The following is a 55,889-nucleotide window of genomic DNA, read 5'->3' as shown; positions in this document are numbered from 1 at the left end:
GGCCACGAGCCGATGAATTCCGCGCTTTTGGCCGTTCTGGCCTTTATCCACCGGCAGGCGTGCAGCCTTGCCCAGCACAAAGTCGTCCCCGTTTCCGTTACCCTTTCCCTCCCCGATAGCGGCGATACCGCGCGGCTCGACGACTACTTCGGCGTGCCCGTCAACCTCGGCTGCGAGCGCGATTCCATCTCGTTTGCCTACGAAGACACCATCGAACCCTACGCCGGCGCCAATCCCAAACTCACCGACATCAACGCCACCCTCGTCGGCGATTATCTCAACCGCCTCCGCCAAATGGACATCACCGCCCGCGTCGGCACCTTAATCCGCGAAACGCTGGAAGACGGCGAACCGCGCCTGCCCGACATCGCCGCCAAACTCCACCTCACCCCGCGCACCCTGCAACGCCGTCTCAGCAGCGAAGGCAGCTCGTTCAACAGCCTCTTGGACAACCTGCGCTACGACATGGCGCACGATTTGCTGATGCACAGCAACCTCAGCATTACCGAAATCGGCTTCAGGCTGGGTTTTTCCGATTTGAGCAACTTCATCCGCGCCTGCCACCGCTGGTTCGGCTGCACGCCGCAGCAGCATCGGGAAAACAGCCTGATGATACGGGTGTGAGGTTTTCAGACGGCATTGAAACGGTTGATGCCGTCTGAAACGCCTGAACCGCAATCACGCGTAGGGTGGGTGTCAACCCACCGCTTGCCTGCAAGGCAAGAAAACTGTTTGAAAAATTTCAGATGTTTGGATTTTGACCTGCGGTCAAACGGTGGGTGTGAAAACTGGTGAGGCCGTCTGAAAAGTTTGTGAACCTCAAACAGCCCTCTCCCTAACCCTCCCGCGGGAGAGGGAACAGGTTGGGTGCTTCAAATGTTTCAGACGGCCTCCGATCCCGTTTAAGGCCGTCTGAAAAGCCCGAATCTTCGCAAGCGCGCTCCTTCTCCCGAGGGAGAGGGCACAACGGACAGGCCGTCTGAAAAGTTTGGCAAACCCACCCCGCGGCGCCGTTCCCAAGAAATTTTCAGACGGCCTCAAGCGGTTTGATGCCGTCTGAAACCCGGTCGTCTCAAAACAGGTTCTTGTCGCCAAGCGATAGCTTCGAAATCCGCTACCGTCCATATAGTAATGATGGGTCTGCCGACATTTCATCACGCGGCAGTTTTTGGGCGGAAAACGCGTCTGCCGCGTTGGAAATGCTCGCGAGGTGTCCAACCTTGCTGCGCTTTCCGCTTTGCATCCGCATTTTTCCGCTCCAAACCCTGCTTCGCAGATGAATTGTCAACAGACCCGGGGGAACCGCTCTTACAGACCTGACCCGTGTTCCGCAAAGGAGTCCCGCCATGCCTGTCTATATCGACAAACTGAAGACCGAAAAACCCGATAATCCGCGTCTGAGCAACGACGATTTGCTGCCTGCGCAGCAGACTTGGAACTGGTACAACATCTTCGCGTTTTGGATGTCGGACGTTTACAGCATCGGCGGCTACATCTTCGCCGGCACGCTGTTTGCGCTGGGGCTGACCCCGTGGCAGATTCTGATTGTCCTCATCGGCGGCATTTCCATCGTGATGGTCATGGCCAATCTCTTGGCCAAACCCTCGCAGGCCGCTGGTGTGCCCTATCCCGTGATTGCGCGGATGTCGTTCGGCGTGCACGGCGCCAATATTCCCGCACTGTTCCGCGGCATCATCGCGATTGTCTGGTACGGCATCCAAACCTATCTGGCGTCGATAACCTTGTCCATTGTTTTACTGAGATTTTTTCCCACGCTGCAAGACTGGGTTGCGCCCGAGTTTCTCGGTCTTTCCCATCTGGGCTGGTTCTGCTTCATGATGATGTGGACGATGCAGACCATCCTGTTCCTTATGCGCATGGAGGCGATACGGATTTTCCTCGACTACTCGGGCCCTGCCGTCTGCATCGTCATGTTTTTACTGATGGCCTGGGTCGTTTACCACGCCGGCTGGGAAAACATCAGCTTCAGCCTCTCTTCCAAACAGCTTGGTTTCGGCGAAACCGTCGTCGCCATGCTCGTCGGTATGTCGTTGATTGTGAACTACTTCGCCGGTCCGACGCTTAATTTCGGCGACTTCTCGCGCTACTGCCGCAGCATGAAAGACGCCCGCCGCGGCAATTTCTGGGGGCTGCCCGTCAACTTCACTTTTTTCGCCCTGACCGCCATCATCACCATCACCGGTACGCCCGCCGTGTTCAACCAAATGATTATCGACCCCTTGGGCATCGTCGCCAAAATCGACAACGTCGGCATTGTCATTCTGCTGTCGTTCACGCTCGTGATTGCAACCGTCGGCACCAACATCGTCGCCAACTTCGTCTCCGCCGCCAACGACATTTCCAACCTCCACCCCGGCAGCATCAGCTGGCGCACAGGAGGCCTGATTGCCGCCTTTCTCTCCGTCGTCATCATGCCTTGGCGGCTCTACAACTCGCCCGAAGTCATCCACCACACCGTCGATCTGCTCGCCGGCACCCTCGGCCCGATGTACGGCATCATTCTGGTGGACTACTACATCCTGCGCAAACGCATCATCCATGTGGACGACCTCTTCGACAACTCGCCCGGCAGCACCTATTTCTACCAAAACGGCTACAACCACGCCGCCGTCAAATCGCTCGTCCCCGCCTCGCTGCTCGCCGTCGGCATTGTTCTGACCGCCGATTTCTACCCGCCGCTGGCCCCGATTGCGCAGTTTTCCCTGTTTATCAGCATGATAACCGCCGGAATTCTGTATCGGATTCTCAGCCGGAACGAGCGGGTGTGAAGGCCGTCTGAAAAGCCCGAATCTTCGCAAACGCACTCCTTCTCCCGCGGGAGGGTCGGGGAGGGCAAAACGGACAGGCCGCCTGAAAGTTTGTGAAAACCAACCGTAGGGTGGGTGTCAACCCACACCGCCTGCCTGAAAGGCAGGAAAGCCGTTGATGCAATTTCAGTCGTTTGGATTTTGACCTGCGGTCAAACGGTGGGTTTACACCCACCCTACGGCGGATGCAAAAACCGGTTAGGCCGTCTGAAAAGCCCGAATCTTCGCAAACGCGCTCCCTCTCCCGTGGGAGAGGGTTGGGGAGAGGGCAAAACGGACAGGCCGTCTGAAAAGTTTGAAAAATCTGCCGTAGGATGGGTGTCAGTCCACCACCTGCCCGAAAGGCAGGAAAGCCGTCTGAAAAATTTCAAACATGCGGATTTTGACCTACGGTCAAACAGTGGGTGTTAACCGACCGCCTGCCTAAAAACCAAAGGCCGTCTGAAAATCCTGCCCATGCAGTTTTTCAGACGGCCTCATGCCGCTCTAATCCGAATGTTCCAAATCTTACCTTTTCTCCGCTTTCGTCCGCTCCGCCTTCGCTTCCTGTTCGGCCTTGTAACGGCGCAGGTAAACCAGCGCGGCGGCTTTTTCCTCATCGCTGCCGTATTTCATGTCGCGCTGGGCGCGGCGCAGCTCGGCGCGCTGTTTGGCTTCCGCAATCTGCCTGGTTTTGAAATCCTCGCGGTTGGCAACGTCGGCCAGCGCGGCCTGTTGCGACTGCGCTTTGGCCATCGCTTTGGCGATTAAATCGGCTGGGTTGAACGCGGGTTTCGCCGCAGTTTCGGGCGCGCGCTGTATTTTGGCTTTGACCGCCGCTTCGCGTTCGGCCAAAAGTGCGCGGCGTTCGTCGGCTTCGCGCCGTTTGCGCGTTTCGCGGCGTTCAAACCGCGCCCGCGCGTGTTCGGCGGCGGCAAAACGCGGTTCCGCGCTTTCGCCCAAACTGCGCGCCTGCGGCAGAAAATCGGCTTCGACCGGCTGCATATGGATGCAGTCCACCGGACAGGGCGCGACGCAGAGGCCGCAGCCAGTACATTCTTCGGCGATGACCGTGTGCATCAGCTTGCGCGCGCCCATAATCGCGTCAACGGGGCAGGCGCGGATGCAGGCGGTGCAGCCGATGCAGACGGCCTCGTCTATCCACGCCAACGCTTTGGTTTGAATTTTCGCGGGCGCAACAGGGCTTTTGCCGAGCAGTTCCGCAATATCCGCCATCACCGCCCCGCCGCCGGGCGCGCACAAATTCACCGCCGCTTCGCCTTTGGCAAGCGCTTCGGCGTAGGGCAGGCAGCCGGAAAAGCCGCATTCGCGGCATTGGGTTTGCGGCAGCAGACGGTTGATGGTGTGGATGTTCATGGCAAAACAGCGGCTCAAAATCGAAAGCGGGTATTTTAACAGATTGACTGCATTACATTTTGTTTCTTTTCAGACGGCCTTGTCGATTTGTGCAACAATCCCCGACCCGCTTTTTTACCCTGCCGCCGTTATAATCCCCCTTTCCAAACCTGTTCGGAACCCCGTTATGCCGTCTGAAAAAACCTGCCCCTGCGGTTCGGGCAAAACCTATGCCGAATGCTGCCGTCCGCTGCATTCGGGCGAAACCGCCGCCTCGACCGCCGAAGCGCTGATGCGCTCGCGTTACAGCGCGTTTGTCTTGCAACAGGTTGATTATATTGTCGAAACCACCGTTCCCGCGCAGCAGCCGCTGCTGGACAAAGCCGCCATCGCCGCGTGGAGCAAGGAAACGGAATGGCTGGGGCTGGAGGTGTCGGATTTCAACCCAAACCTCGGCAAACAGCACGCGTTGGTGGAGTTTACCGCGCATTTCCGCGAAAAAGGCGAAACTTTGGAACACTTTGAAATCTCGGTTTTCGTCAATATCGACGGGCGCTGGTATTTCCTCGACCCGACCGTTGAACTGCCGACCATGAAACAGCCCTGCGTGTGCGGTTCGGGCAAAAAATTCAAAGCCTGCTGCGGGCGGTTTCTTTAGGCCGTCTGAAACTTTTTTAGTGAAATAAATTAAATAATTCAAATATATAGAATGTTTTTTAGTCTGGTTTGCGCAGTTCTCACACTTTAAGCCGGGCTGAAGCCCGGCCTATGTCGTTGCGCCCTGCCTCCCACCCCACCCTAATCCTCTCCTGCGGGGCGGGGGAGGGTTGGGGTGGGGGGAAGTTCGGATTCATTGCTCGGCAAACAATAACCGTAGGGGTATCCCTACCCACCGTATGCCTGAAAGGCAAAAAACTGTTTACGGGAATTCCCGGCGTTTAGATTTTGACCTATGGTCAATGATGGGCCGGCCAATCCGCCCTACGGCTGCCGTTTCTGCATCAAGGCCGTCTGAAAAATGTTCGCACACTTTTCAGACGGCCTTTGCTATAGTGAAATAAAATAAGAAAGACACAAGGCGGTAAGGCGCGGACAGTACGGGACAGATGAACTTGGCGCTTCAGCGCCTTAGTGAATCGTCCTCTTTGAGCCCGGCCGCAGTCAACGAAGTAGATTTTTTATTTTAATTCACTATAAATTCTGTCAATTCCATTCCAAAACTGAGCCACAGTTGTGGTCTAAAATTGAGCCACCCTATGAGCGGTGTTTCATCCGGTAAGAATCATTGCCCGTCTCAAAAATATCGCAGCAATAAGTCAGGCGGTCCAGTAAAGCACCCGTCATCTTTTCATCCATAAACAGCTTCACCCATTCGCTAAAAGCCAAATTGGTCGTCATGACAATACTCGTCCTTTCATGCAGTTGACTCATCAGATGAAACAGCAGCGCACCGCCTTTCTGACTAAACGGCAGATACCCCAACTCATCAAGAATCAACAAATCGTACCGACATTGCTGTTCGGTCAGTTTCAGACGGCCTTCGTCTTTGTCTGCTTCCAATTTGTTGACCAAGTCCAGTACATTCCAAAAACGTACCCTAAATCCTTGTGTCGCAGCTTCGATACCCAGTGCTGTGGCAATGTGTGTTTTACCCGTACCCGGTCCGCCTACCAACACCACATTACGCTTTTGTCTGATATAGCCCCCGCCCAACAGCAGTTCCAAGGCCGGACGGTGTATCAAACTCTGCTCAAAATCAAAGTCGGCCAAACTGCGGTGTTGCGGAAACCTTGCCTGGCTAATCCGGTTTTGGGTGCTTCTTGCTGTTTTGGCTATATGTTCGGCAGTCAACAACCGCTCCAGAATATCCAGCGTACCCCGTTTGCGACGGATGCCGTCCACTACGATTTCATCCCATTGCTCCGCCATCGCACCGAGTTTCAATTCTTTCAGCAATCCAACCAAACGTTCATGCTGCATGATGTTTCTCCTTCACCGTATCCGTTTGTTTGCCCGACAAACTCAGTAAGCGGTCATAACGGCTGCAATCAACTGACGGCGGGACGGTAAGTGGGATGTCCCTGATATGGAAACGGGGTGAAGGCGGTTCTTTCAGACGGTTGATGATGTTCAATACCGCCTCCGGTGTCGGCATACCTTCGTCCAATGCCAATTCCGCCGCCGTCAATGCCAAGTCAGCATCGTATTCGGCCATCAGGTTCAGCAGTTTGACCATCACCCTGTCTCCTTTGGGCTGTTTAAGCAAACAGGCTTTCAGTCGCTCTATGACGGGCGGCAGCACCCAGCCGATAAAAGCCCTGCCGTCTCTTAACGCGCCGGGTTTCTTTTGCAGATAGGGCAAAAAATGCCAAGGGTTATAGCTGATGCCGTCCTTCACAAAGCTGCGCGGATGTTCGGCAATGCAGTCGGTATCGCTACAAAAGCGGACGGTCTGTGCGCCGATATAAGCCCTAACCGTATTGCCCGCCCATTCGACCGGTACGCTGTAACGGTGACGTTCGACGGTAACCAAAGACTGGTTGCTGACTTTGAGTATCTCCAAACGTTCTGCCGGATAGGGACGGAAAGCGGCCAACGAATGCTTCTCCCTTTCCCATATGTCGGTAACCGGCTGCCTGTATTCGGGATGTTTGTGCTGCTGCATCAGCCGTAGGCATTGCTGCTGCAGGTAGTCGTTGAGAGAGGTGAAGGAATCAAAAGCCAAAGTCGGTTTGAACAATCTTTCACGTAGGTAGCGTATCTGCCTTTCGACCTGCCCTTTCTCCCAGCCGGAAGCCGGGGTACAGGCAACCGGTTCAATGAGAAAATGGGTCATCATCTGTAAAAACTGCGCGTTAAATTCCCTCTCCTTACCTTTGCCGATGCGGGTAACGGCGGTCTTCATATTGTCGTAGATACCGCGGGTAGGTACGCCGCCGAAGAAAGCGAATGCGCGGTTGTGCGCATCCATCAACATATCGGCTTTCTGATTGGGATAAGCACAAATGAAAAAAGCCCTGCTGTGGCATAAGCGGAAATGGGCGATATTCACCTTGACGGTCTGTCCGGCCAAACAAACGGTTTCGATACTCCAGTCAAACTGATAAGCATCACCCGGAGCAAAAGCCTGAGCCATAAAGACCGGAACTGGTTTGGGTTGGTGCTGTTGACGGAATTTGCGGATAAATGCGGCAACGGCGCTGTACTGTCCGGTATAACCGGCATCTTTGATGCGTTCGAAATGCCGGCGTGCGGAAAGGTGTTGCTGTTTGGGCAGTTTGGCTTCTTGGAGCAATTGTTGGGCTAATGCGTCAAGAAAAGGACCGAGCTTGGGGTAATGGGTTTGTTCTCTGCGGTAGACGGGGGGTTCTACGGTGGCGTGCTGCAGATATTTAGCGACTGTATTGCGGGAGAGTTTGAGTTGTTTGGCGATTTCACGTTGTGAGAGTTTCTGCCGGTGAAAAAGCCGGTGCACTTTTGCGATGGTTTCCATACATAACATCCAGGTTGGGCTCCGCTGTGTGATAAAGCGGAGCAGTTTATAACAAACGGAGAGTGGCTCACTTTTGGAGCACAACTCCCCATTTCCCTGGCTCAGTTTTGCACGATATTTAACAATAAATTCCAAACAAAAAAAACCATTCATACCAAGGGAGAAGTATGAATGGCCAATACATTGCGGGAAAACGTCTTACTTGCTGCACCGCCCAAAAGGGATAAAAGAGCGGTGTGTCTCAGCGGTTTTTATTCTACCTGTATCAGTATTAAATGCTGTTAAGAAGTGAGACGATTTAAGTAAATTGCGCGGATAGGCGGTTTTTTAATCGGATAAGCTGCACGTCATTGGTTTTCGCGTATCCATTTTTCCCAACGGCGGAATAATTCGGGTTCGAGCGCGGCAACGACGGAGCGTTTGAAAACGTGTTCGCCGCTCCAAAATTCATCGCCTTCGAGCGTGGACAGGCAGCCGCCGGCTTCTTCGAAAATCAGGGCGCCGGCGGCGTAGTCCCAGAGTTTTTGTCCGCCGTGGACATATACGTCGTAACGCCCGCAGGCAAGGTAGCACCAGTCGAGCGTGCTGCAACCCATGCTGCGGATGGAGCCGAAGGGGGCGAGGGTGTTCATGCGGCTGGAGAGTTTGCCCGAACGCAGGTATTTGATTTCGACGCCGGCGATGGCTTCGCTGAGTTTTTTCGACACCAGCCGCAGCGGCAGGCGCGTGCCGTTGAGGTGGGCGCCTTGTCCGCGCTGTGCGGTAAAACATTCGCCGCTGACGGGATTATAGATGACGCCGGCTTGGGCGCGGCCGTTTTGGATGTAGGCAACGGAGACGGCGAAATGCGGCAGGCCGTTGACGAAATTGTTGGTGCCGTCGATGGGGTCGACAATCCAGAGGCCGTCTGAATGGTGCTGCTGCCACAGCCCGGCCTGCGCCTGAGGGCTCATTTCTTCGCCGAGTACGGGGCGCCCGGCGATCAGCGGCAGGGCGGCGGCAAAGGCGGTCTGTGCGGCCAAATCGGCTTCGCTGAGCATGCTGCCGTCTTCTTTTCGGTAGGAAGGCGTGTTGAGAAAACGCGGCATGATTTCGGTTTGCGCGATGTGGCGGACGACGTTTTGGAGTTGGTGCAGCACTTTTTATCCTTGCTATTTCGGTGTGGAAACGCCAATATGGAGGCCGTTTATTATACCCGAAGCCTTTTGCGATGCCCCGTTTTTACCTCTCCCAACCCCTGAATGCGGGCGGCCTGATTGCGCTGCCCGAAAATGTTGTCCGCCATCTGAACGTCTTGCGCCTGCGCGCGGGCGAAGAAATCGTTTTGTTCAACGGCAACGGCAAGGCTTATCCCGCCCGTTTGCAGATATTGGAAAAACGCCGCGCCGAGGCGGAAATTCTGCGCGAAGAGGCGGCAGACAGCGAATCGCCGTTAAACATCACGCTGATACAGGCCGTTTCCAGCGGCGAGCGCATGGATTTTACCTTGCAGAAAAGCGTCGAATTGGGCGTGAACGAAATCCGGCCCGTCATCAGCGAGCGTTGCGTGGTGCGGCTTTCGGGCGAACGCGCCGACAAACGGGTCGAACGCTGGCAGGAAATCGTCATCGCCGCCTGCGGGCAGAGCGGGCGCAACGTCGTGCCTAAAGTTTTGCCGCTGGTTTCTTTTCAGACGGCCTTAACACAGATGCCGTCTGAAAAAACCAAGCTCTTGATGAGCCTCAACCGCGCGCAGAAACTCAACCGAATCACCCCGTCTTCAGACGGCCTGATTTTCATGGTCGGCCCCGAGGGCGGCTGGACGGCGGCGGAAGAGCAGCAGGCGTTTGACGCGGGCTTTCAGGCCGTAACGCTGGGCAAACGAGTGCTGCGAACTGAAACTGCATCATTGGCTGCAATTGTTGCGATGCAGACCTTATGGGGAGATTTCGTATGAACGCCGATACCGTTTGCGCCCAAATCCTGCAAGACGCGCTGCTGCGCTACATCCCCGCCGTGCGCACGCTGGGGATACGGGTTTTGACCGCCGACCCCCGCAGCGTCAGCCTGCTGCTGCCGCTGGCGGAAAATGCCAACCACCACACCCTGTTCGGCGGCAGCTCAGCGCTGGCCGCCACCCTCTGCGGCTGGGCAATGACGCACCTGCTCTGCCCCGATGCAGACGGCAATATCGTGATTCAAAACAGCAAAATCCGCTACCTGCGCCCCGCCTTTTCAGACGGCACCGTCAGCGCGCGTATTACAGACGAAGCCGCGGTTGCTCAGTTTCACGAAGATTTTGTGACGAAGGGTAAGGCGAAGATTGATATTGCCGTAGAAATCCGCAGCGGCGGGGAATTGGCAACGGCGTTTGAAGGGCGGTATGTGGCGTTGAAGCGGTGAACGGGTGGGAAATGAAGAGGCCGTCTGAAAAATTTTCAGACGGCATTTTTTCGTACCAAACCTTATTGCTTATAAAACAGCAATGGCAGAGTTGTTGTCGGGTTGTACGGCAGTTGCGTTGTCGACCGCGTAGCTGAAGCTGTCAACCGCAGGGTTGGTGTTTGCCAAACCGCTGAAGCTGTTGTTGGCGGCCATTTTCTCCAGTAGTGCGTCGACGGTGAACGTGCCTTCGTCCAGACGGAATTCGCTGATGGATATGTTGGCGCTGTTGCTACCGGCATATTGGTTGTCGATGGTAATCGCGTCGCCGGTATTGCCGATAGTAATTGTCCAGTCAGTCGCGCCTTGGCCGTCGGTGCTGGCTTCGAGATGTAAATCTTCGATTTTGATGCCTTGTCCGAATTGGATGGCATTGTTGCCGTCGTTATCCGAAACGGTGTCTTGGCCTTCGCCGATACTGAATACATAAGTATCGTTGCCGGCTTCGCCATGCAGTAAATCATTGCTCAATCCGCCGAACAGAACGTCGTCTCCCGCACCGCCGGTCAAAGTATCCGTGCCGGATTCGCCGAGCAGGGTGTCGCCGCCGTCGCCGCCCGTCAGAGAGTCGTTGCCCGCGCCGCCGTTCAGATGATCGTTGCCGGATTCGCCGAACAGGGTGTCGTCGCCGGCATCGCCGTTTACGGTGTCGTTTCCGTTGCCGCCGTTCATGGTATCGTTTCCGTTGCCGCCGTCTAAGCGGTTGTTGCCGTCGTTGCCGGTAATGATATTATCAGCATCGTTGCCCGTGCCGTTCATGGTATCGTTCAGATTTGTTACATAGAGCATGTCCCAAATATCGATATGCGGAACGGTAACTTTCAGCATTTTGACACCGTTTTCCTCAACAAACGTGGTTTGGAGGGCAGTCATGGAAATATCGCCTTTGTCCGGTGATGCGACGTAGACAACGGCTTTTTCAGCCTGTTCTTTGGTAATCTGACCGTCAAGCGGGATGGACACGTTCAGGTTGTCCAGTTGGAGCGTATTGTTGTCTCCGTCTTTCGGCGGTTGCTTTGGTCCAAGTGTAAACTTTTCCGGCTTCGCCGCCGGTGGAAGTCAGGTCAACTCCATCTGAGGCTTGGATGGTGGCATGGTTATCCAACTGGGTCAGGCCTTTGCCACGCAGCAGCTCTTCATAGGCAGTAATGAACTGCTGATAGTTGAACTCGGATTTTGCCAATGCCGGTGTGGTTTTCATATTTTGGTTCGGATAATATTCCGATTGGATAATTCCGAATCTATTGGCATTCTGGCTGGAGTTCAAAGCTGCGGTCGTCATGTGGTAACCGCCGCTGGCGGCTACAATGGCATCGACCAAAAGTTCGCTGTCGGGATTCAGACTTTCCGCACCGGTCGCATCCATGCCTTTTTCAGTGTAAACGGAAAGAATCGGGGAGACATTGTTCAGACTGTACAAACGGTCAACCAGTTCTTTCAAATCGGAATATTGGTCGTCGCCTGCGATAGGCCAGATTTCCGAATAAGGAACGCTTATGCCCGTTTGGGAAAGTGCCTCGGCATTTCCTGTGTTGATGTCGTTAATCATGTAGGAATATCCGAGCTCTTTCAGGGCTTCTGCGGCAGCCTTGGACAGATCGTCGTATCCGTCGGACATATTGAATTCTGTTTTGGTACTGTCTTCGTTGATTTTGTAGACAACATTGTTGCCCATCGTATCGGCCTGCCAGCCATCGAAATTTCCTTCCTTAATGGCTTTGATCATTGTATCGATGATGTATTTCTGCCATTCGGGATTGGCGGGATCGACAAACCGTTGGACGGATGTTTGAGCCAAGTTGCCGGTTTTACCGAAATCCGAGTGGTCTTTGGCATTGTAGATAGCCGCGCCGTTGACGACGGATTCAGGCACGGATGTTTCTGTTTGGCCGTTTTCTACAGAGACTGCGTTTATCATGTTGTAGAGCATGGCCTTGCCGCCGTTTTCATGGATGTAGTTGACAAGCGATTTGACTAAACCTGTGTCGATTTTCGGCTTGTTTTCAGACCATGACACCCATTCCTGATTGTAGCTTTCCGTGTTGGCAGGGAAAGGATTGCCGGTTGTGTCGTACACATCGTAAAAGAAATAATTGTTGATGTGCATTTGTGTCAGTTGCTCGAGACCGTCTTGATAACCTTCCAGTTGGTCGTTAGTCATGGAAGCATTATGGTCGGAAGAGCCGCCGACCACGCCGTAGCGGGGATATAGCGTCCAGTCGTCTTCTACGGACAGGCCGAGTGTTTGGGTTTTCGTTGCGCCCGCACTGTCTGCGGTTGATACGGTAACGGTATATCCGGAATTCGGAGAAAAAATATCGGACGGCAGTTCGGCTTTTGCGTTTGCAGGGTCGGCGGAATAAATTTCCTTACCGAGATGGGAAACCGTTACCATTGGTAATGGTCTCGGCAGGAGAAGATGCGGTTAACGTAACCTTTTCGCCACTGGTATAGGTTGCTTTATCGAAAGCGGCAATCGTGTTGGCACTCAGATGAGCGGAAGCAGTTTCAGATGCAGCCGGTGTTGCGGCCACTGCTTCATTGGCGGATAACGCAGCAAGAGTTGTTGCAGTTGTTTCGGTTGACATAGATTCACTCCCAGATTTATTGTTGAAATTTAATTTCATGACTATTAAATAAGTTTATTCTGTCATGAATGGTTTAGAATAAAGAAGCTGGAAATGGTTCGGGAGAAATATTGGGTGCAGAAGGGCTTTTTGTGTCTAAACCATCGTCTTAAAAGGAATAATATCGGTTTGAGAAAAACGATAAAAAAAATCTTGCAAAAATGAACGGTTTTAACAGCCGATTAACGGAGTGGGATTTCGGTCGGAACGACGGCGAATTAGCTGCATGGCAGCGGTCGGATTTTTGAACCTGGTATTCTATTATCCTAATAGTGAAATAAAATGAGAAAAGATACGAAGCGAGTACGGAATCGGTTCCATATTGTTTGTACTGAAAGCGGCTTACAGCCTACGGTTTCGTTTTTTAGGAATTTATAACTATACTTATTGGGCAATTTCACTACAGCTAGTACTTGGAAATGCATACCACCCCGCCGTTTCTGTGCAGATTGAAGCCTGGTTTTATAAGAAACCGAACGAAACCTTGCGTGGACAAAATAAAGATGCCGTCTGAAAATTTTCAGACGGCATCTTTATGTGACCGGTTTACTCCCCCAACAGCGAAATATCCGCCACCGCATTCATCTGCTGCGCCAGTTGGTTGAGCAGATTCAAGCGGTTTTGTTTCACGGCAGGATCGTCAGCCATGACCATGACGCTATCGAAGAAGGCATCGACTTGCGGTTTGATGGCGGCCAGTTCGGTGAGGGCCGTCTGAAAATCGCGGTTGGCAACGGCAGCTTGGATTTTCGGCTGCAAGGCAAGAGCGGCGGCGTAGAGGGCTTTTTCTTCGTCTTGTACGAGCAGGGTTTCGTTGACGGCGCCAAGTTCGGCGTCTGCTTTTTTCAGCAGGTTCTGCACGCGTTTGTTGGCGGCAGCGAGCGCGGCGGCTTCGGGCAGTTGTTTGAAGGTTTCGACGGCTTGCAGCTTGGCGGTCAGGTCGTCCAAACGGTCGGGGCGTTGGGCGAGTACGGCGGCGACGGTGTCCTGGGCGTAGTCGTTTTGCAGCAGTACCGCCAAACGCGCCTGCATGAAGTCGGCAACTTCGGCGACGGTGTTTTCGGAAAGTTTGCCGGCGGGGAAGGTTTGGAACGCGGTTTGCAAGACGTCGGAAATGCCGAGGCCGCTGTTCATCAGCATGCGCAGGATGCCGAGCGCGGAGCGGCGCAGGGCGTAGGGGTCTTTGTCGCCGGTGGGAATCAGGCCGATGCCCCAGATGCCGACGAGGGTTTCGAGCTTGTCGGCCAGCGCGGCGGCGGTGGCGGTTTGGCCTTCGGGCAGCGCGTCGCCGGCGAAACGGGGGCGGTAGTGCTGCTCGATGGCGTTGGCGATTTCTTCGCTTTCGCCGTCGAGGCGGGCGTAGTATTTGCCCATGGTGCCTTGCAGTTCGGGGAATTCGCCGACCATTTCGGTAACGAGGTCGGCTTTGGATAGGCGGGTGACGCGTTCGGCGGTGGCGGCGTCGGCGCCCAGCGCTTTGGCGATGTAGCCGCTGATGCTCATCAGGCGGTCGATGCGCTCGGCCTGGCTGCCGAGTTTGTTGTGGTACACGACTTGGGCGAGCTTGGGCAGACGGCTTTCGAGCGTGGTTTTCTGGTCTTGTTTGTAGAAAAATTCCGCGTCGGAAAGGCGCGCGCGCAAGACGCGTTCGTTGCCGGAAATGATGTGCGACGGGTCGGCGGTTTCGAGGTTGGAAACCAGCAGGAAGCGGTTCATCAGCTTGCCGTTTTGGCCTAGCAGCGGGAAGTATTTCTGGTTTTGCTGCATGGTCAGAATCAGGCATTCCTGCGGCACGGCGAGGAAGTGTTCTTCAAAACCGGCTTCCAATACCACCGGCCATTCCACCAGCGCGGCCACTTCGTCGAGCAGGGCTTCGTCGGCGGCGGCGGTGGCGTTCAGACGGCCTGCGGCTTGGTTCAAAGCTGCCTGAATCACGGCTTTGCGTTCGTCAAACGAGGCGATGACTTTGCCTTCGGTTTTTAACTGTTCGGCGTAGCTGTCGGCATTTTGAATGGTAATCAGGCCGTCTGAAAGAAAGCGGTGGCCTAAGGTTTGATTACGGCTTTGCAGGCCGAGCACATTGATCGGCACAACTTCGCTGCCGTGCAGCGCAATCAGGCCGTGCACGGGGCGGACGAACGTATGCGTGCTGCTGCCCCAGCGCATCACTTTCGGAATCGGCAGTTTTTTAACTGCCTGATTAATGATATCTTCCAATAATTCAGACAGGCCTTTGCCCTGTTGGGTGAACTCGTGCGCATAAACATCCTGCTTGCCGTCGTTCACGATTTTCAGACCGGCAATTTCCGCGCCGCACGAACGGGCAAACCCTTCCAGCGCCTTGGTCGGCACGCCGTCTTTCACCGCATTGGCCACCGCCGGCCCCTTCTTTACCACATGCCGGTCGGCCTGTACGGCTTTGACATTGCGCACCTGCACGGCCAAACGGCGCGGCGAAGCATAAGCGGTATAGTCTGCCGCGCCGTCGGTAAGCTGTTCTTTTTCCAAGCCTTCGGCAATCGCAGCGGCAAAGGCATTGCCCAAAGTATTGAGGGCTTTGGGCGGGAGTTCTTCGGTGAGAAGTTCGATGAGGAGGGTAGTCATGAGGTGCTTTCTGGATTATTTAGAACGGAAAATTTCCTAGTCTTCATTGTCAAAGTTGATATATTGGCGGAGTACAGTTTTAGCATTTTCTACTGTAGCTCAGAATATTAGTGGATTTTCCTTTTTGTAGGCACTAATTAAAGCTGCAAATAGCGGAATCATTTGGGAGGCCAGTTAATATTGTGCTGAATATTTTGCGCCTTTTAAATTTTCCCCTTCAAGGTATTCGATTAACTCAATAGCTTCGTAAAAACCTTGTTCATTCAGTTGTTGCTTAATTTCTTCACTAGTCATCAGTTGTTTCCTTATTGGAGTTTAAATTTTTATATTGGATTAAGAATCAAAGTATTATCATACAGTCTGAACAGTATTGCCGTAGGCGATGACTTTTTCATCTGCACTGAGCAGTACGATGCCCTCTGTCTGCGATTGGGCAATCAATATACGGACGAACGGATCTTTGTGAATATCGGGAAGATTGGCTGTGGCAGCTGCGTGCAGACTGCTGACTGGCAGTTCCGTATAGTCGTTATCCAGAAGAGCGCGGCGGAACAGATTGGGATTAACGGAAAAATCCTGTCGCCCAAGCTCTGATTTGATTGCGATCTCCCAAATGCTGGCTGCGCTGAACAGCAAATCGTCATCCTGATTTTCAATGATGTTGCGGGCGACTTTACTTAAGCGTGGATGGTTGTAGGCTGCCCACAAGAGAATATGGGTATCTAGTAGGTATTTCATTCCTCTTTCCCAGCAAACATGGTTGCAATTTCTTCTGCACCCAATGTATCAAAGTCATCAGGAATATGTGCAGACGGCATAAAACCGATGCGTTTGGCGGAAGCTTCTTTCTTTTGGTAGGGGATGACATGTACTATCGGCTTGCCTGCTTTTGCAATGATAAACGGTTCTCCATGTACAACACCATCTAGCAAGCGGGAGAGGTTGGTTTTTGCTTCGTGGATATTAACGGTTTGCATCATTAACCTCGTTAATTAAATAAACTAAGTTTTGTTAGTTTAGTTTTAAATAGAACAGGTTGCAACGATTGAGTTATTCATAATTTGCCAATGATGATAACAAGTTGATTTTTTGATACGGCTTGATGTCTAAAATATATTTGGAGCTGACGTATAGACTTAGCCCTAAACAGCACACCATTTTCGCAGTATTTTAAGCCGCTCTTTTAGCGTACCAAAGTTAAGCGGTTACTTCCGGAGTAAAAATTGCAGCAATTTTTGTGCGTATATTTATTTAATTTTCAATAATTTATCTTCGTTTTTTTTTTTTTTTTTTTTTTTTGATTCTGATTCGCTTGCTAATCTACGTCAGCCCCAAATTTTTTAGTCATGGCGAAGTAGAAGTGGATGATGTCTGTTGAATCATCAATTTTTCAGACGGCATTTGAATCGGGCCATTTGAAAAATCACTCGGATAATAATTTTTGATACATATCTGACAATTCGTCCCGTTGTTCTTCAAATGTACGGATGTGGGATTTTGGTAAGTCGATGATGCTGTTTTCCGGCAGATCGCGATAGCGTTTGCATACGGCTTCAATTGCGCGGCTCAGCTCTTCGCTGTCGCTGTCGAACGGGATAACCGTGCCGTTCTCCCCTTCAATAATATCTTCTACAACACCCCCTGCATCTGTAGCAATTACCCATACATTCCGCAAAATGGCTTCTCTGACAGTCAGGCCGAAACTTTCTTTCCATTGCGTCGGGAACAGCAATACGTCGATTTCTGAGAAAAAACGGTCGATATTGTTTTGGTTGTAGGCCGGAACGATTTGGTAATTTCGGATGCCTTCAAAATCTTTATCGAAGAAAGACTGCGAACCGACATTCAACATATTGTCAACAACGCGTAACTGGGTTGATTCAAAATTGTATTTTTTGAATGCTTCCAAAATCAGATGCACTCCTTTAATCGGGGTGGCTCCGCCGACGTAACCGAAACGGATGGTTTGTGATTTCCGTTTTTCTAATTTGTGTGCGGGCGGTGTTACCCCGTTTTTGTTGACTCTTACGGAACGGTGGATTTTTTGTTCATGTACGTCGGCAAAATATTGGCTTGGTGCAAGCAATAAATCAATTTTGGATAGTGCGTTTTCCAGCATTTTTCCATTAGGGAAGGGGGCGCCTTCCCAATTTTCACGGAAGTGACCGTGGTCAAGCATAAACTGATTTGGACAAATCCACCATGCGTCGTGGAAGGTAACTGCTGTTTTGATGTTTTTGCTGCGGCACAAATCGACAATTCCTGCACCAATACCTTGAATGCAATGGATATGGGCAATATCGGGCTGAACCAGTTCGATGATTTCGGCCACGGCTTTGCTGAAATCGGGATTGTCGTAACTTGCGGAATCGGCAGGCGGTACGGCTACGCCGAATACGGTTACCTGATTGTATTCGTAACGGATGGTGCTGTATGGTTTCAGATGATGCGTTACCGGTAAAGTAGTTACGGCATAAACCTTGCGTTTGCCGTCTTCTGCCAACAGTTTGTTTAACTGCTCGGCAACAATGGTTGCGCCACCGAATGATTGAGGATAATAGTAAACGTTAAAAGTTAAGACTTTGCTTTGCTGGTTATCGAAAGCAGAATCATGGACGACTTCAGCCAAATGTCTGCCGATTTCGGCAGGTGCATAACGGCGGGTAACGTTTTCATAAGCAGCATCTGCCATGTTTTGGCGCAGCTGCGCATCTTCGATTAAGGCAGCAAAGGCATTCGCCCATTCTTGTTTGCTGTCGGCCAAAAATGCGGTTTTTCCGTTTTCGATTACGTCGGCAAATGCGGCGCGCGGCGAGCATACGGAGGCCAGTTTGGTAATGGAGGCTTCAATATATTTAATATTGCTTTTGGCATCATTGAAAATAAAGTTTTCCAAAGGTGCGATACTGATGTCGCATTCCGCCAAATGCGACAGGTATTCGGTGTAACTGCAAAACGGGATATGCTCGATTTGTCCTTTTACGTTGTTGAAATAATCGGGCAGTTCCAAAAAACCGATATAGCGGAACCGTACATTCGGGTATTTTTTCAGGGTTTCAGCTAAAGCAGGTGCCGCTTCCATAAAATCGACATTATGGGTTTTGGTTCCCGAGCCGTAGATAATACGGATGAGGCCGTCTGAATGACGGGTTTTGCTGTTGATTTCCTGAGCGGTTTTCAAGGTCTCGGTATCCAGCGCATTTTCAATGATATGGACGGTTTTCAAACCTGCATCACGCATAGATTGAGCCAGCCCTGATGTCGAGGCGATGCCTTCGTCGCAGGCAAGCATGGCTTTGCGGTAAAGTTTGGCACCGTTAATCACACCGTCTCGTTCTTGCTTGTCTAACGAATTGATTGTGCTGCTGGTTTGCAGAATGGCTTCGTCAAAAATCAAGTCGTCAACGTCCCAAAAGGTTTTGATTTTCAGACGGCGGCATTCGTCAATCAATGACATCACACTGTCGAAATCCGGTACACGGTAAAAAATCACCACGCTTGCCAAAGAAATCTGTTTTTTGGCTTCTTCGTAGTCCGTCCATGATGTTACCGAGCAGGGAATACCCAATTCTTGCAGCATTTCTTGTTTTTGGGTCACGCGGTATTTTTTGCATTGCGGAATACTCATTTCGGCAATGATGGCGACTTTGAGCGCAAGCGTTTCATTTGCGGCTTGCGATACCGCCTGCGTGAAGATTTCAGGCAAAGGCTGGGGAGCGGTTTCTGCAATCACTTCGTTTTTATCGATGGATTTCAGAATCTGTTTGACCGTTTTGAAAGAGTGCGTGTGTTTGTAGGTTTTACGCAGATACTGGTAAGCCTTGCCGATGCTGCCTTTTTCTTTAACCAGCAGACGGAAGCTTTTGCGGTAGCGGTTGGCTGAGCTGATGGCCTGTTCGGTTTTGACGAGCGGCTTGAATGCTTTGACTGTCCACAGGCTTTTGTATTTGGTCAGGCGTTGGTTTTCTTGAGCGATATGGCGCTCTAAGTCGGCATGGGTGGCATTCAGATTCTGTGCGGTTTGCGCAAGGGTGTTTTTTTCGCCCGTGAGGGTGTCAATCTGTTCTTGCAACGTTTTGATCTTTTGCTCGTATGAGGCCAGTTTTTCTTGGAGTTTTCCGTTTTGTTCGATATGACTGCTCAAGGTTTCGATTTGCCGTTGTAAGGATTCGGTCTGTTTGGCAGACTGTTCGGATTGTTGGAGAATCTTACCCAGCAGGGCTTGCAATTCTTGGGTTTGCTGCTCGAAAGACATGATATTTTCCTGTAATAGCTGTTTGGTTGTTTCTAACTCTTGTATTTTTTGATTGATGGTTTGGATGCAGTCCCAATAGCCTAATTGGTGCTGCATAAAGATTGTTTGGTTTTTTTCGTACACGCGCTGCCAGTCGCGTCGGTTTAAGTCTTGGTCTTGGATCAGTTGGTCGATAAGGGAGGAGCCGTCGTTGCGTTTCCGATAGCGGAACAATATTTCGGGAATCTGTTGCACTTCGCCGCCGTCTGCCAGCATACGGATCCAGTAATCCCAGTCTTCGTGGGTGTTGAGGAATTCGTCAAAGCCGTTTAACGCGGCATAGTCGGCTGCACGGTGGAATGAGATTGAGGAGGGAAATTTATTCCCCATAAGCAGGCTTTTGAAGCCTTCGTAAGGGGGGATCTCCCATGCTCCGCTTTGTGCGTCGAAGTATTCGGCTTTCGGATAAACCAGTTTGCAGTCCGGTTGCGTTTCTAAGATTTCAACGGCTTTTGCAATATATTCGGGCAGGATGACGTCGTCGGCATCGAGAAAAAGGAAATATTTGCCGTTTGCCAGCCGCGCGGCATGGTTGCGTGCGGCGGAGACACCTTGGTTGGGCTGCGCGGCATATTTGATGTCGGGATGGTTTTGCAGCAGTTGTTTTAAAAAGGCGGCATTTTCAGCATCGGAGCCGTCGTCAATGATGATGGTTTCAATGTCGGGATAGGCCTGCTGTCTGACGGATTCGATGGTTTCGACGATGTAGTCTTTGCAGTTGTAGTAGGGAATCATCACGGAAACGAGGGGGTGGGTCGTTGTCATGTGCAGCCTTTCCTGATGGTGGTCTTGTGTTTTTGTTTTTCAGACGGCCTGTTGGTTTAGGCCGTCTGAAAACTACTGCCCAATCTTGGGCATGTTCTGCAACGCGGCATAGTATCCGCCTTTGGCGAGCAGCTCGGTGTGTGTGCCTTGCTCGATGATTTTGCCTTCGTCCATAACGATGATGCGGTCGGCTTCTTCGATGGTGGTCAGGCGGTGGGCGACGATGATGCTGGTGCGGTTTTGCATCAGGCGCTCGAGGGCTTGTTGGACGAGGCGTTCGGACTCGTTGTCGAGCGCGCTGGTGGCTTCGTCGAGAAGCAGTATCGGCGCGTCTTTCAGGATGGCGCGGGCGATGGATACGCGCTGGCGCTGGCCGCCTGAAAGCTGGCTGCCGTTGGCGCCGATGGGCATGTCCCAACCCTGCGGATTGCTTTGGACAAAATCCCACAGGTTGGCGGCTTTGAGGGCGGTTTCGACTTCTGCGGGCGTGGCGTCGGGGCGACTGTAATGGACGTTATTATACAGGGTGTCGTCAAACAAAAATACGTCTTGGGAAACGAGCGCAAACTGGCTGCGCAGGCTTTTCAGCGTAAGGTCGCGGATTTCGATGTTGTCGAGATAGATATGGCCTGCGCTGGGGTTGATGAAGCGGGGTAACAGATTGACGGCGGTGGTTTTGCCGCTGCCGGAACGGCCGACGAAGGCGACTTTTTCACCGGGGTTGATGGTGAGGTTGAAGTTGTCGAGGGCTTTGCGGCTTTCGGCGTTGTATTGCACATCGATGTGGTCGAATTTAAGACGGCCTTGCGCGCGCTCAATGGTTTGGGTGCCGTTGTCGGTTTCGTTGGGGATGTCGAGGAAGCCGCAGATGTCGTCGGAGGCGAGAAACATGCCCTGCATGGGGATACTGATGTTGGAAAGGTTTTTAATCGGGCTGACGATTTGCAGCATGGCGACGATAAAGGCCATAAATTCGCCGATGGTGGTCACGCCTTTCTGGCTTTGCCACAGGGCGACGAAAATCACGACGGCCAGTGCGATGGAGGCAATCAGTTCGCTGAACGGCGAGCGCATGGCGCTGGCTTGGGTGATTTTTTTGCTGACGCGCACGAGTTGGTCGTCGATAAAGCCGTATTTTTTCTCGGCGGTCGCATAGCCGTTGAACATTTTGATGACGCGCTGGCCGGCATGGGTTTCGTTGACCATGTTGTTGATTTCGGCAATCCCGGCTTGGGATTGGAACAGAATGTCTTTCATGCGCCCTTTATAGTAGCGCGACAGCCATGAAAGCGCAGGAAACATCAGCAGAACAACCAGACAGAGCTGCCAGTTGAGGTAAAGTAAAACGCAAACCAAGCCGATAACGGTCAGCGTATCGCGGGTAAGGGTAATGAAGACGTTGGAGGCGTTGCTGATGGAGGCGTTGGCCTGCATCACGAAACGGTTGGCAATCGCACCGGCGGTTTCGCTCTGCATGGTTTGCGAAGACAGCCCGAGCATTTTGGTAAACAAATCGCGGCGCAGGTTGGCGGTGGCGACGACGCTGACCCAAGTCATCAGATAAGTGCTGGCAAAACGGCAGATGCCGCGGATGACAATCAGCGTGATAAAAAACAGCGGAACCACCCAAACTTTGTTTTCCGTGCCCCAAATCATGTGGTTCATGGAATCTTTGATGTAGCCGATTTTTCCGGCAATCGTCGTCATGTCTCCCGCCTGCGGTGCGGCTTGCGGCAGCGCGAAACCCTGATTCACCAGCGGCGCGATAAAGGCGGCAAGATAGCTTTCGGTGGCGGCTACGCCGACAATCGCCAGCAACGCCCAGATGATGCGGGCTTTGTACGGCTTGACGTAGGCCATCAGCCGCATAAAACTTTTGGTGTCTTCTTTGCTGAAGAGGCCGAAGGTGAGTTTTTCTATCATTGGTAGTTCCGTGGCGGGTTCGGACAGGCTTTGGGTAGGCCGTCTGAAAAAATTCTGCGGTGGGTGTTTTGGGTTTTCAGACGGCCTGTTGCAGCATGTGCATCATCAGGCGGATGAGCGTTTCTTTTTATTTCGGGTCGGATTCGGCGACCAACGGGGTCAGGGCGGCCAAGCCGGTGTCGTTGATGACGGCTTGGCCGTGCGGGTTGAACAGGCGCCGGTTTCGGTACAGAGAATCAACGAATAAAAACGCGCCGCTGCGCTTGTTGCCGTCTGAAAACGGATGGTTTTTGACGACGAAATACAGTAAGTAAATGCGCAGCTTTGCTCTCGATGCTCGGGTATGCCGGTTTGCCGAAAACGGTTTGTTCCAGATTGCCGAGTAGGGCGGCGAGGCCGTTGTCGCGTTCGAGGACGAACAAATCGGTGGCTTCGCCGTGGGCGGTAAGCTGCTGTTTGAAATCGGCCAGCGCGGCGCGGGCTTCTTCAACACTCGGCAATACGCCGCCGGTTTGGGCTTTGGGTTCGCTCAACAAGCCTTCGTCGTATTGTTGCAGCCACAAAAAGGTTTGTGCATAGCGGCTGACGATGTCCACCAACCCGCGCCCGCTTTCAACGGTCGGCTCGGGCGAGGCGGCGGTTTTCTGAATCAGGGCAAGCGCCTGTTCCAACTCGGCGGCGTTTTGCCGCAGGCGTTTTTGGTTGAGGGCGTAGCCTTTGAGCAGGTAGTTTTTCAGACGGCCGGTTGCCCAAATGCGAAACTGGGTCGCATATTTGGATTTGACACGATAACCCACTGAAATCACTGAATCTAGATTGTAGTGTTTCAGCCGGCGCGTGACTTTGCGTGTGCCTTCCAAACGAACTGCCGAGAAACCCTCGGTAGTTGCCTGTTCATCTAATTCGGCTTCGGCAAAAATATTTTTCAAATGCAGACTGACGTTGTCTGAGCTAGTGTCAAACAACTGCGCCATCTGCGCCTGCGACAGCCACACGGTTTCCTGTTCGAAGCGCACACCGACCTGCGTTTGTCCGTCGGCGGTTTGGTAGGTTTCAATCGGATTGTTGTTCATATCATTTTCTTTCAGACGGCCTGTATGGTTTTTCAGGCCGTCTGAAAAACCGTCAGGCTGCTTTTGCTTTGTTTTTAATCAGCGGGAACCCGAGTTGCTCGCGGCTTTCGACGAATTTCTGCGCGACGATGCGGCTGAGCGCGCGGATGCGGCCGATGTAGGTGGCGCGTTCGGTAACGGAAATCGCGCCGCGGGCGTCGAGCAGGTTGAAGGTGTGGCCGGCTTTGAGCACGAGTTCGTAGGCGGGCAGGGCAAGGCTTGTGTCTTCGACTTCCAGCAGGCGCTTGGCTTGGGCTTCGTAGTCGTCGAACTGGCGCAGCAGCCATTCGGCGTCGCTGTATTCGAAGTTGTAGGTGGACTGTTCAACTTCGTTTTGATGATACACGTCACCGTAGCTGACGGCTTGGCCGTCTGGCGTGTAAGACCATACCAAATCGTAAACATTTTCAACGCCTTGCAGATACATGGCGAGGCGTTCGATGCCGTAGGTAATTTCACCGAGTACGGGCGAGCAGTCGATGCCGCCGACCTGCTGGAAATAGGTAAACTGGGTCACTTCCATGCCGTTGAGCCATACTTCCCAGCCCAAGCCCCAGGCGCCGAGGGTGGGGTTTTCCCAGTCGTCTTCGACGAAACGGATGTCGTGCACTTTCGGATCGATGCCCAACTCGCGCAGGGAATCAAGGTATAAATCCTGAATGTCGGCAGGCGCGGGTTTGAGGGCGACTTGGAACTGGTAATAATGTTGCAGGCGGTTGGGGTTGTCGCCGTAGCGGCCGTCTTTGGGGCGGCGGCTGGGCTGCACATAGGCGGCATACCACGGCTCGGGGCCGAGCGCGCGCAGGCAGGTGGCGGGGTGGGAGGTGCCGGCGCCGACTTCCATGTCGAAGGGTTGGATGAGGGTGCAGCCGCGTTCGGCCCAGAAGGTTTGCAGTTTGAAGATGATTTGTTGGAAGGTCAGCATGGCGGGATCCGCTTGAATAGGTAAAAAAGCGTATTTTACTGTTTTGATGAGGCTTTGAACAGTTTCCTGCCTGATGTTGCCGCATGACAGCAGCAGGCCGTTTTTATGTATAATAAAGACAGATTTTTAAATTCGTTCCATTTTTTGAGGAGACGCGAAATGTCGGATCAAGACGATAACAAAGAACAACGCATCGGTTTGTGGCTGGTGGGCGCGGCGGTTGGTTTGGCGGCTGCGGCAACGCTGTTTTTTTCGGTTTGGGGCTGGGAAACCGGCAAAATCGAAGGTTTGTCAAACAACGGCGGAGCCGAGACCGCAGTAGCGGCGGAGGCGTCGGCGGCTGCTTCCGAAGCAGCGGTTGTCGAAGCCATGTCGGCCGAAGCGGCTGCGGCCTCTGCGGCTTCCGCCGGCGCATTGGAAACGGTTGCGCCTGCCGATGTCAGCCCCGTTGAAGCATCCGCTGCCGGCGCGTCTGCGGCGGTCGGCGACAATGCGGCCGTGGTGGTGGAAAACGGCGTGGTGAAATTCTATTTCGCCAGCGGTAAAGCCGAACTGGCCGAGGGCGCACAAGAAGCGCTGAAAGACGTTTTGGCCGGCGTGAAAGCGGGCAAGAAAGCCGTGGTATCCGGTTTCCACGATAAAACCGGCAATCAGGCGGTAAACAAAGAACTGTCGAAAAAACGCGCGATGGCCGTGAAAAACGCGCTGATGGGATTCGGCGTGGAAGAAGCGCAAATCGAGTTGCGCAAACCGACCGACAGCGAAGGATCGGGTGCCGACGCCGCGGCCCGCCGCGTGGAAGTGGTGTTGGAATAAACGCTGTTTGGTTGATTGGAAAAAAAGCCTGATGGAAACGTCGGGCTTTTTGGGTTTTTTCAGACGGCCTGGGGCCTTTGCAAAAATAAAGAATGTCCGCTCGGATGCCGTTTGAAACGGTTAATCTTTCAACCGACGTCATTCCCGCAGGCGGGAATGATGTCCGTGAAGTTTTGGTGCTGAGCGTAGTCGCGAAGTATCAGACAGCCATTCTTATTTTTCAACGGTCTCGGTCTATGGCTGCGGCCGGCTGTTCCAAGTTGTGCAAGCGTTTATAGTTCCTTTAAAACATAAAAATGCCGTCTGAACTTTTTTCAGACGGCATTTGTTTTATTCGGGAATGCGGCACTTTACCAGCCGGCCGCCAGCCGGTTGGCCTCTTCCAGCCGCTCGACCGTGCCGACGTCCAGCCATAGGCCGGTGTGTTTTTCGCCGCTGACTTGGTTTTGCGACATGGCTTGGCGCAGGAGCGGGGCGAGTTTGGCGGCTTGGTGCGGCGGGGTGTCGGCAAACAGGCGGGGATGGTAGATGCCCATGCCGCTGAAGGTCAGGGCTTCGCCGGCGGCGGGATCGGCGGAGGTGAGGCCGTCTGAAAGCAGGGCGAAGTCGCCGCGGGGGTTGTGCGGGGGATTTTCGACCAGCCAGAGGTGGGCGGTTTGCTTGTCGGCGGTGAGTTGCTCGGCGCGTTCGAAGGCCGTCTGAAAGTCGATGTCGGTGAGGATGTCGCCGTTGACGACGAGAAAGGGTTCGCTGCCGAGCAGGGGCAGTGCGGTGGCGATGCCGCCGGCGGTTTCCAGCCCGCCTTGCAGCTCGGGGGAATAGGTGATGCTGACGCCGTAACGGCTGCCGTCGACGAGCGCAGCTTCGATTTGGCTGCCGAGCCAGGCGTGGTTGATGACGATTTCGGTGATGCCGGCTTGTTTCAGACGGCGTAAGTGCCAGCCGATGAGGGGTTCGCTGCCGACTTTGAGCAGGGGTTTGGGGCATTCGTCGGTGAGGGGGCGCATCCGTTCGCCGCGGCCGGCGGCGAGTATCATTGCTTTCATACGTTTTCCAAACTGTTAAACGCTGGGGATTGTATAGTCGTTGCGGGGTGCGGGCAAGCAGCGGTGGTGAACGGGGTGGTTGTTGTTTGGGCTATTGTTTGTGGGGAAATTGTTGCTTTTTGCAGGATTTTGGCGGTTTTTTCGGGGAAAAGGAACAGCTTATCGCGATTTTTATCCTATTGTTATAAAAACCAAACGGCATTTAATGGCTTTGGTATAGTTCGATGTAATATTTATAACGATTTTGCATTGCTGGGATGCGTCATTTTTAACTGTCTTTTTTTGAAGAAAGTACAAAAATGAAAAAAATCGCAATTCTGTTTCCTTTGATTTTATCGGCCTGTTTTCCGATTGTTTATCCGTCGAAAGTGCAGGGCAACCATGCGCCTGAGTTTCAGGGCGCCTGGCGTGTGAACGCCATCGGCGGTTCGTTGCCGACCGACCCGAATGCGGTGTTTACCATCAATACGACCGACAAGGGTTTTAAGGCGGTGAGCGAGTGCAACAAGGTTTTCGGCGAGTATGCGGCGGAGGGTAAAAACCTGACGTTTGGCGTGCTGACAACGCAGGGTGTGTGTAAGGACAAAATGTTGGAGAAAAATTTTGCCGGCCTGTTCCAAAGCGTGCGCAGCTACCGTTTGAGAGACGGCCGTCTGGATCTGCTCGACGATCAGGGTAGTGTGGTGATTCAGGGCAAGCGTTTGTCAAACGAGCGCCCGATGAGCCGTTCGGCGGCGGGCGAGCCGTTTTATCTGGCCGACGCGCGCCGCAATTAAGCGCGTAATCCGGTAAAACTCAGGCACATAAAAGGCCGTCTGAAAACTTCGATGTTGCTTGGCAATGATCGGGTTTTCAGACGGCCTTAATGTTTGATTGAACGCAAACCGCGCTACGCCAGCGATTTGAATGACCTGCGGAAATAGAGCAGGGCAGGGTCGGTTTGGCTGTGGTTTTTGATTTCGTCGAGGGCGACGAAAAAAACATAATGCGTGCCGATTTCCTGTTGCGCGGTGATGCTGCCGTGTAAGTGTGCCAACGCACCTTCCACTTCGAGCTGGCCGTTTTGGCCGCGCAGCCAGATGTGGTATTCGAAACGCTCTTCGGGCGAGAGGTCGGTCAGGCCGGCGAAGTGTTCGGCGATGTCCTGTTGGCCGTCTGAAAGTGTATTGATGCAGAGGCTGCGGTTGGCCAGCAGAATCGGAATGATGGCGGATTCGCGGTTGATGCAGAGCATGACGGTCGGCGGCTCGTCGGTCACGGGCGTAACGGCGGTCATGGTGATGCCGTAACGGCCGGCGGCACCGTCGGTGGTGATGACGTGCACGCCGGCGGCGTTGGAAGCCATGGCATCGCGGAATGCCTGCTTGAGCGGGTGTGTTTGGTCGGTCATGCGCTTGTTATTTCAGGAACTGTTCGATTTGCGCCAACTGCTTGAGCAGGTTTTTCAGGTCGTCCATTTTTTCTTTGGACAACACGGTTTCGATGGCGTCGTAACGCTCGTCAACCTGCGCGCCGATACTTTGGAAGAGCTTTTCGCCCTCGGGCGTGAGCTTGAGGTAAACGCGGCGTTGGTCGTTGGAAGGTTTGAGGCGCACCACCAGCCCGGCTTTTTCCAAACGGGTCAGAATGCCGGTCAGGCTGGGGCGCAGGATGCAGGCTTGGTTGGCCAAATCTTGGAAATCCAAAGTGCCGTTTTCGGCCAAAAGGCGGATAATCCGCCATTGCTGGTCGGTAATATTGGCTTGGTTGAGAATAGGGCGGAACTGCGTCATCAGCGCCTCGCGCGCTTGAATCAGACCGATATTGAGAGAGGCGTGTTTGGATTGGTTGGGCATTGCGGTTCTCCATGACTTCCGAAAATCAAACAGACGAAGCGTAAGGTTGAATCTTGCAGACGGCGCGGCTTGAAAAAAGTTTGTACGCACTTTTATTGTGATGATAATGTTTAACCATTACCTTATGTCTGCATCTTAGTCTATTTCATTCCAATGCTCAACAAAATCATAAACTAGGCGAAAACGCGCGGTTTGTTGCGGCTGTTAACGGACGGCGGTTTGGTAAGGCCCGAAAGGCCGTCTGAAAACATCAGCCGTTGGCGGCTTTCATCAAACTTTCCAAACGGAACCGAAGCGTTTCCGCATCCATCCAGCCGGCTTGCATAAACAGCGTCAGCAGAACCGTGCCGAGGAAAAGCGTCGCCAGAAAATAAACCACATAACCGAGCATCACTTTCCAGCCCGCCGCGTTACCCATCTTCATAAACCCGAGCGCCTGCACCCAAAACGCCCAAACCTGCCAAAACAGCCCGACTGGCGCCAACTGCGGAATGTACAGCACTGCCAGTATCGGAATATTGGCCGCTTCCGAAGCCAGCGTAAACCCCCAAAGCGGCAGCGGCGGCGCACCGTAATATCGCAACACCGCACGCATTGCGCGCGCCAGCAGCAGCCATTTGAGCGTGACCAGCAATACTGAAAACACCACTGCCGCCGTGCCGCCGCCGAAAAGCGGTTCCATCGCGGCAGCGTTGATCAAACCGAGCATCAGCAGCACCGCCGCCATCACCGGCAGCGAATAAAAATATTCCTCAGGCGCGCGGTAACGCAGGCGCAGGATGTTCCAAATATCTTGCAGAAATTGAGAAAGCATGGCATCGGGCTTTGAAAAAAGATGTCGCATTGTAGCCGAAAACCCCGCCGCAGGCAGCATACGCTTTCAGACGGCCTCTCTGCCGATGCCGTCTGAAAAGTCTGTTTTAAATTTAATGAAAACAGTCGGTTAATTGCGGAAAAAAGATTTTTCCGCAATTAAGGCTTGCGAACGCGGGCGGATTTTGGTTTAATGCGTGTCTTGCAACGCAACGTGCAAAGGCCAGATAGCTCAGTTGGTAGAGCAACGGATTGAAAATCCGTGTGTCGGCGGTTCGATCCCGCCTCTGGCCACCACAAAAACCGCCGAAAGGCGGATTTTTTTCGCCCATCGGAAACGCATTCCTCCGCCGTTTTACTTTTTCAGACGACCCGACTGTTTTGGGCAACTCCTGCCGCCTGCTATAATGGCTGCCGGTTTTTTCCCGATGCCGTCTGAAATGAAATTTGCCTTTTTTCTTCTCTATCTTATCCAACTTCTGCCGTTCCGCCTGATTCATCTGCTGGCCGACGGCGCGGGCGCGTTGGCTTATTATCTGGCCGGTTCGCGCCGCAGGGTGGGAGAGGTAAACCTGAAAAAATGCTTTCCCGAATGGAGCAACGAAAAGCGCAAAGCCGTGTTGAAACGCCATTTCCGGCACATGGGCAAGCTGCTGTTTGAATACGGGCTTTATTGGTATGCACCGGCACAACGCCTGCGCAAACTGGTGCGCTATCAAGACAAACACCACCTCGACAACGCGCTGGCGGCGGGCGAAAAAGTCATTCTGCTTTATCCGCATTTCACCGCGTTTGAAATGGCGGTTTACACATTAAATCAAGATGTTCCGCTGGTGAGCATGTATTCGCACCAGAAAAACAAAGCGATGGACGAGCAGATTCTCAAAGGCCGCCACCGCTACAACAACGTCTTCCTTATCGGCCGCACCGAAGGCTTGCGCGCGATTATCAAGCAGCTGCGCAAGAGCGACGCGCCGTTTCTTTATCTGCCCGATCAGGATTTCGGGAGAAACGATTCCGTATTTGTAAACTTTTTCGGCATCCCCACCGCCACCATCGCGGGTTTGGGCCGTATCGCCGCGATGACGGGCGCGAAAGTCGTTCCCGCCATTCCGACCCGCGAGGCTGACAATACCGTGACCCTGCGCTTTTATCCCGCATGGGAAAACTTCCCGAGCGACGACGTTTTAGCCGACACCCAGCGCATGAACGATTTCATCGAAGCGCGGGCGCGCGAGATTCCCGAGCAGTATTACTGGCTGCACAAACGCTTCAAAACCCGCCCCGAAGGCGAGGCGGGATTTTATTGAACAGGCCGTCTGAACCGTTCGGACGGCATTTCCGATTTTTAAGCGCGTAAAACTACATTTTATTACTCGCCCAAAAAGACCTGAAAAATTTCAGGTCTTTTTTCATGATACAAAAAACGCGGCTAAAAAATTCCAAAATAAAAATTCCCGTAAAATTCATAGTGATATAAACCAAAAGGCCGCCTGAAAACCAAAATTCGGACGGCCTTCGTTTTCCATCCGAGTAATCACTCTGAAAAACCGCTTGGCAACAGCAGCAGAATCGCGTAAATTTCACTACATTAAATTACATATACTTTTTCCGTTTTCAGACGGCCTTTCCCTTCTAACCTCATGCCGTCTGAAAACCAACTCCATCCCGCAAGGGCGTTTTGCGTAGAAGCGCGCAAAACGGCAGTTTGACCGCGTGTTTCAAACCGCAGTCAAAGCCGCAGGCAACGCCTGCATTGTTTGTGAAGCGTAAATCTCTGATTTGAGGTATTCGGGCAACCCCTTCGGGTTGCCCTTTTTTTGTTGTTCGCGTTTCAATGATGGCGTAAGGGCGGGTATGGGTTTGTGGGGCGAATATCTCGGATGTTGTTTTGATTTCTGTAAAATGCTCAAGCGGTATATGTTGGACAGAACTTCGGATTAATCCCTTTGGGCAGCCCCTTTTTTTCTTCCCCGCTTCATGCCAAAATGCCTGTATTCACAACAGCGGAAGCCGCAAAATGACCCCAATTCTGGCCTTCGACATCGAAACCGTTCCTGATGTAAACGGCATCCGCCTGCTTTACGACCTGCCCGCCCATCTGCCCGACGACGAAATCGTTCTGTTTGCCCAACAAAAACGCCGCGCCCAAACCGGAGGCGATTTCATGCAGCACCACCTGCACCAAGTCGTCGCCATTTCCTGCTGCATGCGCTGGGGCAGCGAAAAAATCCACGTCGGCACCATCGGCGAAACCGACGACAGCGAAGAAGTCATGATTGCCAAATTCTTCGAACTGGTCGAAAACCACACCCCGCAGCTCGTCAGCTGGAACGGCGGCGGCTTCGACCTGCCCGTCTTGCATTACCGCGCCCTAATCCACGGCATTTCAGCCGCCCGCTACTGGGACACGGGCGAAGGCGATTTCGGCGACAGCCGCGACTTCAAATGGAACAACTACATCAGCCGTTACCACAGCCGCCATTGCGACCTAATGGACCTGCTCGCCCTCTACCAGCCCCGCGCCAGCGTTCCGCTCGACGACATGGCCAAACTCTGCGGTTTCCCCGGCAAACTCGGCATGGACGGCAGCAAAGTCTGGGACACCTACCACGCAGGCCGTCTGAAAGACATCCGCGACTACTGCGAAACCGATGCCGCCAACACCTACCTCATGTACCTGCGCTTCCGCCTGATGAGCGGCGCGCTGGATGGCGACGAATACGAAGTGGAAGTGAAACGTTTGAAAAACTATTTGAAAGAGCAGGCCGCCGATAAACTGCATTGGCAGGAATTTATCGCCGCGTGGCGGTAGGCCGTTTGAAAACGTTCATAGGCTGTCTGAAAAAATTTCAGACGGCCTGTATGTTGTTTTTAAGTAGCCCGTAGGTACGGTTAGCCGCCTAAAGCGGCGTAACCGTACAAACCCACGCAAGCTGCATCGGGCGAATCATAAACCCATATTCCATTTTTTCAGGCGGCATCAGCGGCAGATGTTTCCAAAATGGTGTGGCGTACGGTTACATCGCTTTGGGCGGCTAACCGTACCTACCCATGGCGAAAACTTCGGGCCGTCTGAATGTTCAGACGGCTTTTCCTCATTTCTGTATTTTCTGTGCCGCTAATAATTTTTCCCCGTCCGGCAGGCGGATTAAGGTGGCGAGAAACGACACGTTCCGCCCCAAAGCGGTCTTAATCTGCGCGGCATTCAAAGGTTGCGCGAGCGGCGCGAAATCCTCCAGCGCCCGATGGCGTACGCGTCCTTCGCGGTAGCCGCACGCCGTTTCCGCCACTACCGCGCCCGCGCGTCCGCAGGCGATGATGCCGCGTCCCGATTCGTAGAGGAAAACCGTCGAACCGGCGGCAACGCCGTCGATTTTGTGCGCCACTTTGCCGAAAGTCGCGGCGCAGCGGTTCGCCAGCATCCAGTCATGATCGGCTTGGCAGTTGGTTTTGTTGGTGTTGAGGAGGTAAAACATGGTTGCGTTTTTTTGATTCAGGCCGGCTGACACTTCGGCTACGCTCTCAGCACCAGAACTTTCACAGACGTCATTCCCGCCTGCGCGGGAAGGATGTTGGCGGGGAAGTTAACCGTTTCAGACGGCCTTTTGCCGTTTCTCATTTCCGTAAAATCTGCCTAACCAAACAGCCGCCCCTGCGCGAGCAGCGCTTTGACGGGCGCGAAGTTGCGGCGGTGTTCGGGCAGGACGCCGTATTGCTGCAAAGCGGCGAGGTGTTGCGCGGTGCCGTAGCCTTTGTGTTTGTCGAACCCGTATTGCGGGTAGCGTTCGGCCAGCGCATACATTTCCGCGTCGCGCGCGGTTTTGGCGAGTACGGAGGCGGCGGAGATTTCGATGATCTTGCTGTCGCCTTTGACCACCGCTTCGGCGGGCACGCCCAAATCTTTCGGCACGCGGTTGCCGTCTATCCAAACCTTATCCGGCGCAACCGCCAAGTCCCGCACGGCGCGGGTCATCGCCAGCATGGTGGCGTGGAGGATGTTCAGTGTTTCGATTTCCTGCGGGTTTGCACTCGCAACGCACCACGCCTGCGCCTGCTCTTTGATCATCGCAGCCAGAAGGTCGCGCTTTTTTTCGCTGAGTTTTTTGGAATCGGTCAGGCCGGGCAGGTCGTAATCGGGCGGCAGAATCACGGCGGCGGCAAACACGCTGCCGACCAGCGGGCCGCGTCCGGCTTCGTCAACGCCGGCGGATAAAATATTGTGTGTCTTCATCTTGCGGGATTCGCTTGGGGGGTCGTCTGAAAAAAGAGCGGCATTTTAAACCAAAGTGTTTTGCGGTTTTTGGTTGAGCAAAAATGCTAAATATCCGCTTCCCAACAATGAAAAACCATCGTCCCGTTCCATCCATTTTATAAAATCCTCACTTTGGCAGATTTTGATAAATAGCTGGATATTTTCATAATCTTTGTTCAAATCTCGACGATAAATAGGTTCGTGATGCGCGATGCGGTTTCTCAACATTCGGATTGCTTCGATTTGGGTATGTAGAAACTTTAAATTTTCAACAACCGTTTTACTTGAATCCAAGTTTGGAAATGCGGTCATTAAATGCTTGTTCCACAAGGAATTGGCATATCTTTTTGTCAGCAGATGCTGCCAAAAGGCAAAACTCAAATCTGCCACTACTTTTCCCGTCTGCTTAGATTTTGTATGTTTCAACCGGCTGTTTTGCAAGGTGTTTTTCGGGTTAAATCCCGAAGAAGGCAGCATCCGTCCAAAACCGTCTGCCCACGGCCATTGCGGGCTGTGAATCTGAATCAGCGTCGAATGAATTCTGTTCCTTAAAACGACTTCAACCATGCTCAGCCACGGGAAAAATGCGCTGGATACTGCCATATTCCAAATATAAAGCCGGCATGCTTTTTCTACATCATGATTGCAAAAAGATAAATATGTGCCAAACCTCTCACTCAGATAATGCGGTTTGAATTTCGGTGTGCAACATTTTCCCCTTTGTAAGTCACGACTTGACCCGAAAGGGGCAAGCTAATAAAATTCAAATGTTAGTTCGAGAGGATCGATGGGCTGGAAACAGTGTTATACCCTCACGAACGCGCGCTTACTGCCCTGTTGAGAAATCAACAGGGCTTTTTGCTTTTTAATGCGCAGATTTCGCCTCTTCCAATACCGCCGCTGCCGCCAGTTCGGCGGTATTTTTTTTCAACATCAGATGCAGCTGTTCGAAATCTGCTTCCAGCGCGGCGACGGCTTCGGGGTGGTCGTACCATTGGGTTACGGCGGCGGCGAGTTTGTCGGGGGTGGCGTCGTGTTGCAGCAGTTCGGGCACGGCTTCTTTGCCGAGCAGGATGTTGGGCAGACCGACGTGCTGCACCTGCACTTTGCGTTTCACATACGCGTAAGTCAGCGCGGCGAGTTTGTAGCTGATGACCATCGGCCGCTTGCACAGCGCGACCTCCAGCGTTGCCGTGCCGCTTGTGACCAATACCGCGTCGGCGGCGGTACAGGCGGTGGCGGCCTGTTTTTCCAGCATTTTGATCGGCAGTTTGGCGAACTCGGGCTCTGCAAGGATTTCCGTCAGGCGCGCGGTGGCGGCGGCGGTGGCGGCGGGAAGCAGGAACTGCGCGTCGGGATAGCGTTGCAGAAGCAGCGAGGCCGTTTGAAAAAACAGCGGTGCCATGCGGTTGATTTCGCCCATGCTGCTGCCGGGCAATACGGCGAACACGGTTTTTTCAGACGGCAGTCCGAGTATTTCGCGCGCGGCGGTGCGGTCGGCTTTGAGCGGCATGGTTTCGGCCATCGGGTGTCCGACAAATTCGGCCTTGCCGCCCGCATCGAGGTAGAGCTGCGGTTCCATCGGGAAAAGGCACAGCACGCGGTTGACCTGCCGGATAATCGTGTTCACCCGCTCGCGCCGCCACGCCCACACAGACGGGCTGACGTAATGCACCGTCGGAATGCCCGCCGCTTTGAGCTTTTCCGCTACGCCGAGGTTGAAATCGGGCGCGTCGATGCCGACGAACACGTCGGGGCGGATGTCGGTAAGCTGCCGCACCAGCCCTTTGCGGATTTTCAGAATTTCGGGCAGATGGCGCAGCACCTCCACAATCCCGCGCACGGCGAGTTTTTCCTGGTCATACAGGCTCTCAAACCCTTCCGCAATCATGCGTGCACCGCCGATGCCGACGAAGCGGGCGTTCGGGCAGCGTTGTTTGAGGGCTTTAATCAGATGCGCACCGAGCAGGTCGCCCGAGGCTTCGCCGACACAGACGGCGATGGTAAGCGGTTTGTCCATAATCTTTTTCAACATCGGAAACAGGGGGATTTTAGCAGGAAACGCTTTTAGGAGGTCTGCAGGGCGGTGTGTAAAACCGCAACACGGGATGATGGCGTTTTTCCCTGTCCGGGCAGATAAACCGTTTCAGTTTTAACGGTATAACGGATTGTTCTGCCAAGACATACTGATTTTGTGCCGTGAGGCGGATTGCGAAACTTACCGAAAGTTTACCTTGAGCCCGCCGGTGCGCCGTTTCGGACATGCTATATTGACATTTCCTGCAACCCTTTCCTCAAAGGAAAACAAAATGAAAAAAGTATCCGTGATTCTGTTCGCCGCTCTTGCGGTTATGGCGGGTGCCGCCGCACAAGCGGCGCCAAGCACGTCTGTGCAATATGCCTGCCAGAACGGTAAACGTGTAACCGTAAGTTACAGCTTCAACCGGCAGGAACTGCCGACCAAAGCCGTCGCTGTCGTTAACGGCAAACGCCGCATCATGCCGATCAACCTTGGCCGCAGCGACAACATCGATACCTTTTTCGGCAAAGACGGCGGTTACCGCCTGGTCACGTCCTACATGGACCGCAAAAACTTCCGAACCCTGCCCGTCATGATTACCGACAACCGCGACCGCATCGTCTTTAAAGACTGCGAACCGCGCCGTGCCCGTTATTGATTTGACTGATGGAAAAGGCCGTCTGAAAACATGGTAACAGGTTTTCAGACGGCCTTTTTCTGTCGGCAGCGGCTTAAATCTTACATGCGCCTCCGGCGCAGTTGTCGTCTTCGCTTTCCGCGTCCACTCCTCCCTCGACGGCTACGCCTTCAAAGTCGCCGAGCAAGTCGTCCAAATTGTCCAAATCAAAGTCTTGTTCGCTCATGGTTGGTTCCTGCCAGATAAAAATACGGTTTTCGTAATATGGGTTCGGTTGCGGCGTTATCAAGTTTTCAACCGCCGCAACTGCCGCCAGCCTCCGCCTGCTTTTTCTATTTAATCGGCAACAAATCCTGTTTCAGCATTTCCTCCAAAGGCATTTCCAGCGCATCGGCGATTTGCCCCATGACATCAATCGAAATAGCCCTGCTGCCACGCTCGATTTCGCAGACATAGGTTTTGCTGATGTTGGCAGAAAAGGCCAGTTCTTCTTGCGACAACTCTTTCAGACGGCGTATCTGCCGCATATTTTGCGCAAAAATCAGACGGTAACGATGCGGTGCGTGTGTTTTTTCCATATGGCTGAGTATGGAAAATAACCGATGCATCAACAATAAACTAAAATCAATATAAATTAAATTATAGTTGAATTTATAATGTTGAAAGTTTATACTTAACCAACTATCATGAGATAGTTAATTCATCACATTATTTTAAAGGAAACGAAAATGACTTATGCAAACCAAAATGGCGGCAATCCGAATTGGCCGAGCAAAACAGGGAATCCGTCAGGCGGCGGACGCGGTAACAATCCGCCGTCGGGTCAGGAGAAAAAAATAATGATTCGGTTCGTATATTTGGCAGCGGCCGCATTGCTCTTTTCCGGTTGTGCCACACCGCAACCTTACAAATATTGGGGTAAAGAAGGGGTATCTGCTCAGGCTGCGAAAGATCAATTGGGATATTGCCGCCATGATGTCGGTGCCAGCCATTTGGAAAAAACGCAGGCAAATAAATTGGTTGCATACTGTATGCGTGCCAAAGGCTATACGGAGATGACAGGTTATCGTTGAATAACGCTAATAATAAGGCCGTCTGAAATTTTCAGACGGCCTTACGCATTTTGCAACGGCAAACTTAAACGGCAAAACTATTTTGCGTCTTTAAACCCGCGCTTCAAATGCACCATCAACAGAGCCACCGCCGCAGGCGTAACACCCGAAATACGGCTGGCTTGGCCGACGGTTTCGGGGCGGTGCTGGTTGAGTTTCTGCTGCACTTCGGCGGACAAGCCCTTCACTTTGGCGTAGTCGATTTCGGACGGCAGTTTCAGGGTTTCGATGTCGCGGCGTTCGGAGATTTCTTCGTTTTGGCGGTCGATGTAGCCTTGGTATTTCACTTGGATTTCCACCTGTTCGACCACGTTTTCAGACAGGCTTTCAGACGGCATGGCGCCTTCCAGCGTCATCAGCGCGGCGTAGTCGAGGTTGGGGCGGCGCAGCAGGTCGTGCAGGTTGGCTTCGCGGGCGAGTTTTTGGCCGAATACGCGGATTTGCTCGCTTTCGGGCAGCTTTTGCGGCGTGTACCAAGTGGTTTTCAGGCGTTGGATTTCGCGCTCGACGGCTTCGCGTTTTTCGTTGAACGCGCGCCATTGGGCTTCGCCGACCAGGCCGATTTTGTGGCCGTCTTCGGTCAGACGCATGTCGGCGTTGTCTTCGCGCAGTTGCAGGCGGTATTCGGCGCGGCTGGTGAACATGCGGTAGGGTTCGTTCACGCCTTTGGTAATCAAATCGTCCACCAACACGCCCAAGTAAGCCTGTTCGCGGCGCAGCAGCAGCGGGTCTTGTCCGCGCACGAACTGCACAGCGTTTGCACCGGCCAGCAGGCCTTGCGCGGCGGCTTCTTCGTAGCCGGTGGTGCCGTTGATTTGGCCGGCGAAAAACAGGCCGGCGACGGTTTTGGTTTCCAGGCTGGCTTTGAGGTTGCGCGGGTCGAAATAGTCGTATTCGATGGCGTAGCCCGGGCGCAGAATATGTGCGTTTTCAAGGCCTTTCATGCTGCGCACGAGCGCAAGCTGGATGTCGAACGGCAGGCTGGTGGAGATGCCGTTGGGGTAGTATTCGTGCGTCGTCAGGCCTTCGGGTTCGAGAAAAATCTGGTGACTTTCCTTGTCGGCGAAACGGTTGATTTTGTCTTCGATCGACGGGCAATAGCGCGGCCCCACGCCTTCTATTTTGCCGGTAAACATGGGGCTGCGGTCAAAGCCGCTGCGGATAATCTCGTGTGTTTTCAAGTTGGTATGCGTAATCCAGCACGACACCTGGCGTGGGTGCATCTCCGCGTTGCCGCGCACGGAAAATACGGGAACGGGCGTATCGCCGGGCTGTTCGGTAAGCTGCGAAAAATCGATGGTACGGCCGTCGATGCGCGGCGGCGTGCCCGTTTTCAGACGGCTTTGTGGCAGCTTTAATTCTTTCAGACGGCCTGACAAGCCCTGCGCGGCAGGGTCGCCCGCGCGTCCGCCCGCGTAGTTTTCCAAACCGATATGGATTTTGCCCGCCAGAAACGTACCCGCGGTCAGCACTACGGCGCGGGCTTTGAACTCCACACCCATCGCGGTTTTCACGCCCGACACGCGTTCGCCGTCCAGCGTGATGTCTTCCACAGCCTGTTGAAAGAGTTCGAGATTTTCTTGGTTTTCCAGCATCTCGCGGATAGCGGCTTTGTACAAAATGCGGTCGGCCTGCGCGCGCGTGGCGCGAACCGCCGCACCTTTGCTGGCGTTCAGGCGGCGGAACTGGATGCCCGATTTGTCGGTCGCCAAGGCCATCGCGCCGCCTAGCGCATCGACTTCGCGCACAAGGTGGCCTTTGCCGATGCCGCCGATGGACGGGTTGCACGACATTTGGCCGAGGGTTTCGATGTTGTGCGTGAGCAGCAGCGTCTGCGCGCCCATGCGCGCGGCGGCCAGCGCGGCTTCGGTACCGGCGTGGCCGCCGCCGACGACGATGACGTCGTAGGTTTTGGGGTAAATCATGCGTTTCAACTTTACGGGTGGATTTCAGACAGGCATTGTGCCGTCTGAAAATAGCAATGCCTGTCTGAAAAATATTGAGTAATCAGAAAAATAGGCCGAATTGTACGCTTTTTTAAGAGGGCGGTAAAACGGTGGGGCGGGCACAGGTTCCGCCCGCTGCGGGCGGTGCGGCCGTTTGGAAAAGCCAAACACCCCGACATTTTCCTGAAAATGGCAACGTTCCACCAAAGGCAATATTGGAATGCCGTCTGAAAAAATCATTTTTTCAGACGGCATCGGGTTCAGGGGGGCTTTCAGCCTGCCGGAAGCTCCTTTTTAATGCTTATCAAACGGACGATATTGCACAGGAATCCAGCGATAACCCTTGCCGTCTTTTTCCATTTGAATATGCCCCAATCCCGGGAACGGCAAATGCGCGCCTGCCACTAAAATTTTGCTGGCGGCGACTTTCGGCAAAAATTCCTGACGGGTTTTGCGGGCGGCATCGGCGTTGGCATCAAACTCAATCGCCACCTCGGGGTGTGCCATCTGTACGGCGTGGTTGTGCATGATGTCGCCCCACACCAGTATTTTTTCGCCTTTCGACGTAAATTCAAAACCGCTGTGTCCTGGAGTGTGGCCGAATAGGGGAATGGATTTCACGCCTGCAAGCACTTCGCCGCCCGAATTGTAGTATTTCACTTTGCCTGCTTTGATATACGGCTCAACCGCATAATGCGCCAATTTCACATAGGGCTGAATTTCGGCAGGCAGTTTGGCAATCGGCGTGTCAATCCAGAATGCTTTTTCCTGATTGGGCAGGTACACGGTGGCGTTTTTGAAGACGCGTTTGCCTTTGTGCACGATGCCGTTGATGTGGTCGGCGTGCATATGGGTCGGCAAAATAATGTCAATTTGGCTCGGTTTGTAGCCAGCCGCTTTCAGGCTGCTAATAAACGCCCTTGTTTGTCCAAGAAAATCGGGGCTTCGGTTTCGCCTTTGCCTGCGTCAATCAAAATCAAATAATCGCCTGTATTGACCAAAAAGGCGATGATGGTGCCTTCCAAGCCGCCCAATTCGCTGCGTGGGGTAAATTCATGGTCAAGCGTCGCGTCTAATTCGGCTTTGCTGAACGTGGTGTATTGGGTCATCAGCGATGAATCTAAATTGCCCACGCCGTCATACAAAGCGGTTACTTCAAAATCGCCCACCATTTGGCGGAAATAGCCGGGAACTTGGGTTTTCTGCATTTTGACTGCGTTTTTGGAGGTCGGGGTCAATCAGCACCATAGTGGCGGCGGACGCGATGTCGGCGTATTCGGTAACGGCTTCCAAGATTTTATCGGGGCTGGTCAAATCGCCCGATGCCAACACCAGCGCACGTCCTGCCAATTTTTCTTTAATTACTTTGTTAATCGCCTGCCCCATATATGCGCCTGCTTTGGGCGCGGCGGCGAAGCTGCGGATGCCCGATTGCGAAACGTTGAAATAGTCCACGCCCAATTTCGCCACTTCGTCAATCAGATACAAGGCTTCGTCAAAGGTAAAGCCGTTGCCTTCGCGGTGGATTTCTTCGGGCGAAATGCGGTAGCCCAAAATGAAATCGGGTTTGGCGTATTGCCGAATCACAGCTTTAATGCGTTTTACCACTTCCAAGCCGAAGCGTGCGCGGTTTTCAAGGCTGCCGCCCCATTGGCCGTTGCGCACATTGGAAACGGCGGAAAAGAATTGATGAATCAGATAGCGGTTGGCACCGTGAATCTCAATGCCGTCAAAACCCGCGTCAATCGCCCGTTTGGCGGCGGCAGCGAAATCGTTCAGCGTTTCTTCGATTTGCGCTTCGGTCAAACCCGTTACGGGATAATCCAGAAATTTGTATTCTTTGGTGCTGGCGCTGTATGCCACGCCTTTTTCTTTGTAGGTAACCGACGCGCGGTAGCCTGCATGAAACAGTTGCACCACGGCGCGGTTGCCTTTGGCTTTCATCACGATGGCCAATTTTTTCCAGCCATCAAGCAATTCGTCTTTATGCAGTTTCAAGCCGTTGCCGTAAGCATCGCTGTATTCGGAAACAGCGGTCGCCCCTGTGATAAGCAGGTTGCCTGAATCGTTGCGGCGTTCCCAATACGCCAAATCGTCTGCGCCGATTTCGCCGTTGAATTCAGAGCCGACACGACCATCGGCCCTTGGGTAAAACGGCTGGCAATGGTTGTGCCGTTGGGGAAAGTTACGGGTTCAAATAATTTGTTGAATTTTGGATTCATTTGTGGTCTCCCTGTGTAGCAGTGAATAATGTGTGTGATGTAAACAGCGGTGCCAATCGGTTTTCAGGCAGCATGAACAGCTTGCCGACCGTTTGCGCCGCTGTTCTTTATCGTGGCTTAACGCATTCTTTTTGCCATCGCTTCGGCATCGTCGGTCATGATTTTACCGCCGCCGAAGCTCATGTTTTCCATTGGCAGAGCGTAAATCAGCAACGCAATATCATCTTGTCCGATACCGACTTTTTCCACCGCATACTTGGTAACCAATTCGGTTAATTTGCGTTTTTCTTCCAGCGTGCGCGTGGTGCTGACATCCACGGTAACAATCATGCGTTTATCCGTGCGGTTCATATTGGGAAAGGTCGGATGGATAAACAGGTTGTCTTCCGAATGCTCGTTAATCACGACAAATTGGTCGTCTTCCGGCGCATTCAGCGCATCGTGCAGCGCTAAAACAAAGGCATCGGCAAGAGCGGCTTTTTGTTCTTTGGTGAATTTTCCGGCAGGAACATGGGCGTTAAATACAGGCATTTTCGTCTCCAAAAATAAATGGGTTGTTGAAATGGCAATCTGTTTTGAACTGACTGCCGAACTGACGAAGCGAGTTGTGTCTATATTTTTTGCATAAAAACAGCAATAAAATGCAAAACAGTGATTATTTATACACAACATAAACCATGAATTTAGACTGGAACGACATCCACTATTTCCTGTTATTAGTGGAAAAGCAAACCCTTACCGCCACCGCCGCTGCTTTGCAAGTAGAACACAGCACCGTATCGCACCGCATTGAACGGCTGGAAAAGCAGCTGGATTTGCACCTGTTTGACCGCATCAACAAACGCTACCTGCTCACGGCGGACGGCGAGCGCTTGTATGCCGAAGCCAGAAAATTGCAGTTCAACGTGTGCCAATTCGCCCAAGCTGCGCAGGACAGCCGCCAAGCCGTTACGGAAGTATCCGTTTCCGTGCCGCCCTTTGTCGCATATGCCCTGATTGCCTCCCGTTTGGCGGAATTTTATCGGCGCACCGACACGATTCGGCTGGTGTTAAGCAGCAACACAGCCATCAGCAGCCTGCACCAACGCCAAGCCGACATCACCCTGCGCTTCGCCCTGCCCGAACAAAACGATTTGGTCGTCCGACGCCTGCGCGACGTGCATTACGGCTGGTTCGCCCACCGCGATTACGCCCGAAACACCCCCGAAACCGATTGGCAATACATCCGCTTCGCCGTGGACGGCTTGCGCAGCGAATGGCTGAAAAAACAGCTTGCCGACAAAAACATCCGCTTCGCCTGCAACGATTTCGCCGTGATGAAATCCGCCGTACGGCAACAATTAGGCGTAGGCTGGCTGCCCTTTGAATACGGCGAAACGGCTGATTTTGTGCGCGTTCACACCGATGAAATATTTTCAGGCAGCCTGCATTTGGTGATGCACGAAGACGTGCGCCACAGCCAAAAAGTTCGGGCGGTGGCGGATTTTTTGGGGGAGGTTTTGGGTAGGAAATAGGGTGTTCTGACGACCTGAAATGCCTGTCTGAAAATAGTGAGGATTCAAGAAGAACAGGCTGATATTTTTACGGGAAGCAGCGGCGCAGGTTTTACGCAGACTTGGGCGGTTTGCCGTTTTCAGACAGGCATCGTGGGTGTAATCCGCGCTCCATCTGTTTTAAGTAATCAAACGACATGACCGAACCGAGCAAACCCCCCGTACCCGACCGCGCGGAATACAACGCCTATTTCCCCTCCGAATATTTCCTGAGCCAATATACCGCGCCGAAAACCGATTTCAAAGGCGTGCAGTTTGCCGAACCCTGCCGCGGCGGCAAGTACAGTGCTGATGATTGCCGCCGACGAGCGCTATCTGCAAATGCAGAACGGCAAACTTTTCTCCACCGGCAACCACTCCGTCGAGACCCTGCTACCCATGCTGCACATCCACGAAGCCGGCTTCGAAATCGAAGTCGCCACCCTGTCGGGCAACGCCGCCAAATTCGAATGTGGCGATGCCGCAGGAAGACGAAGCCGTTTTGAACATTTTCCAAACCTACCTGCCCAAGCTGCAAAAACCGCACAAACTGGCCGACATCCTGCCGCAGGTTTTGGCCGAAGATTCGCCCTGCACCGCCGTATTGATTCCCGGCGGCCACGGTGCGCTGAACGCCATTCCCGAAAGCCGTGAAGTCGCGCAGGTGTTGGAGTGGGCGGTGGCGAACCGACGCTGCATCATCACCCTCTGCCACGGTCACGCCGCGCAAGAGGGAAGTTTCCCGTTTGCCGGTTACCGACTCTGCGTGTTCCCCGACGCGCTTGACGAGGGCGCCAATATCGACATCGGCTACATGCCCGGCCGTCTGCCCTAGCTGGTTGCCGAACGCTTGCAGTCGCTCGGCATGACCGTGTTGAACGATGGTATCACCGGCCAAGTCCGCCAAGACCGCCTGCTGCTTACCGGATACAGCCTGCTGGCTGCGAACAATCTGGGCATTCTCGCGGCGGATGTGCTGCTGAAAGATGCGGCGGAGCGCGGGTAAAACGGTTGAAGAAAACAGGCCGTCTGAAAAAACTTTCAGACGGCCTTTTATATGCAGACGCTTCAACCGCGGGCGTTTGCCCAAACTTTTTCCAGATAGGCCAAAGTGAGTTTGGCGGTATCGGGAACGAGGGCGATGTCGCTGCCCAGGTCTTCGGCTTTGCCGACGCCGACGGGCAGGGCGCCGGCGGATTTGATGGCTTGGATGCCGGCGGAGGCGTCTTCGATGCCGAGACATTGCCCGATCGGGGTGTGCACGCCTTCGGCGGCGGCGAGGAAGATGTCGGGTGCTGGTTTGGATTGGGCGACGGCGGCGGGGTCGGCGATGGCGCCGAAGTAGGCGGTCAGACCCATGCATTCGAGCAGGAAGGGGCCGTTTTTGCTGGCGGAGGCCAGGGCGATTTTTTTGCCGGCGGCTTTGAGTTCGTCGAGCAGCGGCAGGATGCCGGGATAGACGTCGGCGGGGGTGATGGCGGCGATCATTTCGACGTAGTTGTCGTTTTTGCGTTTGGCGAGTGCGGCGAATTCTTCGTCGCCGACGGTTTTGCCGCCGTGGGCGAGGATGCGTTTGAGCGAGTCTTCGCGGGAAACGCCTTTGAGGGTTTCGTTGAATTTGCGGTCGATGCTGATGCCGATTTCTTCGGCCAGCTTTTTCCATGCGCGGTAGTGGTATTCGGCGGTATCGGTGATGACGCCGTCGAGGTCGAATAATACGGCTTGGAAGGTCATGGGGAGCTCCTTGTGTTTTGTTCTGCCGGCGTTTCAGACGGCCCGGGCGTTTTGCCCTCTTCCCGGCCCTCCCCTGCGGGGGAGGGAGCGGGTTGCGGTTGTTCGGGCGCCTGTTTGGTTTTCAGACGGCCTTGTTTGAGCGTTCGGGCCGTCTGAAAACTGCCGGCCTTATTTCTTCAGCGCGGTGGCAAAGCTGTTTTCCAGTTTGACGGGTTCGCCGTAAACGGACAGTTCGAGCGCTTCGCCTTTGAGCAGGGTGAGTTTGACTTCGGTGCCGACTTCGACTTTCAGCAGCCGGCCGCGGTAGTTGATGTGGAAGGCGTAGCCTTTCCATGCGGTGGGCAGAAAGGGGGCGAAACTGAGGCGGCCGCCCCAGGTTTTCATTTGGGCGAAGCCTTGTACGATGGCGAGCCACGAGCCGGTCATCGAGGTGATGTGCAGGCCGTCGTCGGTGTCGTTGTTGTAGTTGTCCAAATCGAGGCGGGCGGTGCGTTCGTACATTTCGACGGCTTTTTCGCCTTTGCCCAATTCGGCGGCCAAAATGGCGTGGATGGAGGGCGAGAGCGAGCTTTCGTGTACGGTCATCGGCTCGTAGAAGTCGTAGTTGCGGCGTTTTTCGTCGAGGCTGAATTTGTCGCCGAAGAAATAGATGCCCTGCAAAACGTCGGCCTGTTTGATAAACGGAGAACGCAGGATTTTGTCCCACGACCATTTTTGGTTGAGCGGCAGGTCGTCTTTTGAGAGCGCGGAAACTGGGCGCAGGTCTTTGTCGAGGAAGCCGTCGTGTTGGACGAATACGTTGAGCTCTTGGTCAAACGGCAGGTACATTTTTTCGATGATGTCGTTCCATTTGGCCAGTTCGTCGGCGGAGACGCACAAATCGGGACGCGGGTATTTGGCCAGCGCGTCGCGGGTGTAGGTTAAGACCCACACGGCCAGCGTGTTGGTGTACCAGTTGTTGTTGATGTTGTTTTCGTATTCGTTGGGGCCGGTTACGCCGTGGATCATGTATTGGCCGTTGCGTTTGGAGAAGTGGACGCGGTCGGCCCAGAAGCGGGCGATTTCGACCAGCACTTCCAAGCCTTCTTTGGCCAGATAGGTTTCGTCGCCGGTGTAGTTGGTGTAGTTGTAAATCGCGTAGGCAATGGCGCCGTTGCGGTGGATTTCTTCAAAGGTGATTTCCCATTCGTTGTGGCACTCGATGCCGGTAAACGTCACCATCGGGTATAACGCGCCCGCCAAGCCTTGTTCGCGCGCGTTGTGCTGCGCTTGGGGGAGCTGGTTGCGGCGGTATTGCAGCAGGTTGCGGGTTACTTGCGGCTCGGCCAATGAGAGGTAGAGCGGAACCGCGTAGGCTTCGGTGTCCCAATAGGTGGCGCCGCCGTATTTTTCGCCGGTGAAGCCTTTCGGGCCGATATTGAGACGGGCGTCTTCGCCGTAATAGGTGGAGAAGAGTTGGAACAGGTTGAAGCGGATGCCCTGCTGCGCTTCGTCGCTGCCTTCGATGACGACGTCGGCGATTTCCCAACGGCGTTTCCAGCTGTTTTCATGCGCGGCGAGCAGGTCTTCGAATGTTTCGTTTTTGATTTTCGCAACCAGGTCGCGGCCTGCGGCTTCGACGGCGGCCAAGCCTTGATAGTCGCGGCTGGTGGTGACGATAACGCGTTTTTCAAATGCTTTGGCTTCGCTGCCGGCTTCGGCTTCGAATACGTTGCCGACCTGCCAGTCGGCAGCGGTTTGCGCGGTTTCGGCAAAGTCTCCGGCAAACACCTGATGCGCGTTGACGATGAATTGTTCTACGCCGAAAGGGTTTTCCACGGTTTGGCTGGCGATGTGCGATTCGCCCGTTTGGGCGGCTTTGTCCAACACTTGCCAGAATTTGCCCTCGTAGTTGGAATCTTCGTTTTTTACGTCGGCGTCAATCAGCGATTCGATGCGCACTTTGTGGGTTTTGCCGTCGGCGGAAACTACGTCCCAACGCAGTACGGCCAGCTCTTTTCGGGCGACGGAGAAGAATTTGGTCAGATCAAATTTCACGCCGGATACGGTAAAGCTGCGGCGCAATACGCCTGTCTGCATATTCAGGGCGACGGAAAAGTCGGACACTTGGTTTTTCGCCAAATCCACTTCGCTGCCGTCCACAAAAATTTTCACTTTTGCGAAATTGACGGCGTTGATGGCTTTGCCGAAGTATTTCGGATAACCGTTTTTCCACCAGCCCACGCGGGTTTTGTCGGGGAACCACACGCCGGCGATGTAGGTGCCCAAATGGCTGTCGGCGGAATAGCTTTCCTCAAAGCTGCCGCGTGCGCCCATGTAGCCGTTGCCGATGCTGGTCAGGCTTTCCTGTAAGCGTTTGTGTTCGGTTTCCAGCTTTTGCGAACGGATAATCCAAGGATCGGTTTCCATAATTCGTGTGTACATTTTTCGCTCCAATCAAAGGGTTTCAACTTGAAAAATCATTTCGGATTGATGGGTTTCGCCCGCATTCAGGCGGATGTTGCCGAATTCGGGGATGTTGAGGCTGTTGGGCAGGGTTTGCGGCTCGGTCGCCAGCGCGTTATACACGCCCGCGTCGTGTTGCGGAATGTCGGCGGGCGAAGCGGTGAACACGACCAAGCCGTTGCGGCTGCTGAAAATATTGATGCGGCAGTCCGAATGTTCCAATACGGCAACGGGCGCGGCCAGATCGGGGCGCACGCGGTAGGCTTCGTCGAAGCCTTGTTTCACGTTGTTTTTACGCAGGTTTTCCACCGCTTCGGCAAGATTGATGCCGTCTGAAAAATCAAACAGCGGATTGGCATCAAATTCGCCCGTCGGCACATTATCGTCTTTTAAAACCGCACGTTCGCCGTGCGGAATTCTGAACGATGCGCCCGCCAAGTTCGGCGCAAGTTGCCAGTAAATATGCATGGTCGGGTCGAACACCGTATCGCCCAAGGCTTCGGCGTGATAGCGGATGCTCAGGCGGTTTTCGTCGTCAAGACGGTAGAAGATGCGCAAATCCAAATCGTTGGGGAAACCGTCTTCGACTTCGCGCACGACGCTGCGCAGCACCAATTCCGTATCATCGGCGGACTCGACCGCAAACAGGCGCGTTCCCAAGCCTTTGCTGCCGCCGTGCAAAGTATTGCCGCGCTCGTTGGCTTCAACGCGGCAGGTTCTGCCGTTCAATTCAAACGCCGCGCCGCCGATGCGCCCCGCGACACGGCCGATTTGTTTGTTAATTTGAAACGGGTTTTCCGCGTAGTCTTCGGCGCGGCCAAACGCGACCACCAGATTTTTGCGGGTATGGCCGTCTGAAACGGAAAACTCCTGCACGATGCCGCCGAGCGTCAGAATGCCGGCGCGCGTACCGTGTTTGTTGGTTAAAGTGTATTTTTCGACGGTTTGCCCGCCGACGGTGCCGAAAGGTTGGGTTTGCATGAGGAACTTTCATTAGGAAACAGGTTTTGGATGCCGTCTGAAAATGTACGGTTAGCGCGGCTTTTTGCGCGTAACCGTACGCAAAGTTTGATACCGATGTGAAACAGGCTTCCGTACGGTTACGCCGCTTGGTGCGGCTAACCGTACCTACTGAAAATAAAGCCGTCCGAAAACCCGTTTACCGCGATCGGATTTTCAGACGGCCTGTCGGTTTACTGATGCGTTTCTTTAATCACAAACACCGAGAACGCGCCCAGCAGCAGGGCCACGGCAGCAACGAGGAACATACTGCCCTGATGGCTGCCCAACAGCGGGAACAGCGCGAAGCTCACCAATGACGCGACAATCTGCGGCATACAGATGGAGCCGTTGAACAAGCCCAAGTAGGTACCCATGTGTTTGCCTGAGAGTGCGTTGGTCACGATGGTCAGCGGATAGGTCAGAATGCCCGCCCATGCGATGCCGACCAAGATATAGGAAACCACCAGCGCGTATTGGTTGGTCACGAAAAATACCGAAGCGAAGCCGATTGCGCCCAGCAGCAGCGTGGCGAAATAGCCTTGTTTGTTGCGTTCGGCAGGGATTTTCGCCAGCACATACGAGCAGGCGACGGCAGCAACGGACTGTACGGCCGACAATACGCCGAACCAGTTGCCCGCGGCCTGATAGCCGGCGGAAGCCGCATCGGTTGTGCCCCACACGTTTTCCGCAATCGCGCCGGCGGAGTAAGTCCACAAATATTGGAACGCAAACCAGCAGAAAAACTGCACCAGCGAAACCGTCCAGAAGGCCTTCGGCGCTTCTTTCAGGAGGGTGAACCAGTTGGCTTTCTCTTTATTGGCGTCAGTTGAAATACCGTGGTAGCGCGCGTAGGTTTCGGGGTCGTATTCCTTCACTTTCATGATGGTCAGCGTGCTGGTAAACACCAACAGCGCCGCGCCCAGATAGAAAGCGACGACCACGGTTTGCGGCACTTCGCCTTTGGCCGCCACGTTGCTCAAACCGACGGCGGCAAACACAAACGGCAGAATGGTGGCAATCACCGCGCCCGTGTTCGACAGAAAACTCTGGATGCCGTAGGCGTAGCTTTTCTGCTTGTCGTTGACCATGTCGCCGACCATCATTTTAAACGGCTGCATCGCCATATTCGACGAAACGTCCAAGAGCGCAATCATCAGCGCGCCGAACAGCAGCGCGGAAGTTACGCTCAAGCCCAAGCTGCCCGAATTGGGCAGGAAAATCATCACCAAAACCGCGATAACTGTGCCGTAAATCAGATAGGGCAGACGTCGGCCGCCCAGCTTCGGCATCCAAGTGCGGTCGGAGAAATGGCCGACAATCGGCTGCACAATCATGCCGAACAAGGGCGGCAGAATGAAAAACCAGCCCAGCGAATGCGGGTCGGCACCCAGCGTTTGGAAAATACGGCTCATCTGCGAGCTTTGCAGCGCAAAGGCCGTCTGAACGCCCAAAAAGCCGAAACTGAGCATCCAAATCATGCTCTTGGACAAATCGGGCAGGCCGTGTTTCACGGGCGTCTGTTTGAAATCGGACATGATGTTCTCCTGCGGTTTTGAAAAGTTGCCGTGATTCTAAAATGCGGCAAAACGGACGCCAAGAAATTTGTCGGAGGCGCTTGCGGCAAGTCAAAGGAAATGTGAAATTTTGTTTCGTGTAGAATCAAAAAAATGGGAAGCAAATGCGGGAATTTAGGTGTTTGGCTGTAATTTAATGAAAATAAAGCAGGCCGTCTGAATACTTCGATTACGCTCAGTAACCGAATTTCAGACGGCCTGTCTATTTGCGCGATGCTTACCGCCCCCTTTCCAACAGCGCGAATCCCTCAACCTTGTTGCGCGGGCGTGCGCCCTGCCAGAGTTTTGTCCAGCCTGCGGGCGCGGCGGTGTCTTTGGGTTGCCGCACCAAGCGGTAGCGGCAGCCGTCGTTGCCTGCGCTCAAGGGCAGTTTGCTGTATTGCGTCCATGCGATGCGGGTGCGCTGGTCGTTTGCGTCTGTGCCGATGCATTCTTGGCCGTCTGAAAATTGCGCACGTTGTTGCGGCGTCAGCGCGGCTTCCATTTGCTGAACCACGGTGCGGTAGCTTTTGGCAGCGTCGAGCCAGGGCAGGAACAGGGTCATCAAAAGCGCCCAAGCGAGGGTTACGCCCGCCGCCCAGTTGGTCACGGCTTGGCGGCCACGGATGTTTTTACGGGTAATCGCCAGCAGCCACAGCGGGGTGAACAGGATGGCGACCACCATCGGCATCGGGGCGATGTCGGGCGTGTAAAACGGACTGAAGTAGGCGGCGCGTTCGGCGAGTTTGGCGGGGAAACCGAAGTTCATCGCAAAAAAGCCGATCCACAAAAACGCGGCAAACAGGCCGAAGGCCATGATGCCGAACCAGTTGAGGAACGCCGCCGCGCCGCGCCGCAGGCCGTCGAGTTGCGCCGCGCCGAGCAGCGCCAGCGGCGGCAGCAGCCAGACAAGGTTGTCTTGGTAGGTGTGCGGATTCAAAACCAGCAACATGCCCGCCACCGCCAGCCATGCGGTGCTCAATACGCCCCAGCGGCTGTTGCGGAAACCGGTGCGCGTCAGCGTCCAAACCGCCAGCGGCCAGGCGGGGAAGGCAAACCAGAGTAGGTTGCGCAGGTAGTAAAACAGGTTGAAGGCCGTCTGAAAATCCGTCAGGCCGCCGTAACGTCCCCAAAAATGACTGTCCAGCCAAACGGCAAACAAATCGGGACGGGCGCTGCGCAGGGCCAGCGGATAAACCGTCATCAGCGGCAGCGCCACCGCCAGCGCACCGATTAAGGTAACGTAATAGCGTTTGAACCGCCATTGGCGGCTGATCGGCAGCGCGGCCGCGGTCAGCATCAGCGCCAGCGGCAGCAGGAAACCGGCGGAAACCGACAACAGCGCCCAGCCGCCCCCCATCAGCAGCGCGGCGGCAATCACGCGGCGGTGTGCCAGCGAAAAGCCGTACAAAACCATGCCCAGCGCGGCGAACACGGGCGATACGCCGCCCATCAAGTGCGCCATCTGAAGCAGCCCCGCGCAGCCGATGAGAATCAGCACCACGCTGCGCCCGTGCGGACGGCCTAAAAAGTTAAACCCCGCCATGCCGCAGGAAGTCAGACCGATAACGGTAAAAATCACGCTGGCAAACCGCGCGGCGGCATAGGCATCGGCCGCCCACGGCGCAAACAGGTTCTGAAACGCCGCCGCCACCCAAAGATAAACGGGCGAAATGCGGAATTCGGGCTGGCCGAAAATTTCCGCCACGAAAGGCTGCGCGCCGTTTTTCAGCGATTCGGCCGCCGTCAGCAAAACCGGCTCGGACGGGTTCCACAAATCGTGCGAAAACACCCCCGGCCACAGCCAGGCAAACGCCATCAGCAGCAGCAGCCAAGGTTTTTCGCGGGTTTGGACGGTCTGTCGGGATTCAGGGGGGGTATAGGTCAGCATCGGCGGAAAATCGGAATCGTGCGGTTAACAAGACGGGTAGTGTAACAAATTCCTGCGCGTATCGGGCGGAGAAGGGATTGAGCGGGTAGGGCGGCGTTTGGGCGGGAGGGGAAAAGAGGCCGTCTGAAAAACAAAAAAAGACTGCCGAAGCAGTCTTTTCCTTCCAACCTGTTGCAGATTAACCGCGTTTGAACAGGTTGCCGAATTTGTTGTTGAATTTGTCCACACGGCCGGTGGTGTCGACGATTTTTTGCTGGCCGGTGTAGAACGGGTGGCACAAAGAGCAAACCTCGATGTTGAAGCTGTCTTTTTCCATAGCGGATTTGGTCACGAATTTGTTGCCGCAAGAGCAGGTAACATTGACTTCGTGGTAGTTCGGGTGGATACCTTGTTTCATTTGATTTCCTTTTCAGTTAAGCGGGTACAGGGGTTTTGCCTGTACTTCAGGACAAGCGGAGGATTATTGCTGTTTTTTGCTGTTGCGTCAAGCAGATGTTGCGCGCCGCAGTAGGGCATGAGGCCGTCTGAAAACGGAATTTCAGACGGCCTTGCCGTTTCCAAAATCAGCGGATAACGCCGCAGTATTTGCGCGCGCCGCCGCCCAGCGCAGCGGGTTGGTCGCTGTAATTGTCGCCGCCGGCGTGAATCATCAGCGAGTGGTTGCGCAGGGTGTTGATGTTTTTGATGCGCGGCGCGACAACGGGTTGGGCGTTGCCTTTGGCGTCAACTGCCAGCGCGGGCAGGTCGCCGAGATGGCCGCTGTCGTCCCACGGGCCTTTGTGGGCGTTGGTTTTCTTCGGATCTCAATGGCCGCCTGCGCCCAATCCTTCGACTTTTTTGCCGTCTTTTTCCGCCGCTTCGCAGCTCGGTTTTTCATGAACGTGGAAACCGTAAATGCCGGCTGCCAGTCCGCGGATTTTCGGGGTAAATACGGCGCCGTACTTGCTTTGGCTGATGCGTACTTCGCCGACAACCTGATTGCCGTCGGCAACACTCAACAGCGAAACGGGTACGGTAATCTCGTTTTGGGCGTGAGCCGCAGCGGCACAGCACAATAATGCGGCGGTAAGCAGTTTTTTCATGTTTTCTTCCTTTATAAATATAAAAAATGATTGGGGGCAGGGGGCATTTAGACGGCAGGCCGTCTGATGCTTCGACTACGCTCAGCACAGGTGCTTCGATGGTTGGTGAGCGTAGTCGAACCACTACGTTCAGCAGCCAAGTTTCAGACGGCCTGAGACCGTTGCAAAAATCAGAATGGCCGTCTGAGTCCTTCACAGACGTCATTCCCGCGCAGGCGGGAATCTACGGTTAAGTACAGACAATGTATTGTTTTAAAATGAGTTTCAGAAAATCAAACGTGGATTCCCGCCTGCGCGGGAATGACGCCGGTTGAAGAGACTGAACCGTTTCAGACAGCATTTTTTGCAAAAGTCTCGGCCTGTCGGAAGATTAGTCGTGCAGTTCGGCTGCGTGCAGCGTGTTTTCCAACAGCGTGGCAATCGTCATCGGGCCGACGCCGCCGGGCACGGGGGTAATCATGGCGGCGCGCTCTTTTGCGGCGTCAAATTCCACATCGCCGCACAGGCTGCCGTTTTCCAAGCGGTTGATGCCTACGTCGATCACGACTGCACCCGGTTTGATCCATTCGCCTTTGACGAAGTTCGGAATACCGACGCCTACCACCAAAATATCTGCCGCACCGACTTCCTCGGACAGATTCTGCGTGGCGCTGTGGCAGACGGTAACGGTTGCGCGGGCGAGCAGCAGTTCCAAAGCCTGCGGGCGGCCGACGATGTTGGATGCGCCGACAATGACGGCTTTTTTGCCTTTCGGGTCAACGCCGTAGGCTTCCAAAAGCGTCATCACGCCTTTGGGGGTGCAGGGGCGCATCAGCGGCATTTTGACCGCCAGGCGGCCGACGTTGTAAGGATGAAAACCGTCCACGTCTTTGTGCGGCAGGATGTGTTCCAAAATCGCCTGACTGTCGATGTGCGGCGGCAGCGGAAGCTGGACGAGAATGCCGTCCACCTTGCTGTTTTCGTTTAATTCTACCACCAAACCGAGCAGCTCTTCCTGCGAAGTTGAAGCGGGCAGTTCGTAAGATAATGATTTGATGCCCGATTTTTCGCAGGCCAGTTTTTTGTTGCGCACATAAACCGCGCTGGCGGGGTCGTTGCCGACTAAAATAACCGCCAAACACGGCGTATGCAGCCCGTCGGCAGCGCGTTTTTCAACGGCTTGGGCGACTTTGGCGAGGCGTTGCTGGGAAATTTCTTTACCGTTAATCAGTTGGGCGGTCATGGCGGTCTTTCTTTAAATATAGAGGGAAATCATGAAATTGTTGACAATTATCGCATTTTTTGGCGCGTTTTGGCAGCGCGATTTTTCAGACGGCCTGAGGCCTTTGCAAAAAAGCTGGAGTCCTTGGGAAACGCTTGTAGAGGCGGGTTTTACACCTGCCTGTAAATCTGCAACTTGCTGAAAAAAATAAATGTTTCTGAAACGGTTAACGTTTTGGCGGGTGTAAAACCGCCCCTACAAACAGGTGTTACTTATTTTTGTAAAGGCCTCGGCCTGGTTCGGAAAAATAAATTCCAAGTAAAAATAAGCGGCTAATTTCAATTTTATGCAGAAAATGCGCGCAATCGGTTGACGCTTTTTTTAAATCTCTGTATATTTCGCAACTCCAAGTCGGGGCGTAGCGCAGCCCGGTTAGCGCATCTGCTTTGGGAGCAGAGGGTCGTGAGTTCGAATCCCACCGCCCCGACCACTTAAAAGTTCAGTTTACCTTTGGTACGAAACGGCAAGAGCGCCCGTAGCTCAACCGGATAGAGCACCGACCTTCTAAGTCGGGGGTTACAGGTTCGATTCCTGTCGGGCGTGCCAAAAAGTTTACGGTGGCTATAGCTCAGTTGGTAGAGCCCCGGATTGTGATTCCGGTTGTCGTGGGTTCGAGCCCCATTAGCCACCCCAGATAAAGCCCGCATAGCAATATGCGGGCTTTTCCCTTTTAATGTTTTTATGCTTGGGCATTTTGATTTTCAGTTTTCAGACGGCATCGACAAAAAACCACCAAAACGCGCCCATGCCGTCTGAAAAAATCCCGCAACGTTTTTCAGACGGCCTTCGGCTTTGCCTTTTCAAGATGCTTGGGTATCATACCGCTTGTTCCCAACCAAACACGGAAGTTCAAAATGGATTCATGGCCTCTGCCCGATTTCGAACGCAAAATCTGCCCGCCCGAACAGCTTACCGAACGGCTGGCCGCGCTGCCGCACCCGCTGGTGTTTACCAACGGCTGTTTCGATATTCTGCACCGCGGCCATGTCACTTATCTGGCACAAGCGCGTGCGACGGGGGCGGCGATGGTGTTGGCTTTGAACACCGATGCTTCGGTGCGCCGCCAGGGCAAGGGCAGCGACCGTCCGATTAATCCGCTGGAAAACCGCACGGCGGTGGCAGCGGCGTTGGCGAGTGTGGATTTGGTGACGTGGTTTGACGACGATACGCCCGCGGCGCTGATTGAGCTGGTCAAGCCCGACATTCTGATTAAAGGCGGCGACTGGGCGGTGGAAAACATTATCGGTGCGGCGGAAACGCTGGCACGCGGCGGAAAAGTGTATTCGATTCCGTTTTTACACCAAACTTCGACCACGAAAACGCTGGCCAAAATCCGCGCGGCGGAAGCGGGGACGCCATGACGCTCAAGCCGCAGCATTGGCAGGTTTTGGCCGAACTTTCAGACGGCCTGCCGCAACACGTTTCCCAGCTTGCCCGTTTGGCGGGCGTGAAGCCGCAGCAGCTCAACGGATTCTGGCAGCAGATGCCGCCGCACATCCGCGGCCTGCTGCGCCAGCACGACGGGCAGTGGCGGCTGGTGCGCCCGCTGGCGGTGTTCGCCCGTAATGAAGTGGAAAAAATCGGGCAGGCACACGGTTTTCAGACGGCCTTGCTCGACGAATGCGTTTCCAGCAACGACGAAATACTGGAACTGGCGCGCCAATCGCCCGATGCCGCGCACAAAGCCCTGCGCGTGGCGCATTGCCAAAGCAAAGGGCGCGGGCGGCAGGGGCGGAGCTGGCAGCACCGTTTGGGCGAGTGTCTGATGTTCAGCTTCGGCTGGGCGTTTGAACGACCGCAACACGAATTGTCCGCACTTTCGCTGGCCGCGGCGCTGGCCTGCAACCGCGCGTTGGCCAAATTGGGTTTGAACACGCAGATTAAGTGGCCGAACGATTTGGTGGTCGGCCGCGACAAATTGGGCGGGATTTTGATTGAAACCGTGCGCAGCGGCGGTAAAACCGTGGCCGTGGTCGGCATCGGCGTGAATTTCGTGTTGCCCAAAGAAGTGGAAAACGCCGCTTCGGTGCAGGCGCTTTTTCAGACGGCCTCACAACGCGGCGCGTCGGCGGCGCGGCTTTTGGATGCGCTTTTGGGCGAGTTAAACAGCTTGTTTGCGCAATTTGAACGCGACGGTTTCGCGCCTGTTTTGGCTGATTATCAGGCCGCCAACCGTGATCACAACCGCCCCGTTTTATTGTTGCAGGACGGCAAAGTCATCTACGAAGGCATCGCAGCGGGCGTGGACGCGCAGGGCGCGCTGCTGCTGGATACGGCGGCGGGCAGGAAAACCGTGGTGTGCGGCGAAATCAGTCTGCGTCCCAACGACAATCCGCTGCCGGCGGAAATTGTGCGCAGCG

General features: G+C 54.0%; 56 protein-coding genes and 4 tRNA genes (2 of these 60 cut by a window edge). 21 read left to right on the top strand and 39 right to left on the bottom strand.

Annotation, left to right across the window (positions count from 1 at the left end; all coding sequences use genetic code 11):
* Together BG910_RS03845 and BG910_RS03840 are read left to right on the top strand one after the other, a co-directional pair.
* Positions 1-624, top strand: the 3' portion of a protein-coding gene (locus BG910_RS03845) for an AraC family transcriptional regulator (RefSeq protein ID WP_198344825.1). The gene continues 486 nt to the left of window position 1, outside the view; only the last 624 of its 1,110 coding nucleotides appear in the window; the start codon falls outside the window, past its left edge; the stop codon is at positions 622-624.
* Positions 625-1,346: 722 nt separating this feature from the next.
* Entirely contained in the window at positions 1,347-2,789 is a 1,443-nt protein-coding gene (locus BG910_RS03840; RefSeq protein ID WP_089035701.1) for an NCS1 family nucleobase:cation symporter-1, read from the top strand.
* 546 nt (positions 2,790-3,335) lie between these two features.
* On the opposite strand, the gene BG910_RS03835 is transcribed toward BG910_RS03840, so the two are convergent.
* A complete protein-coding gene (locus BG910_RS03835; RefSeq protein ID WP_089035700.1) occupies positions 3,336-4,184 on the bottom strand; it encodes an RnfABCDGE type electron transport complex subunit B in 849 nt (282 codons plus the stop codon).
* Positions 4,185-4,350: 166 nt separating this feature from the next.
* Here BG910_RS03835 and BG910_RS03830 point away from each other — a divergent pair, with 166 nt between their 5' ends.
* Complete coding sequence (locus BG910_RS03830) at positions 4,351-4,821, top strand: YchJ family protein (protein ID WP_089037128.1); 471 nt, start codon at positions 4,351-4,353, stop codon at positions 4,819-4,821.
* A 596-nt stretch (positions 4,822-5,417) separates the two neighbouring features.
* On the opposite strand, the gene istB is transcribed toward BG910_RS03830, so the two are convergent.
* From istB to BG910_RS03815, 3 genes are all read right to left on the bottom strand, one after another.
* Complete coding sequence (gene istB / locus BG910_RS03825; protein ID WP_332457770.1) at positions 5,418-6,146, bottom strand: IS21-like element helper ATPase IstB; 729 nt, start codon at positions 6,144-6,146, stop codon at positions 5,418-5,420.
* The gene (istA, locus tag BG910_RS03820) at positions 6,133-7,665 is read right to left on the bottom strand and encodes an IS21 family transposase (RefSeq protein WP_089035300.1); all 1,533 of its coding nucleotides are present in this window, start codon (positions 7,663-7,665) and stop codon (positions 6,133-6,135) included. The genes istB and istA overlap by 14 nt, the downstream gene beginning before the upstream one ends.
* 338 nt (positions 7,666-8,003) lie before the next feature.
* The gene (locus BG910_RS03815; protein WP_089035699.1) at positions 8,004-8,795 is read right to left on the bottom strand and encodes an inositol monophosphatase family protein; all 792 of its coding nucleotides are present in this window, start codon (positions 8,793-8,795) and stop codon (positions 8,004-8,006) included.
* A 71-nt stretch (positions 8,796-8,866) separates the two neighbouring features.
* Here BG910_RS03815 and BG910_RS03810 point away from each other — a divergent pair, with 71 nt between their 5' ends.
* Both BG910_RS03810 and BG910_RS03805 read left to right on the top strand, forming a co-directional pair.
* A complete protein-coding gene (locus tag BG910_RS03810) occupies positions 8,867-9,592 on the top strand; it encodes a 16S rRNA (uracil(1498)-N(3))-methyltransferase (protein WP_089035698.1) in 726 nt (241 codons plus the stop codon).
* Positions 9,589-10,038, top strand: a complete 450-nt coding sequence (locus BG910_RS03805; RefSeq protein ID WP_089035697.1) for a YiiD C-terminal domain-containing protein — start codon at positions 9,589-9,591, stop codon at positions 10,036-10,038. Before BG910_RS03810 ends, BG910_RS03805 begins: the two co-directional genes overlap by 4 nt.
* A gap of 69 nt (positions 10,039-10,107) precedes the next feature.
* Here the strand turns inward: BG910_RS03805 and BG910_RS12745 are convergent, their stop codons facing one another.
* From BG910_RS12745 to glyQ, 11 genes are all read right to left on the bottom strand, one after another.
* Positions 10,108-11,040 (bottom strand): calcium-binding protein, encoded by a 933-nt coding sequence (locus BG910_RS12745; RefSeq protein ID WP_269766460.1) that lies wholly within the window; start codon positions 11,038-11,040, stop codon positions 10,108-10,110.
* On the bottom strand, positions 11,024-12,472 hold the full coding sequence (locus BG910_RS12540; protein WP_089035696.1) for a glycoside hydrolase family 66 protein: 1,449 nt from the start codon (positions 12,470-12,472) through the stop codon (positions 11,024-11,026). The genes BG910_RS12745 and BG910_RS12540 overlap by 17 nt, the downstream gene beginning before the upstream one ends.
* The gene (locus tag BG910_RS12740) at positions 12,447-12,665 is read right to left on the bottom strand and encodes a hypothetical protein (RefSeq protein WP_123805826.1); all 219 of its coding nucleotides are present in this window, start codon (positions 12,663-12,665) and stop codon (positions 12,447-12,449) included. Before BG910_RS12740 ends, BG910_RS12540 begins: the two co-directional genes overlap by 26 nt.
* A gap of 585 nt (positions 12,666-13,250) precedes the next feature.
* Positions 13,251-15,308, bottom strand: coding sequence for a glycine--tRNA ligase subunit beta (gene glyS, locus BG910_RS03790; protein WP_089035695.1), 2,058 nt, complete (start codon positions 15,306-15,308; stop codon positions 13,251-13,253).
* A 351-nt stretch (positions 15,309-15,659) separates the two neighbouring features.
* Positions 15,660-16,046, bottom strand: coding sequence for a type II toxin-antitoxin system VapC family toxin (locus BG910_RS03785; RefSeq protein WP_089035694.1), 387 nt, complete (start codon positions 16,044-16,046; stop codon positions 15,660-15,662).
* On the bottom strand, positions 16,043-16,288 hold the full coding sequence (locus BG910_RS03780; RefSeq protein WP_232462234.1) for a type II toxin-antitoxin system Phd/YefM family antitoxin: 246 nt from the start codon (positions 16,286-16,288) through the stop codon (positions 16,043-16,045). Before BG910_RS03780 ends, BG910_RS03785 begins: the two co-directional genes overlap by 4 nt.
* Before the next feature lie 443 nt (positions 16,289-16,731).
* Complete coding sequence (locus tag BG910_RS03775) at positions 16,732-20,367, bottom strand: glycosyltransferase (RefSeq protein WP_089035693.1); 3,636 nt, start codon at positions 20,365-20,367, stop codon at positions 16,732-16,734.
* A gap of 72 nt (positions 20,368-20,439) precedes the next feature.
* Entirely contained in the window at positions 20,440-22,290 is a 1,851-nt protein-coding gene (gene msbA, locus BG910_RS03770; RefSeq protein WP_089035692.1) for a lipid A export permease/ATP-binding protein MsbA, read from the bottom strand.
* A 127-nt stretch (positions 22,291-22,417) separates the two neighbouring features.
* Complete coding sequence (locus BG910_RS12735) at positions 22,418-22,597, bottom strand: Fic family protein (RefSeq protein ID WP_232462259.1); 180 nt, start codon at positions 22,595-22,597, stop codon at positions 22,418-22,420.
* Positions 22,527-23,363: a RhuM family protein gene (rhuM, locus tag BG910_RS03765; protein ID WP_232462233.1), complete on the bottom strand. Its 837-nt coding sequence runs from the start codon at positions 23,361-23,363 to the stop codon at positions 22,527-22,529. The genes BG910_RS12735 and rhuM overlap by 71 nt, the downstream gene beginning before the upstream one ends.
* Before the next feature lie 52 nt (positions 23,364-23,415).
* Positions 23,416-24,327 carry a glycine--tRNA ligase subunit alpha gene (gene glyQ / locus BG910_RS03760; RefSeq protein ID WP_089035691.1) on the bottom strand — a complete coding sequence of 304 codons (912 nt, stop codon included), beginning with the start codon at positions 24,325-24,327 and terminating at the stop codon, positions 23,416-23,418.
* A 159-nt stretch (positions 24,328-24,486) separates the two neighbouring features.
* On the opposite strand from glyQ, the gene BG910_RS03755 reads away from it, so the two are divergent.
* Complete coding sequence (locus tag BG910_RS03755) at positions 24,487-25,143, top strand: OmpA family protein (protein WP_089035690.1); 657 nt, start codon at positions 24,487-24,489, stop codon at positions 25,141-25,143.
* A gap of 350 nt (positions 25,144-25,493) precedes the next feature.
* On the opposite strand, the gene murU is transcribed toward BG910_RS03755, so the two are convergent.
* On the bottom strand, positions 25,494-26,189 hold the full coding sequence (gene murU / locus BG910_RS03745) for an N-acetylmuramate alpha-1-phosphate uridylyltransferase MurU (protein WP_089035688.1): 696 nt from the start codon (positions 26,187-26,189) through the stop codon (positions 25,494-25,496).
* Between the two features lie 299 nt (positions 26,190-26,488).
* Between murU and BG910_RS03740 the strand changes: the two genes are divergently transcribed.
* Positions 26,489-26,965, top strand: a complete 477-nt coding sequence (locus tag BG910_RS03740; protein WP_089035687.1) for an META domain-containing protein — start codon at positions 26,489-26,491, stop codon at positions 26,963-26,965.
* Positions 26,966-27,078: 113 nt separating this feature from the next.
* On the opposite strand, the gene hpaC is transcribed toward BG910_RS03740, so the two are convergent.
* The 3 genes from hpaC to BG910_RS03725 all read right to left on the bottom strand — a co-directional run bounded on the left by hpaC (position 27,079) and on the right by BG910_RS03725 (position 28,838).
* Positions 27,079-27,579 (bottom strand): 4-hydroxyphenylacetate 3-monooxygenase, reductase component, encoded by a 501-nt coding sequence (hpaC, locus tag BG910_RS03735; RefSeq protein ID WP_198344824.1) that lies wholly within the window; start codon positions 27,577-27,579, stop codon positions 27,079-27,081.
* Between the two features lie 7 nt (positions 27,580-27,586).
* Positions 27,587-28,024, bottom strand: a complete 438-nt coding sequence (gene hpaR, locus BG910_RS03730; RefSeq protein ID WP_089035686.1) for a homoprotocatechuate degradation operon regulator HpaR — start codon at positions 28,022-28,024, stop codon at positions 27,587-27,589.
* A 250-nt stretch (positions 28,025-28,274) separates the two neighbouring features.
* On the bottom strand, positions 28,275-28,838 hold the full coding sequence (locus tag BG910_RS03725) for a hypothetical protein (protein ID WP_089035685.1): 564 nt from the start codon (positions 28,836-28,838) through the stop codon (positions 28,275-28,277).
* A 220-nt stretch (positions 28,839-29,058) separates the two neighbouring features.
* Here BG910_RS03725 and BG910_RS03720 point away from each other — a divergent pair.
* The 3 genes from BG910_RS03720 to BG910_RS03710 all read left to right on the top strand — a co-directional run bounded on the left by BG910_RS03720 (position 29,059) and on the right by BG910_RS03710 (position 31,652).
* A tRNA-Phe gene (locus BG910_RS03720) sits at positions 29,059-29,134 on the top strand.
* A 110-nt stretch (positions 29,135-29,244) separates the two neighbouring features.
* Positions 29,245-30,147: a lipid A biosynthesis lauroyl acyltransferase gene (locus BG910_RS03715; protein WP_089035684.1), complete on the top strand. Its 903-nt coding sequence runs from the start codon at positions 29,245-29,247 to the stop codon at positions 30,145-30,147.
* Between the two features lie 710 nt (positions 30,148-30,857).
* The gene (locus tag BG910_RS03710) at positions 30,858-31,652 is read left to right on the top strand and encodes a 3'-5' exonuclease (protein ID WP_089035683.1); all 795 of its coding nucleotides are present in this window, start codon (positions 30,858-30,860) and stop codon (positions 31,650-31,652) included.
* Between the two features lie 283 nt (positions 31,653-31,935).
* On the opposite strand, the gene BG910_RS03705 is transcribed toward BG910_RS03710, so the two are convergent.
* The 4 genes from BG910_RS03705 to lpxB form a co-directional block, all read right to left on the bottom strand.
* The gene (locus BG910_RS03705; protein ID WP_123805830.1) at positions 31,936-32,316 is read right to left on the bottom strand and encodes a hypothetical protein; all 381 of its coding nucleotides are present in this window, start codon (positions 32,314-32,316) and stop codon (positions 31,936-31,938) included.
* Positions 32,317-32,474: 158 nt separating this feature from the next.
* On the bottom strand, positions 32,475-33,071 hold the full coding sequence (rnhB, locus tag BG910_RS03700; RefSeq protein ID WP_089035681.1) for a ribonuclease HII: 597 nt from the start codon (positions 33,069-33,071) through the stop codon (positions 32,475-32,477).
* 45 nt (positions 33,072-33,116) lie between these two features.
* A complete protein-coding gene (locus BG910_RS03695) occupies positions 33,117-33,773 on the bottom strand; it encodes an Abi family protein (RefSeq protein WP_089035680.1) in 657 nt (218 codons plus the stop codon).
* A gap of 184 nt (positions 33,774-33,957) precedes the next feature.
* On the bottom strand, positions 33,958-35,112 hold the full coding sequence (lpxB, locus tag BG910_RS03690) for a lipid-A-disaccharide synthase (RefSeq protein ID WP_089037124.1): 1,155 nt from the start codon (positions 35,110-35,112) through the stop codon (positions 33,958-33,960).
* A 289-nt stretch (positions 35,113-35,401) separates the two neighbouring features.
* Here lpxB and BG910_RS03685 point away from each other — a divergent pair, with 289 nt between their 5' ends.
* Positions 35,402-35,770: an ACP-like domain-containing protein gene (locus BG910_RS03685; RefSeq protein WP_089035679.1), complete on the top strand. Its 369-nt coding sequence runs from the start codon at positions 35,402-35,404 to the stop codon at positions 35,768-35,770.
* 73 nt (positions 35,771-35,843) lie between these two features.
* Here BG910_RS03685 and BG910_RS12945 read toward each other — a convergent pair whose 3' ends face one another.
* Complete coding sequence (locus BG910_RS12945) at positions 35,844-35,975, bottom strand: hypothetical protein (protein ID WP_267897799.1); 132 nt, start codon at positions 35,973-35,975, stop codon at positions 35,844-35,846.
* 106 nt (positions 35,976-36,081) lie between these two features.
* On the bottom strand, positions 36,082-36,327 hold the full coding sequence (locus BG910_RS03680; protein WP_089035678.1) for a helix-turn-helix domain-containing protein: 246 nt from the start codon (positions 36,325-36,327) through the stop codon (positions 36,082-36,084).
* Positions 36,328-36,477: 150 nt separating this feature from the next.
* Here BG910_RS03680 and BG910_RS03675 point away from each other — a divergent pair, with 150 nt between their 5' ends.
* Positions 36,478-36,822, top strand: a complete 345-nt coding sequence (locus BG910_RS03675) for a hypothetical protein (RefSeq protein WP_089035677.1) — start codon at positions 36,478-36,480, stop codon at positions 36,820-36,822.
* A 77-nt stretch (positions 36,823-36,899) separates the two neighbouring features.
* On the opposite strand, the gene mnmG is transcribed toward BG910_RS03675, so the two are convergent.
* The 5 genes from mnmG to BG910_RS03655 form a co-directional block, all read right to left on the bottom strand.
* Positions 36,900-38,795 (bottom strand): tRNA uridine-5-carboxymethylaminomethyl(34) synthesis enzyme MnmG, encoded by a 1,896-nt coding sequence (gene mnmG, locus BG910_RS03670; RefSeq protein ID WP_408633781.1) that lies wholly within the window; start codon positions 38,793-38,795, stop codon positions 36,900-36,902.
* Between the two features lie 306 nt (positions 38,796-39,101).
* The gene (locus tag BG910_RS03665; protein WP_232462232.1) at positions 39,102-39,668 is read right to left on the bottom strand and encodes an MBL fold metallo-hydrolase; all 567 of its coding nucleotides are present in this window, start codon (positions 39,666-39,668) and stop codon (positions 39,102-39,104) included.
* Positions 39,669-39,706: 38 nt separating this feature from the next.
* On the bottom strand, positions 39,707-40,015 hold the full coding sequence (locus BG910_RS12530; RefSeq protein ID WP_198344823.1) for an MBL fold metallo-hydrolase: 309 nt from the start codon (positions 40,013-40,015) through the stop codon (positions 39,707-39,709).
* On the bottom strand, positions 39,963-40,898 hold the full coding sequence (locus BG910_RS03660) for an oxidoreductase (RefSeq protein WP_157694018.1): 936 nt from the start codon (positions 40,896-40,898) through the stop codon (positions 39,963-39,965). Before BG910_RS03660 ends, BG910_RS12530 begins: the two co-directional genes overlap by 53 nt.
* 248 nt (positions 40,899-41,146) lie before the next feature.
* A complete protein-coding gene (locus BG910_RS03655; RefSeq protein WP_089035674.1) occupies positions 41,147-41,560 on the bottom strand; it encodes a tautomerase family protein in 414 nt (137 codons plus the stop codon).
* Between the two features lie 146 nt (positions 41,561-41,706).
* Here BG910_RS03655 and BG910_RS03650 point away from each other — a divergent pair, with 146 nt between their 5' ends.
* The 3 genes from BG910_RS03650 to BG910_RS12725 all read left to right on the top strand — a co-directional run bounded on the left by BG910_RS03650 (position 41,707) and on the right by BG910_RS12725 (position 43,567).
* Positions 41,707-42,543, top strand: a complete 837-nt coding sequence (locus BG910_RS03650; protein WP_089035673.1) for a LysR family transcriptional regulator — start codon at positions 41,707-41,709, stop codon at positions 42,541-42,543.
* Between the two features lie 496 nt (positions 42,544-43,039).
* Positions 43,040-43,396, top strand: coding sequence for a type 1 glutamine amidotransferase family protein (locus BG910_RS12730; RefSeq protein WP_232462231.1), 357 nt, complete (start codon positions 43,040-43,042; stop codon positions 43,394-43,396).
* Positions 43,397-43,432: 36 nt separating this feature from the next.
* Positions 43,433-43,567 carry a molecular chaperone gene (locus BG910_RS12725; RefSeq protein ID WP_232462230.1) on the top strand — a complete coding sequence of 45 codons (135 nt, stop codon included), beginning with the start codon at positions 43,433-43,435 and terminating at the stop codon, positions 43,565-43,567.
* A 62-nt stretch (positions 43,568-43,629) separates the two neighbouring features.
* On the opposite strand, the gene pgmB is transcribed toward BG910_RS12725, so the two are convergent.
* The 8 genes from pgmB to BG910_RS12715 all read right to left on the bottom strand — a co-directional run bounded on the left by pgmB (position 43,630) and on the right by BG910_RS12715 (position 52,268).
* Positions 43,630-44,295, bottom strand: a complete 666-nt coding sequence (gene pgmB, locus BG910_RS03640; RefSeq protein ID WP_089035672.1) for a beta-phosphoglucomutase — start codon at positions 44,293-44,295, stop codon at positions 43,630-43,632.
* Positions 44,296-44,463: 168 nt separating this feature from the next.
* Positions 44,464-46,719 carry a glycoside hydrolase family 65 protein gene (locus tag BG910_RS03635; protein ID WP_089035671.1) on the bottom strand — a complete coding sequence of 752 codons (2,256 nt, stop codon included), beginning with the start codon at positions 46,717-46,719 and terminating at the stop codon, positions 44,464-44,466.
* Between the two features lie 12 nt (positions 46,720-46,731).
* On the bottom strand, positions 46,732-47,721 hold the full coding sequence (locus tag BG910_RS03630; protein WP_089035670.1) for an aldose epimerase family protein: 990 nt from the start codon (positions 47,719-47,721) through the stop codon (positions 46,732-46,734).
* 212 nt (positions 47,722-47,933) lie between these two features.
* Positions 47,934-49,277, bottom strand: a complete 1,344-nt coding sequence (locus tag BG910_RS03625; protein ID WP_089035669.1) for an SLC45 family MFS transporter — start codon at positions 49,275-49,277, stop codon at positions 47,934-47,936.
* A 256-nt stretch (positions 49,278-49,533) separates the two neighbouring features.
* On the bottom strand, positions 49,534-51,186 hold the full coding sequence (locus BG910_RS03620; RefSeq protein ID WP_089035668.1) for a hypothetical protein: 1,653 nt from the start codon (positions 51,184-51,186) through the stop codon (positions 49,534-49,536).
* Positions 51,187-51,364: 178 nt separating this feature from the next.
* On the bottom strand, positions 51,365-51,583 hold the full coding sequence (gene rpmE, locus BG910_RS03615; RefSeq protein ID WP_089035667.1) for a 50S ribosomal protein L31: 219 nt from the start codon (positions 51,581-51,583) through the stop codon (positions 51,365-51,367).
* A gap of 166 nt (positions 51,584-51,749) precedes the next feature.
* Entirely contained in the window at positions 51,750-51,929 is a 180-nt protein-coding gene (locus BG910_RS12720; protein ID WP_332457771.1) for a superoxide dismutase family protein, read from the bottom strand.
* A gap of 60 nt (positions 51,930-51,989) precedes the next feature.
* Positions 51,990-52,268, bottom strand: coding sequence for a superoxide dismutase family protein (locus BG910_RS12715; RefSeq protein WP_232462229.1), 279 nt, complete (start codon positions 52,266-52,268; stop codon positions 51,990-51,992).
* 26 nt (positions 52,269-52,294) lie between these two features.
* On the opposite strand from BG910_RS12715, the gene BG910_RS12145 reads away from it, so the two are divergent.
* On the top strand, positions 52,295-52,501 hold the full coding sequence (locus BG910_RS12145; protein ID WP_123805378.1) for a hypothetical protein: 207 nt from the start codon (positions 52,295-52,297) through the stop codon (positions 52,499-52,501).
* Positions 52,502-52,638: 137 nt separating this feature from the next.
* Here the strand turns inward: BG910_RS12145 and folD are convergent, their stop codons facing one another.
* The gene (folD, locus tag BG910_RS03605) at positions 52,639-53,490 is read right to left on the bottom strand and encodes a bifunctional methylenetetrahydrofolate dehydrogenase/methenyltetrahydrofolate cyclohydrolase FolD (protein WP_089035666.1); all 852 of its coding nucleotides are present in this window, start codon (positions 53,488-53,490) and stop codon (positions 52,639-52,641) included.
* 391 nt (positions 53,491-53,881) lie between these two features.
* Between folD and BG910_RS03600 the strand changes: the two genes are divergently transcribed.
* The 5 genes from BG910_RS03600 to BG910_RS03580 form a co-directional block, all read left to right on the top strand.
* Positions 53,882-53,959: transfer RNA gene (locus BG910_RS03600), tRNA-Pro, on the top strand.
* 39 nt (positions 53,960-53,998) lie between these two features.
* Positions 53,999-54,075, top strand: a tRNA-Arg gene (locus tag BG910_RS03595).
* 11 nt (positions 54,076-54,086) lie between these two features.
* Positions 54,087-54,162, top strand: a tRNA-His gene (locus BG910_RS03590).
* A 221-nt stretch (positions 54,163-54,383) separates the two neighbouring features.
* Positions 54,384-54,890, top strand: a complete 507-nt coding sequence (locus BG910_RS03585) for an adenylyltransferase/cytidyltransferase family protein (RefSeq protein WP_089035665.1) — start codon at positions 54,384-54,386, stop codon at positions 54,888-54,890.
* Positions 54,887-55,889, top strand: partial view of a bifunctional biotin--[acetyl-CoA-carboxylase] ligase/type III pantothenate kinase gene (locus BG910_RS03580; RefSeq protein ID WP_089035664.1) — the 5' portion only. It continues 746 nt past the right edge of the window; only the first 1,003 of its 1,749 coding nucleotides appear in the window; its start codon is at positions 54,887-54,889; its stop codon lies beyond the right edge, outside the window. Before BG910_RS03585 ends, BG910_RS03580 begins: the two co-directional genes overlap by 4 nt.

It is taken from the genome of Neisseria chenwenguii (genome assembly GCF_002216145.1).
In the GTDB taxonomy this organism is placed as follows: domain Bacteria; phylum Pseudomonadota; class Gammaproteobacteria; order Burkholderiales; family Neisseriaceae; genus Neisseria; species Neisseria chenwenguii.
This window is presented reverse-complemented; position numbering and strand designations above follow the sequence as displayed.

What these genes read in the sequence shown, in the direction of transcription:
- BG910_RS03635 (WP_089035671.1), bottom strand. Translation starts at nt 46,719, where the DNA reads ATGTACACACGAATTATGGAAACCGATCCTTGGATTATCCGTTCGCAA.
- BG910_RS12530 (WP_198344823.1), bottom strand. Translation starts at nt 40,015, where the DNA reads ATGCAGAAAACCCAAGTTCCCGGCTATTTCCGCCAAATGGTGGGCGAT.
- BG910_RS12715 (WP_232462229.1), bottom strand. Translation starts at nt 52,268, where the DNA reads ATGAAAAAACTGCTTACCGCCGCATTATTGTGCTGTGCCGCTGCGGCT.
- BG910_RS03755 (WP_089035690.1), top strand. Translation starts at nt 24,487, where the DNA reads ATGTCGGATCAAGACGATAACAAAGAACAACGCATCGGTTTGTGGCTG.
- istA (WP_089035300.1), bottom strand. Translation starts at nt 7,665, where the DNA reads ATGTTATGTATGGAAACCATCGCAAAAGTGCACCGGCTTTTTCACCGG.
- BG910_RS03715 (WP_089035684.1), top strand. Translation starts at nt 29,245, where the DNA reads ATGGCTGCCGGTTTTTTCCCGATGCCGTCTGAAATGAAATTTGCCTTT.
- hpaC (WP_198344824.1), bottom strand. Translation starts at nt 27,579, where the DNA reads ATGACCGACCAAACACACCCGCTCAAGCAGGCATTCCGCGATGCCATG.
- rhuM (WP_232462233.1), bottom strand. Translation starts at nt 23,363, where the DNA reads ATGAACAACAATCCGATTGAAACCTACCAAACCGCCGACGGACAAACG.
- hpaR (WP_089035686.1), bottom strand. Translation starts at nt 28,024, where the DNA reads ATGCCCAACCAATCCAAACACGCCTCTCTCAATATCGGTCTGATTCAA.
- BG910_RS03835 (WP_089035700.1), bottom strand. Translation starts at nt 4,184, where the DNA reads ATGAACATCCACACCATCAACCGTCTGCTGCCGCAAACCCAATGCCGC.
- rnhB (WP_089035681.1), bottom strand. Translation starts at nt 33,071, where the DNA reads ATGAAGACACACAATATTTTATCCGCCGGCGTTGACGAAGCCGGACGC.
- BG910_RS03710 (WP_089035683.1), top strand. Translation starts at nt 30,858, where the DNA reads ATGACCCCAATTCTGGCCTTCGACATCGAAACCGTTCCTGATGTAAAC.
- BG910_RS03830 (WP_089037128.1), top strand. Translation starts at nt 4,351, where the DNA reads ATGCCGTCTGAAAAAACCTGCCCCTGCGGTTCGGGCAAAACCTATGCC.
- BG910_RS03810 (WP_089035698.1), top strand. Translation starts at nt 8,867, where the DNA reads ATGCCCCGTTTTTACCTCTCCCAACCCCTGAATGCGGGCGGCCTGATT.
- BG910_RS12540 (WP_089035696.1), bottom strand. Translation starts at nt 12,472, where the DNA reads ATGGTAACGGTTTCCCATCTCGGTAAGGAAATTTATTCCGCCGACCCT.
- murU (WP_089035688.1), bottom strand. Translation starts at nt 26,189, where the DNA reads ATGAAAGCAATGATACTCGCCGCCGGCCGCGGCGAACGGATGCGCCCC.
- BG910_RS03650 (WP_089035673.1), top strand. Translation starts at nt 41,707, where the DNA reads ATGAATTTAGACTGGAACGACATCCACTATTTCCTGTTATTAGTGGAA.
- lpxB (WP_089037124.1), bottom strand. Translation starts at nt 35,112, where the DNA reads ATGGACAAACCGCTTACCATCGCCGTCTGTGTCGGCGAAGCCTCGGGC.
- rpmE (WP_089035667.1), bottom strand. Translation starts at nt 51,583, where the DNA reads ATGAAACAAGGTATCCACCCGAACTACCACGAAGTCAATGTTACCTGC.
- BG910_RS03655 (WP_089035674.1), bottom strand. Translation starts at nt 41,560, where the DNA reads ATGCCTGTATTTAACGCCCATGTTCCTGCCGGAAAATTCACCAAAGAA.
- BG910_RS03675 (WP_089035677.1), top strand. Translation starts at nt 36,478, where the DNA reads ATGACTTATGCAAACCAAAATGGCGGCAATCCGAATTGGCCGAGCAAA.
- folD (WP_089035666.1), bottom strand. Translation starts at nt 53,490, where the DNA reads ATGACCGCCCAACTGATTAACGGTAAAGAAATTTCCCAGCAACGCCTC.
- BG910_RS03680 (WP_089035678.1), bottom strand. Translation starts at nt 36,327, where the DNA reads ATGGAAAAAACACACGCACCGCATCGTTACCGTCTGATTTTTGCGCAA.
- BG910_RS03585 (WP_089035665.1), top strand. Translation starts at nt 54,384, where the DNA reads ATGGATTCATGGCCTCTGCCCGATTTCGAACGCAAAATCTGCCCGCCC.
- BG910_RS03620 (WP_089035668.1), bottom strand. Translation starts at nt 51,186, where the DNA reads ATGCTGACCTATACCCCCCCTGAATCCCGACAGACCGTCCAAACCCGC.
- BG910_RS03740 (WP_089035687.1), top strand. Translation starts at nt 26,489, where the DNA reads ATGAAAAAAATCGCAATTCTGTTTCCTTTGATTTTATCGGCCTGTTTT.
- pgmB (WP_089035672.1), bottom strand. Translation starts at nt 44,295, where the DNA reads ATGACCTTCCAAGCCGTATTATTCGACCTCGACGGCGTCATCACCGAT.
- BG910_RS12730 (WP_232462231.1), top strand. Translation starts at nt 43,040, where the DNA reads ATGCCGCAGGAAGACGAAGCCGTTTTGAACATTTTCCAAACCTACCTG.
- BG910_RS03725 (WP_089035685.1), bottom strand. Translation starts at nt 28,838, where the DNA reads ATGCTTTCTCAATTTCTGCAAGATATTTGGAACATCCTGCGCCTGCGT.
- BG910_RS03775 (WP_089035693.1), bottom strand. Translation starts at nt 20,367, where the DNA reads ATGACAACGACCCACCCCCTCGTTTCCGTGATGATTCCCTACTACAAC.
- BG910_RS03805 (WP_089035697.1), top strand. Translation starts at nt 9,589, where the DNA reads ATGAACGCCGATACCGTTTGCGCCCAAATCCTGCAAGACGCGCTGCTG.
- BG910_RS03780 (WP_232462234.1), bottom strand. Translation starts at nt 16,288, where the DNA reads ATGATGCAAACCGTTAATATCCACGAAGCAAAAACCAACCTCTCCCGC.
- BG910_RS03625 (WP_089035669.1), bottom strand. Translation starts at nt 49,277, where the DNA reads ATGTCCGATTTCAAACAGACGCCCGTGAAACACGGCCTGCCCGATTTG.
- BG910_RS12945 (WP_267897799.1), bottom strand. Translation starts at nt 35,975, where the DNA reads ATGAGCGAACAAGACTTTGATTTGGACAATTTGGACGACTTGCTCGGC.
- BG910_RS12145 (WP_123805378.1), top strand. Translation starts at nt 52,295, where the DNA reads ATGATTGGGGGCAGGGGGCATTTAGACGGCAGGCCGTCTGATGCTTCG.
- BG910_RS03685 (WP_089035679.1), top strand. Translation starts at nt 35,402, where the DNA reads ATGAAAAAAGTATCCGTGATTCTGTTCGCCGCTCTTGCGGTTATGGCG.
- BG910_RS03785 (WP_089035694.1), bottom strand. Translation starts at nt 16,046, where the DNA reads ATGAAATACCTACTAGATACCCATATTCTCTTGTGGGCAGCCTACAAC.
- BG910_RS03840 (WP_089035701.1), top strand. Translation starts at nt 1,347, where the DNA reads ATGCCTGTCTATATCGACAAACTGAAGACCGAAAAACCCGATAATCCG.
- BG910_RS12740 (WP_123805826.1), bottom strand. Translation starts at nt 12,665, where the DNA reads ATGTCAACCGAAACAACTGCAACAACTCTTGCTGCGTTATCCGCCAAT.
- BG910_RS03630 (WP_089035670.1), bottom strand. Translation starts at nt 47,721, where the DNA reads ATGCAAACCCAACCTTTCGGCACCGTCGGCGGGCAAACCGTCGAAAAA.
- msbA (WP_089035692.1), bottom strand. Translation starts at nt 22,290, where the DNA reads ATGATAGAAAAACTCACCTTCGGCCTCTTCAGCAAAGAAGACACCAAA.
- BG910_RS03705 (WP_123805830.1), bottom strand. Translation starts at nt 32,316, where the DNA reads ATGTTTTACCTCCTCAACACCAACAAAACCAACTGCCAAGCCGATCAT.
- glyQ (WP_089035691.1), bottom strand. Translation starts at nt 24,327, where the DNA reads ATGCTGACCTTCCAACAAATCATCTTCAAACTGCAAACCTTCTGGGCC.
- glyS (WP_089035695.1), bottom strand. Translation starts at nt 15,308, where the DNA reads ATGACTACCCTCCTCATCGAACTTCTCACCGAAGAACTCCCGCCCAAA.